Consider the following 56606-nt stretch of genomic DNA (forward strand, 5'->3'; position numbering starts at 1 on the left):
GACTCGTGGGGGGGGGGGGGGGGGGGGGGGGGGGGGGGGGGGGGGTGTTGTGGGGGGGGGGGGGGGGGGGGCCGCCCCCCCCCCCCGCGGCCGGTGCCTGCCTCACCGTCCGCCTCAGCGGCGGCGCCCAACCGAGCGACCACGGCGGGGAGATCAGCCACCTCGACGCCCAGCGGCTGCAGGTGAACGGCGTTTGGTACAGAGCTGAACAGGCCGGGCGACAGGGCTGGTCCGTCGTCTTCCGACAGCGGAGCAGCGCGTCGCCCGGCCTGTTCGGCGGATCAACCGGTCACTGGGCGTAGAACGTGGCGTCCGCCCGGTCCGTCGCCGTGCTCAGTGCCTGCACCCGCAGCAGGTAGTCGTAGTGCCGGAGGTAACGCCCGGCGTAGTTGTACGACTCGTACGAGACGCCCGCGGAGTCGGACAGCCCGGCACGCCTGTGGAAGCTCGCGTCGCTCGCGAACTGCGCGGTGCCGTCGTTCTTCTCCAGCCACACCTCGAAGTTCTTGTGCCGCAGGTAGTAGCCGGGGAAGTTGGCCGACTCCAGGGACACCGTGCCGCTGCCCGTCAGGCCGGTGACCACGCGGAACTGCGAGTCGGCCAGCGGGGAGACGTTGGCCTCGATACGGGCCCGGTACTCCCAGTGCCGGATGAACCGGTCCGCGAAGTTGTACGACGACAGGCGCTGCGGTGTGACCCCGTCGGCCACCGGGATGCCGAAGTCGGGGGTGCCGTCGGCCTTCCAGTACAGCTTCTGGAAGCGGGTGCGGCGGTTGGGGTCGGCGAGCGCGTCGCCGCTGATGTTCTTGTAGTCGCGGTCGTGGTAGACGAGGATGTCCGACTTGCCGTCCTCGGAGACGGTGAAGCTGTTGTGACCGGGACCGTACTGGCCGGTGGCGTCGTTGCTCTTGAAGACCGGCTCGGGGTTCTTGGTCCAGGAGGCCGGGTTCATCAGGTCGGCCGTGGCATCGGCGGTCAGCAGGCCGAGGCAGTAGTTGGCGTCGGTGGCGCTGGCGGAGAAGGTCATGAAGACCTTGCTGCCGTGCTGGATGAAGGCCGGGCCTTCGTTGACCGTCGCGCCGACCTTCTCCCAGGCGTGGGTGGGCCGGGCGATCATCACGGGGCTGCCGGTGATGGTCCAGGGGCTGGACATCCGGGCCAGGTAGATGTTGGTGCCCGCGCCCACGGCGGGGTCGTGCTGCGCCCAGCTGAGGTAGCGGGTGCCGTTGTGCACGAACGTCGTGGCGTCGAGCGAGAAGGTGTCCAGGGGCAGGGAGATGCGGCCTTTCTCGGTCCAGGTGCCCGTGAGCGGGTTCGCGGAGCTGGACTCCAGGACGTACGGCCGGATCCGCCACTTGTCGTTGGACCAGCCGGCGGTGAAGTAGACGTACCACTTGCCGTCGATGAAGTGGATCTCCGGGGCCCATATGTGGGCGCCCATCTCACCGCTCGCGTGCTTGGTCCAGATCGTGGTCTCCGGCGCGGTGGAGAGCCCCTGCAGAGTGGTGGCCCGGCGCATGACGATCCTGTCGTACGCCGGAACGGTCGCCGTGAAGTAGTAGAAGCCGTCGGTGTGCTTGAAGATGTGTGGATCGGCGCGCTGCAGCGCGATCGGGTTGGTGAAGGTCACGGCGGGGGAGGCGGGCACGGCCGCCTGGGCGGCGGGACCGGGCCCGGCGAGGCAGGCCGCGAGGGCCATCAGGACGGCTGTGAGCAGCCGTACGGCGTTGCGTCTCAAGGTGCTTCTCCAATGCGGGAGTGGGAAGTTCAGGTCGTGGGGACGAGGCGCCACTGCTGGCAGTTGTTGTTCAGCCAGGTCCACTGCCGTACGTCGGTGCCGTTCGTGGTGCCGCAGTCGGCCACGTCGGCGACCTTGCCGGTGGCCTCGTTGACGATCCGGACGTGGTCGCCGCTCGCGGTGAGGACCAGGCGGTAGCGCTGGCACTTGTTGTTGAGCCACGACCACTGGCGGATGTCCGTGCCGTCGGCGGCGGAGCACTCGGCGGTGTCCATCACCTTGCCGGTGGCGACGTTGACCAGCCGGTTGGTGTCGTCGCCGAGGTCCTCGACCTTCCACTTCTGGTTGGCGCCGCCGGTGCAGGTCCACTGGAAGATGTTCGTGCCGTCGGCGGTGTTGCCGCCGTTCACGTCCAGGCACTTGCCGCTGTTCCGGTTGACGAGGGTGTACGCCGTCGGCGTCGCCGCCGTCTCGCCGGACGGGCCGGGCAGGGTGGTGCCGAGGGCGACGGGGGTGCCGAAGTTCGGGGTGCCGTCGGCGTTCCAGGTGAACTTCTGGGCGCGGGTGGTGCGTCCGTTGCCGCAGCCGCCGTTCGACGTGGAGTTGGCGTGGTAGACGATCCAGTTCTCGGTGCCGTCGGGTGAGGTGAAGAAGCCGTTGTGGCCCGGGCCGTACACGCTGTTGGCGTCACTGCGCTGGAAGACCGGGGTCTGCTTCTTGGTCCAGGAGGCAGGGTTGAGCGGGTCGGAGCCGGTCAGCTCCAGCTGGCCGAGCTTGTAGTCGGGGGTGCCGCAGAAGCTCGCGGAGTAGGTGAGGAAGGTGCGACCGCCCCGGTAGAGCGGCTCGGGGCCCTCGTTGACGGGGGAGCCGGAGCGCTCCCAGTCCAGCGTCGGGCTGGAGATGATGGTGAAGGTGCTGCTGGCCAGCGTGTACGGATTGCTCATCGGCGCGATGACCAGGCTCTGCGCACTGCCGTTGATGAACCCGCTGCCCACCAGGTACAGCCTGTTGTTCGCCTGCAGCACACTCGCGTCGATCAGCCAGCCGCCCGGCGTGAGGTTCGATCCGGTGAGCGAGCCCTTGTAGGTGTACGGCCCCATCGGGTCGGTGCCGGAGCTCTCCAGCACATGCGTGCGCTGGGAGTCGCAGCAGGCGACACCGCTCTGGCCGGCCGAGTAGTAGACGTACCAACGGCCGTTCAGGAAGTGCATCTCCGGCGCCCAGATGTTGGTGTTGCGGGTCGACGTCGTGTCCGACCACACCTGCACGTTGGGCGCGGTGGCGAGGCCGGCGAGCGTCGGTGACTTGCGGATGCCGAGGATGCCGGTGAACGTCGTGGTGATCAGGTAGTAGTTGCCGTCGTGGTACTGCAGCCACGGGTCGGCGCCCTTGGACGACTTCAGCGGGTTCGTGTACGGGCGGCCCTCCGCCGCGGACGCCGGCTGTGTCGTCGCCACCAGGGCGAGGAGGGCCGCGAGTACGCAGAGGATCAGCGATCTGCGGCGTTCCCTGAGAGGCCGGTATGACATCCGGGGCATACGAGACCATCCATGTCCGTAATTTCGAACGGAGTTCGTTATTCCGATCGTGATTGGGACAGAAGATAAAAGTGGGCCAGGTCTGCGTCAACGGTTTCGTCATCGGCGCTTAACAAACCGGCGTGCGGACGCACACCCTGCGCGGGTACGCGATCATGCGCTTGCCCGTTCAGGTGATGAACCGCCCAATGCGCCTGCGTTCGCCCAACTGCCCCCGTATTCAAGGCACATGGACATTCACCGCGCGCCTGCCGGCCCGACCGGCCTCTCCCGTCGGCAGTTCACGACCGCATCGGCCACGGCCGCCGGACTGGCCGCGCTCACTCCCGCATCCGCGGTGGCCGCACCCGCCGCCCCGCACCGACCGAAGTCCACCGCCGACTGGGACACCTGCCTGGCCGTGGCCCGCGCCCTGCTCCTGGTCGACGACCACGACCGGCCGCTCGCGCCGGCGTACCGGAAGATCCTCGACTCCGGTCTCCCGCGTGCGAAGACGAAGACGGCCAGGAAGATCCTCGTCGTCGGCGCGGGGCCCGCCGGCCTGGTCGCGGCCTGGCTGCTGAAACGGGCCGGGCACCACGTCACGCTCGTCGAGGCCAACGGCAACCGCGTCGGCGGCCGGATCAAGACCTTCCGCACCGGCGGCCACGAGCAGGCGGCCCAGGCCTTCGCCGATCCGGCCCAGTACGCGGAGGCCGGCGCCATGCGCATCCCCGGCAACCATCCCCTGGTCATGCAGCTGATCGACCAGCTCGGCCTGAAGCGCCGCCGGTTCCACCTCCTCGACGTCGATGCCGAGGGCAAGCCCGTCAACAACGCCTGGCTGCACGTCAACGGCGTCCGCGTGCGCCGCTCCGAGTACGCGAGGTCGCCGCGCCGGGTCAACCGCTCCTTCGGCGTGCCCCGCGAGTACTGGGACACCCCCTCCTCGACCATCCTGCGCCGCGCCCTGGACCCCGTACGCGACGAGTTCAGCACCGTCGGCCCGGACGGCAAGCGCGTCGACAAACCGATGCCCGAGCGGCTGCGGGGCTGGGCGCGGGTCGTGCAGCAGTACGGCGACTGGTCGATGTACCGCTTTCTGACCGAGGAGGCGGGCCTCGACGAGCGGACCATCGACCTCATCGGCACCCTGGAGAACCTCACCTCGCGGCTGCCGCTCTCCTTCATCCACAGTTTCATCAGCCAGTCCCTGATCAGCCCCGACACCGCGTTCTGGGAGCTCGTCGGCGGTACGGCGACCCTGCCGGACGCGCTGCTGAAGGAGGTCGCCGACGTGCTGCGCCTCGACCGGCGCGCGACCCACATCGAGTACTGGGCACCCGGCCGGCCCGGCGCCGACGACACCTCCCACGTCGGCGAGAAGGGGCCGCACGTCTGGATCGACACGGTCTCCGAGGGGCGGGACGGCAAGGTCGTGCGCGAGGAGTTCACCGCCGACCTGGCGATCGTCACGGTGCCCTTCTCCGGGCTCAGGCAGGTGCAGGTCAGCCCGCTGATGTCGTACAAGAAGCGGCGCGCGGTGGCCGAGCTGCACTACGACAGCGCGACCAAGGTGCTGCTCGAGTTCAGCCGGCGCTGGTGGGAGTTCACCGAGGCCGACTGGAAACGCGAGCTCGACGCCGTACGGCTCGGACTCTACGACGAGTACCGCAAGGGCGCGGCGCCCGCCGACGGCAGCCTCCTCGGCGCCCACCCCTCCGTCCCGGCCGGCCACATCAGCGACGCCCAGCGCGTGCACTACGCCGCCAACCGCTGGGCCACCCGCGACCAGCCCGAGGCGGCGCACATCATCGGCGGCGGCTCGGTCTCCGACAACTCCAACCGCTTCATGATCAACCCGTCCCACCGCGTCGACGGCAGCGAGGGCGGCGTCGTCCTGGCCTCCTACAGCTGGGCCGACGACGCCTCCCGCTGGGACTCCCTCGACGAGGACGCCCGTTATCCGCACGCGCTGCGGGGCCTGCAACAGGTCTACGGCCAGCGCGTCGAGGTGTTCTACACCGGGGCCGGGCGCACCCAGAGCTGGCTGCGCGATCCGTACGCGTACGGCGAGGCGTCCGTGCTCCTTCCCGGCCAGCACACGGAGCTGCTGGAGGCCATCCGCACCCCTGAGGGACCGCTGTACTTCGCCGGGGACCACACCTCGGTGAAGCCGTCGTGGATCGAGGGTGCCGTCGAGTCGGGCGTGCGGGCGGCACTGGAGGCCCACGGGAACTGAGCCTGCGCCGGGCTCCACCGGGACTCCGCTACGAGCCCGCCAGGGGCTGTTCCGTCCAGATCACCTTGCCGTTCGCCGTGTACCGCGTGCCCCACCGCTCGGCGAACTGCGCCACCAGGAACAGCCCCCGGCCGCCCTCGTCCGTCGTGGCCGCGCTGCGCAGATGCGGGGCGGTGCTGCTGCCGTCGCAGACCTCGCAGATCAGGGCGCGGTCGCGGATCAGCCGGACGCGGATGGGGCCGGTCGCGTGGCGCAGGGCGTTGGTGACCAGCTCGCTGAGGATCAGCTCGGTGGTGAACGCCTCCTCCGTGAGGCCCCAGTCGTCCAGCGTGCGGGTGGCCGCCGCCCGGACCCGGGCCACCGCGGCGGGGTCGTCCGGTACGTCCCAGGCCGCCGTGCGGTCGGCGGGGAGCAGCCGCGTCCGGGCGACGACAAGGGCGACGTCGTCGCGCGGCCGCTCCGGCAGCAGGGACTCCAGAACCGCCCGGCAGGTCTCCTCGGGCGTGCGGCCGTGCGTCGGCGGCGCCGCGGCGAGCGCCCCGCGCAGCAGCTCGAGCCCTGCGTCGATGTCCCGTCCCTGGTGCTCGACCAGCCCATCCGTGTAGAGGACAAGGCCGCTGCCCTCGGGAAGCCGCAGCTCGGTCGCCTCGAAGGGCAGGCTGCCGCTCAGGCCCAGCGGCGGCCCGCCGGGGACGGTGGGGAACTCGACGCGGCCGTCGGGGTGGACGAGGGCCGGTTCGAGGTGGCCGGCGCGGGAGAGGGTGCACAGCCCGGTGGACGGGTCGTACACGGCGTACAGACACGTCGCTCCGGTGACCGGCGCGATCTCTCCGTCGCCGCCGCCCTCGTCCTGGTCGATGCGGGCGACCAGCTCGTCCAGATGGCCGAGGAGTTCGTCGGGCGGGAGGTCCAGGGTGGAGAAGTTGTGGACCGCCGTCCGCAGCCGTCCCATCGTGGCCGCCGCGTGCAGACCGTGCCCCACGACGTCCCCCACGACCAGCGCCACCCGCGCCCCCGGCAGCGGGATGACGTCGAACCAGTCCCCGCCGACCCCGCCCTGGGCCGCGTGCGCGGGCAGATAGCGGTAGGCGACGTCGAGGGCGCTCTGGTCCGGCAGGGCCCGGGGCAGCAGGCTGCGCTGGAGGGTGACCGCCAGGGTGTGCTCGCGGGTGTAGCGGCGGGCGTTGTCGATGCTGACCGCGGCGCGCGCCACCAGCTCCTCGGCGAGGGAGATGTCTTCCTGCTCGAAGGGGTCGGGCCGGTCCGCGCGCCAGAAGGTGGCCATGCCCATGATGACGCCGCGGGCGCGCAGCGGGACCGTCAGCATCGCGTGGATGCCGAAGTCGACGAGCCTGCGGGCGTTGTCCGGATCCTGCTTCTGCCAGCCGGTGAAGGCGGGCATGTCCGGCTCAAGGACCGACGTGCCCGTGCCGAAGCCGAAGGCCTGCGGAGTGTCCTTGGCGAAGTGGATCAGCTTGCCGATCGGATAGAGGGGGCTGCCCTCCCGTACGCCCCGGAAGGCGACCCGGCGCATATCGGTACGGCCCTCCTTCGGCTCCTCGCCGCGCAGCACCGGGTCCGCCAGGTCGACGGAGACGAAGTCGGCGAACCGCGGCACCGCGAAGTCGGCCAGCTCCTGCGAGGTGCGCGTGACATCCAGGGTGGTGCCGATCTCCAGCCCCGCGTCGTACAGCAGCTTCAGCCGCTCCCGCGCGACGTCCGCCCTGCCGGTCATGGTCCGCAGCTCGGTGGTGTCCCGCAGCGTGGCCACGCTGCCCGGCGGCCCGCCGTCCCGGTCGGTCGCGCGCTGGCTGACCGCCAGCAGCCGGCCCTGCGTGAGGTGCACCTCGTCGGTGGCGTCGCGCCCGGAGGTGAACAGCTGGGCGAGGTCGCTGCCGATGCCCAGGGCGAGACAGGGCCGGCCCTCCGCGTCCGCCGCCAGCCCGAGCAGCCGGCGCGCCTCGTCGTTCGCGAGCGCCAGGCGCCGCTTGCCGTCCAGGATCAGGACCCCCTCCCGTACGGAGTGCAGGACGGCGTCGTGGTGCTCGTACATCCGCGTCATCTCCTCGGGCCCGAGCCCGTGGGTCTGCCGCAGCAGCCGTCGGCTGACCAGCGCGGTCCCGCCGGTGGCGAGGGCGAGCGCGACCGCCGCCGAGCCCAGCACCCACGGCAGCTGGTGGTCCACGACCCCGCCCACGCTGGCCAGCGTCACACCCGCGGCCACCAGGCCGACGACCTCGCCGCCCTCGTCGGTCACGGGGACCACGGCCCGCACGGACGGCCCCAGGGTTCCGGTGTACGTCTCCCGCACGACCCCGCCCGCCGCGGCCGGGGCGATGGTGCCGACGAAGTGCTTGCCGATCTGCTCGGGGTTGGGGTGGGTGTAGCGGATCCCGTCCTTGGTCATCACCACGATGAAGTCCACGTCGGTCGCCGCGCGCGCCGCCTCGGCACGCGGCTGGAGCACCGACGACGGATCGGGCTGCGCCAGGGCGTCGACGACGCCCGGCGAGTGCGCGAAGGCCTCGGCCACCGCGAGGGAGCGGTTACGGGCCTCCCGCTCGGTGTCGGTGCGGACCTGCAGCACCAGGGCCACCACCGCGGCGACGACGAGAAGCACGACGATCGCCGCCTGCAGCACGAAGACCTGCTGGGCGACGGTGCGTGCGCTCAACGTCGAGCGCAGGCGGCCGAGGAATCCGGCCATGCCTCTTTTCTAACACCGTTGGGTGGAGGCGGGCAGCGTGTGGGCCGAGGGGAGGGGGCTTCGGGTTCCGTTCGTGCGGTCAGCCGATCTGCGGTGAGCAGCAATCCATGCGGGCGGTGGTGGACGGCGAACGGGGGACGGGGGCCCCGGCGGCCTTCGGCTTGTGGAGCAGGAGGAGGGCCGCGTCGTCGTGGAGGCGGCCGCCGACGTGGGCGAGCAGTTCGTCGTGGAGGGCGGTGACGGTGCGGGTCGGCTCGTCGCTGGTGTGGCGGGCCAGGCCCTCGGCGAGCGGGTAGAACTCGCGGGCGTGGTTGCGGGCCTCGGTGACACCGTCGGTGTACAGCAGCAGCTGGTCGCCGTCGGCGAAGGGCAGCACCTGCAGCGTCGGCGTCTCGCCCGAGAGGGTGCGCAGCCCGAGGGGCGGGGCCGGACGGTCCGGGTCCACCGGGACCACGACGGAGTCGCGCACCAGCAGCGGCGGCGCGTGGCCGCAGTTGACCACCTCCAGCTGGCCTTCCCCGGGGTACCCGGCGACCACGGCGGTGACGAAGTCGTCGCTGCCCAGGTTGCGCGCCAGGCTCCGCTCGATCCGCGCGACGACGGCGAGGAGGTCGGGCTCGTCGTGGGCGGCCTCGCGGAAGACACCGAGCACCAGCGCGGCGGTCCCCACGGCGGGCAGCCCCTTGCCGCGTACATCGCCGACGATCAGCCTGACCCCGTACGGCGTCGACACGAGCGCGTAGAGGTCGCCGCCGATCCGGGCCTCCGCCGCGGCGGCGCTGTAGCGCACGGCCACGCGGAACGGCCCGACCGTCGCCGGTATGGGCTGCAGCAGCGCGTGCTGGGCGGCCTCGGCGACGGAGCGGACCGCCGCCAGCACCCGCTCGCGCCGCCCCCGCAGCACGCTGGTGAGGCCGCACGCCAGGGTGACCACCGTGAGCGCGGCGAGCGCGATCGCCAGCTCGGTGCCGGGGGCGCCGCCGCGGACGCCGAGGACCACGCTCAGGGCGACCGCGAGCAGCCCCACGAGAACCACACAGCGCGGCCCGCAGGTGGTGGCGGCGAGTGCGGGGCATGTGGCGAGCAGCGGTACCCATGTCATCCCCGATCCGCCGATGAGATCGAAGAGCACCAGGGCGGAGACGATCAGTATCGGCAGTACGGGGGTAACGGCGACCAACCGCCTCGGCCAGTGGTCACGACCGTGGTCTGGGGCGTGGCTCATGTCTTTGTCCGCTGTCCTCACCTGTGCGCGGGGCATGCACCCTCGTTTATGTCCGGTTTATTCATGAAATCGGGTGAAGCCCGGACGGGACAAGGACCGCAATTTCAGATAGTGAGCGACAGCCCTCTGGTCACCCGGCTCGCGGTCGGGATCAGGCGTGCCCTGATCTCCTCCAGCCGGGAGAGCCGGTCGGCGCGCAGCGAGACGCCGAGCGAGCCGAGCGTGTTTCCGCTGTAGACGGGCACCGCGACACAGACCGTGCCGAGGGAGTACTCCTCCAGGTCGGTCACGGCCGGGGCCATCGGCTCGGCCGCGAGCCGCCGGAGCAGCTCCGGGCGGTCGGTGATCGTCCTGGGCGTGAGGTCGGCGAGCGCGTGCCGGGAGAGGTAGTCCTTGCGTGACTCCTCGTCCAGCTCGCGCAGCACCGACTTGCCCAGCGCCGTGGCGTGCCCGGCGTCCTCGAACCCCACCCAGAGGTCGACACGGGGGGCGCGCGGTCCGTCGACGATCTCCGCCACCCGGATCTCGCCCTCCTCGTAGAAGGTGAGGTAGGCGGCCGTCGACAGCTCGTCCCGCAGCGCGGCGAGGGTGGGGCGGATCCGGCTGAGCAGCGCCTGCGTCCGGCCCGCCGTGTGCAGCGTCTGGAGCCGCTCGCCCAGGATGAACCCGCCGTCGTCGAGCTTGCGCACATATCCGTCGTGGACCAGCGTCCGCAGCAGGTGGTACGCCGTGGCCAGGGGCAGGCCCGTCTCCCGGGCCAGCTGCTTGGCGGGCGCGCCGTTCTCGTGCGCGCTCACCGCCTCCAGCAGGCGGAAGGCGCGCTGGACGGACGAGATGAGCGTAGGGCCGGTCTCAGCACCCATACGAACAGCGTGCGCCGGGCGCGGGCCGCGGGCAACCAGGGCCTGCCGACGGACCGGGCCGGCTCCTGTCCGGCGGACGGCGGACCAGGCCGGCTCCCGGAAACGGCGTCTTCCTGGCCGCCGGTGGCACGGGGCGAACTGGCGGGGGCGGACCGGGTCCTCGGCACCGCGGGCGGCAACTCGGTCGTGCCGCTCGACGTCGACTGTTTCGGCAGGGCACGCGCGGGGACGGGCGGGAGGTTACGCCCGCGGGGACGGTGCGGTGCCGCCAGGTCGCCCCGTGCCACGTCGCCATGATCCGCCGAGTCCGCCGGACAGGTCCTACAGGACCCGCGCGACGAGCAGTGCGACGTCGTCGTGGTCGTCGGGGTGACGCAGCCCGTACAGCAGCAGGTCGCAGGTCTCCTCCAGAGGGCGGCCGGGTTCGTCGAGGAAGCCGAGGAGGACGTTCAGGCGGTCGTCGATGGGATGGTGGCGGGTCTCGACGAGGCCGTCGGTGTAGAGGACCAGCAGATCGCCGGGGGCGAGGGCGACGGTGGTGGTTCCGAAGGGGATGCCGCCGACGCCGAGCGGACCCCCGGCGGGCAGTTCGAGCAGTTCGGCCGGGCGGCCCGGGCGGGCCAGCGCGGGCGGCATGTGTCCGGCGTTGGCGATGTGACACCGCCGGGTGTGGGGGTCGTACGCGGCGTAGAGGCAGGTGACGATGTAGTGCTCCAGATCGCAGGTGATCTTGTCCAGGTGCTGGAGCACCGCGCCGGGTTCGAGGTCGAGGTCCGCGTAGGCGCAGGTGGCGGTCCGCAGCCGGCCCATGGTGGCGGCGGCGTCGATGCCGTTGCCCATGACGTCGCCGACGACGAGGGCGGTCCTGTCCTCGGCCAGCGGGAGGACGTCGTACCAGTCGCCGCCCACCTCGCTGGTGGCCTGGGCGGGCTGGTAGCGGGAGGCCAGTTCCAGACCCGTGTGGTGCGGCGGGTGGTCCGGCAGCAGGCTGCGCTGCAGCGTGAGCGCGGTGTTGCGCACGCTCTGGAACCAGCGGGCGTTGTCGATGGCGACCGCGGTACGGCTGGCCAGCTCGCTCGCCAGGACCACGTCGTCCTCGTCGAACGGCACCGGGTTGCGGGTCCGCTTCAGGTCCAGGGCGCCGAGCACCTCGCCGTGGGCGATCAACGGCACCGCGAGATAGGAGTGGACGCCGGCCCGTGCCAGCAACGAGACGGCCTCGTCGTCCCGGGCTATGCGCCGCAGATCGTGCTCGCCGACATGACGCACCAGCACCGGGCGGGCCGTGTGCACGCACAGGGTGACCAGGCGGTCGCCGTCGTAGGCGGCGAGGTCACCGGGCGGGTCGGCGGCGCGCAGGGCCACGCTGGGGTAGGCCGCCTTCAGGGCGAGGGCGCGGAACAGCTCGGGGCCGTTGTCCGGCCTGCGCATACGGCGGCACGCCAGCGCGGAGTCCAGGACGTCCACGGCGACCACGTCGGCCAGCTCGGGCGTGGCGATCTCGGCCAGTTCGCGGGCGGTCTGCTCCACCTCCAGCGTGGTGCCGACACGGGTGGAGGCGTCGGCGACCAGTGCCAGGCGACGCCGGGCCCGGTCGGCCTCGGCGGCCGCGCGGTGCCGTTCGGTGACGTCGACGAACGAGATGGCCGCGCCCAGGACCCGCCCGCCGGAGTCGTCCAGCCGGTAGAAGGACAGCGACCAGGCGTGCTCGTGCTCGGGGTCGGCCGGCGGCCGGCCCACGTGGTACTGGTCGAGCAACGGCGTGCCCGTGGTGAGGACCTGGCGCAGGGCGGACTCGATGGTGTCGATGTCGGGCAGCGGCAGCGTCTCTCGCAGCCGGCGGCCGATGTGCTCCTCGGCCGGGGTGGCGTCGATGCGCTCCAGCGCCGGGTTGACCAGCAGATAGTGCAGGTCGGGATCGAGGAGGGCGATACCGATCGGGGACTGGTTGATCAGCCGCTCGCACAGCGCCAGGTCCGTCTCGACCCGCTGGAGCAGGGAGTGGTCGGCGGCGATGCCCAGCGCGTAGACGTCGCCGAGATCGTCCAGCAGCCGCATGTTGCGGAACTCCGTCAGCCGGGTGCTGCCGTCCTTGAGCCGCACCGGGAAGGCGCCGGCCCAGCTGCGGCCGGTCTCCAGCACCTCGGCGAACAGCTTGGCCACGGCGGGCAGGTGCTCGGGGTGGATGAACAGCCGCGCCGCGTACGTGCCGAGCGCCTCCTCGGAGGAGTAGCCGAACAACTCCTCGGCCTGCGGCGTCCAGAACACGATGCGGCCGTCGGCGTCCACGACCACCGCGGCCACGCTCAGCACGTCCAGCAGGCCGGTCGGGCGGGGCGACTCCGGGCCGTACCCGCCGCCGTCGGACTGGAAGAATTCGGAATCGGCTGTCATCCCAGCTCCTCCGCCACGGGTCGGCAGTCCTGCCGGCCCCGGCCACCCCCGGGTACCACGGCAACGCCAACCGGCACCTCCATGCTCCCCCGGCCCCGGCGCATTGCCCAGCCCGGACGCCGCGAGCCCACCCCAGGGACGGCATGGGAAGCCGCCGACCTGCGCGGATCGGGACTCCGCCGTCTCCGTGCCGCAGGCGGACTGCCTGAACGGGCCAGGGACGTCGCCGGTGCGGCTCGGGGTTCGCTCGGCCTCCGCCCCTTGCCCCCACGCGCTCGAGCCCGCCCCTCCGGGCGGCCCGGCACCCGTCGGCCCGTGCACATCGGGCGGACAAGCAGGAACATGGTCGTGTACGGGACGGGACCCATGGACGCTGCGTGAGGACCCATGGATGCTCCGCGAGAAGAACCGGGCGCGCCCACGTCCGAAGGACCGCGCGCGCTCTTCGACGCGTCCTCCGACGCGGTCGCGGTGCTGTCCGGACACGGTGTGGTGCTCGGCTGGACCCGGGCCGCCGAGGAACTCCTCGGTCACCCGGCGCCGGAGATCGTCGGCGGCCCTGCCGCGCGCCTGCTGGCGATGCCCGGTGATCCGGTGCGGGTGGCCGGCGTCGCGGAGCGCTGCCGCGCCGGGATGGGGTGGAGCGGGCTCATCCCGCTGCGGCACCGCGACGGCCGTCGTATCGACGTGGACCTGCGGGTCTCCGCGTCCTTCCGGATCGGCGCGGACGAGTGCTTCCTGATCTCGGCGCGGGAGCGGCGGCCGCAGTGGACGGTGGGTCAGTCCGTCCTCGACGGCTTCCTGACCCGCTCGCCGGTCGGCATGGCCGTGATGGACACCCAGCTGCGCTACGTCTGGCTGAACGACACCCTGGAGCGCTTCGGCGGCGTACCCCGTGAGCAGCGCCTCGGCAAGCGGCTGAGCGATCTGCTGCCCGGGCTGCAGGCGGAGACCATCGAGGGCCTGATGCGCAAGGTCCTCGACACCGGCGTCCCGGTCACCGACTACGAGTACGTCGGATGGAGCTGGGCCGACCCCCACCGCCAGCACGCCTACTCCACGTCCTTCTTCCCGCTCGTGGACCCCGACGACTCGATCACCGGCGTCTGCTACATGGTCCTGGACGTCACCGAGCGCTGGAACGCCCGCCAGCTGCTGGCGCTGGTCAACGAGGCCGGCACCCGGATCGGCACGACGCTGGACGTGCTGCGCACCGCCCAGGAGCTCGCCGACTTCGCCGTCCCGCGCTTCGCGGACTTCGTCCTCGTGGACCTGCTCGAGCCGGTCCTCAGCACCGAGGGCCACGGAGCGTGGCTGACCGACGCGGGACCGGCCCCCGCCAAGCCCGTGATGCGCCGGGCCGGCCTGAGCTCGGTGCGCGAGGGCGCCCCGGAGGCCGTGGCGCGGGTCGGGGACCGGGTGGACTTCGTGCCTCCGCCGCACGACGCGCATCTGCTCATCGACGGCGAGCCGATCCTCATCCCGGTCCTCGACCCGTCCGACGAACTGTGGGCCACCGAACAGCCCGAGCGAGCCGCAAGCATGCGCGAGTTCGGCCTGCACTCCCTGATCTCCGTGCCGATGCGGGCACGCAACACGGCCCTGGGCCTCACCACGTTCGTACGGTCCCTCAATCCCGTGCCGTTCCAGCCCGACGACGTCCTGGTCGCCCGCGAGCTGGTCGCCCGGGCGGCGCTGTGCGTCGACAACGCCCGCCGTTACACCCGCGAGCACACGGCGGCGGTCACCCTGCAGCGCAGCCTGCTGCCCCAGGCGCTGATGGGCGGTACGGCACTGGAGGTGGCCTCCTCCTATCTGCCGGCGGATCCCACGGGCGGCGTCGGCGGCGACTGGTTCGACGTGATCCCGCTGTCCGGCGCCCGGGTGGGCCTCGTCGTCGGCGACGTGGTCGGCCACGGCATCACCGCGGCGGCGACCATGGGCCGGCTGCGTACCGCCGTACAGACCCTCGCCGACATGGAGATGCCCCCCGACGAACTGCTGGCCCACCTCGACGACCTCGTGCTGCGGCTCAGCGAGGAGCAGCCCGACGGCGACACGGCCGAGGACGCCGAGGCGATGCGCCGGAGCGCGACCGGTTTCCTCGGCGCGACCTGTCTGTACGCCGTCTACGATCCGGTCACCAGGCGCTGCACGATGGCCCGGGCCGGGCATCCGCCCCCGGTCGTCGTCGCCCCCGACGGACAGGTCAGCTTCCCGGAGCTCCCTGCCGGGCCGCCGCTCGGGCTGGGCGGGATGGCGTTCGAGGCGGACGAGATCGAGCTCGCCGAGAACAGCCTGTTCGGCCTCTACACCGACGGCCTCGTCGCGGCGGCCGACCGCGACGTGGAGCGCGGCATGCGCCGGCTCGGCGACCTGCTGTCCCGGCGTGGCCTCGACCTCGGCACCCTGTGCTCGTCCTCGGTGCGGCAGCTCGTGCCCGCGCCGCAGCCCGACGACATCGCCCTGCTCCTGACGCGCACCCACGCCCTCGGGGCCGAACGCGTCGTCTCGTGGGAGGTGCCCGCGGACCCGGCCGCCGTCGCCGACGTCCGGGCCCGGGCGACCCGTCAGGTGGAGGACTGGGGGTTCGCGGAACTGGCCATGACGACGGAGCTGATCGTCAGCGAGCTGGTCACCAACGCGATCCGCTACGCCGAACCCCCGATCCGCCTACGGCTGCTCCGCGACTCCCGTCTGACCTGCGAGGTCGCCGACGCCAGCAGCACCGCTCCGCGGCTGCGGCATGCCCGGAGCATGGACGAGGGCGGCCGGGGTCTGTTTCTGGTGGCCCAGCTCGCCCATCGCTGGGGCGCGCGCTATACGGCCGACGGGAAGATCATCTGGGCCGAGCAGGAGATCCCGTGACACAGGCTCTCAGTGCCGGGTCGCCTCGGGGTTGCGCCGTACGCCGAGCCCTGCCACCGCGGCACCGATCACGCACAGCACACCGGCCACCAGCACGGACGTGTGCACGCCGTTCATGAAGGCCTCGTGGCTTCCCTCGACCACGGCTGACCTGAGCTGAGTGGGCATCTGCCCGGAGACCGGCGCCACCCCCATGGCCACCGCGTCCTTCGCCTCGCCCAGACCCCGTGCGGCCTCCGCCGGCACCCCGGCGGAGGTCAGCTCGCCGGTCAGGGTGGCGCCGACCCGGCCGCTGATGAGGGACACCAGCACGGAGGTGCCGAGCGCGCCGCCGATCTGCAGCGCGGTCGCCTGCAGGCCGCCCGCCACGCCACCGTCCTCGACCGGCGCGTTGCCGACGACGGCGTCGGACGAGGACGCCATCACCATGCCGACACCCAGGCCGAGCGCGATGAACGACGGCCACATGGTGGTGTACGACGATTGCGCGCTCCAAGTGAGCATCGTGAAGCAGGCGACGGCCTGGAGCGCCATACCGAGCGGCATCGTGAAGCGCGGCCCGAACCGGTCGGTGAGCGCCGCGCCGAGCGGGGAGGCCACGACCGAGGCGAGGCTCAGCGGCAGGGTGCGCACACCGGCCTCGACGGGGCTGAAGCCGCGCACGTTCTGCAGGTAGAGCATGACGAAGAAGATCACGCCGAGCAGCACGAAGAAGTTCAGCGCCGTGATGACCGTGCCGATGGCCAGCGCCGGGTTGCGGAACAGACGCATGGGCAGCAGCGGCGAGGCGACCCGGGTCTCGTGGAGACCGAAGAGGACCAGCAGTACCACACCGGCCGCCATGGCCCCCAGCGTGTCACCCGAAGTCCAGCCCCACGTCTCGCCCTTGACGACCCCGAACACGACGGCGAGCAGCCCCAGCGCCAGCAGCGCGACGCCGACGATGTCGAACTTCTCCTGCGCGGCGGCGGTGTTCCTGCTCTGCGGCAGGACGACGCCGCTGAAGACGAGGGTGATGACGCCGATGGGGGCGTTGATGTAGAAGACCGACTCCCAGTTGACGTGCTGCACCAGCAGGCCGCCGACGATGGGGCCGAGCGCGGTGGAGACCGAGGAGACCATGGCCCAGATGCCCACCGCCATGCCGAACTTCCGCGGCGGGAAGACGGCCCGCAGCATGCCGAGCGTGTTGGGCATCAGCAGGGCGCCGAAGAAGCCCTGCAGCGCGCGGAAGGCGATGACGCCCTCGATGGACCCGGCGAGCCCGATGGCGACGGACGCGGCGGTGAAGCCCGCGACGCCGACCAGGTAGAAGGTGCGGCGGCCGAACCGGTCGCCGAGCTTGCCGCCGAGGATCAGGGCGGCGGCGAGGGCCAGCAGGTAGGAGTTGGTGACCCACTGGAGGTCGGCCGTGGAGGCGCCCAGGTCCCGGCCGATCTCGGGGTTGGCGATCGAGACGACGGAGCCGTCGAGCCCGACCATGAACAGGCCGAAGGCGACGGCGATCAGCGTCAGCCAGGGGTTGGCCCGCAGGCCGCGCGGCCGGTCGGCGGGCGGTGAGGAGGTCCGTGGGGCAGAGGCGGGCAGGGCGGTGGAATCGGTGGTCTCGGAGGGCATGACGGTGCCTGTCCTTCGTCAGTACTGGAAGAAGAGCGCGGTTCAGCGCACGGGACGGTGAAGCTGCTCCGTCAGCGCGTTGAGCGCTCCCAACGCCGAGCCGAGGGCGTCCAGTTCGCCCTCGGTCAGAGCACTCAGCGCCTGCGCGAGATGGGCGCCCATCACCTTCGAGACCTCGGCGGTGCGCTGCCGGGCGGTCGGCGTGAGGTGCAGATGCGCGATCCGCTTGTCGGCGGGGTCCTGCCGGCGTTCCAGCATCCCCTGCTCGGTCATCTGCGTGACCAGCGCGCTGACGTTGTTCGGCTTCATCCGCAGCGCCTCGGCCGCCTCGCGCACGGTGGCCCCGTCATGGGCGTCGACATACCGCAGCAGCGCGAGCTGGGCCTCGGGGGGCTTGGGGTGCGCGAACTCCTGGCCGACCTGCCGGTCGAGAGCCCGGTGCAGCGCGGGCAGGCATGCCACGAGCACAGCGGCTACGTGGTCGATGTCCTGGGCGGACGCGCTGTGCTGCGGCATGCCGACAAGTTAAGTATGAAAAGATACCTATGTCAAAGGAGCTATATCAAAGGGGGCTGATTCTGCGGGAGCGGGAGCACGGCACAGGAATGTCGGCGACCGCCTCGGCGGCGCTCGCACAGACCTTGTTCACAAGGGGCCCTTCTCGCAGTCGCGTCTCACGAACGCAGCGCGTCCGAGAGGGACTTGACGCCGCCGTGCGCGGTGAGACCTCCGTCCACCGGGATCTCGGCGCCGGTGATGAAGGACGCCTCGCCGGAGAGCAGGAACACCACGAGCGGCGTGATCTCGTCCACGGTTCCGGTGCGGCCGAGCGGGGTCTCGCGGATGTTCGCCTCGCGGAAGGCGGGGGCCGCGGAGGCGGTCATCTCGGTCTCGATGTAGCCGGGGTGGATGGTGTTGACGCGGATGCCGCGCGGGCCGAGCTCCAGGGCGGCCGCCTTGGACAGCCCCCGCAGCGCCCACTTGCTCGCCGTGTAGGCCACCGGATAGTGGCCGGTCAGCGCGGCCGTCGAGCCCACGTTGACGATCGACGAGCCCGGCGGCATCAGCGGCGCCAGGTGCTGGATGCCCAGGAGCGGCCCGGTCACGTTGACGGCATGGACGCGGGCGAAATCCTCCGGACGCACCTCACCGAGGCGGGCCCGCCAGGTGACGCCCGCGTTGTTGACCAGGCCGTGGACATGGCCGTACGACTCCCCGAGCTCGGCGGCGAGTTCGGCCCACCCCTGCTCGCTGGTGACGTCGAGCCGGCGGCACCCGGGCGCCGCCGACACATCGGTGGCGATCACCCGGGCGCCCTCGCGGGCCAGCGCCTCGACCTCGGCGGCGCCCTGGCCACGGGCCGCTCCCGTGACGACCACGACCTTGCCGGCCAGCCTCTTGGGACGCGGCTCGCTCACGGCCGCTCCCGGCTGCGGCGGCGGCCCGCCGGTACCGGCACCGGATCCACCCCCGCCACCACCGTGTTGGACACCGAACCGATGCCCTCCACGGTGAGCGTCACCGTGTCGCCGGGCTTCAGCGGCGGCGGGTCCTGCCGGCCGCGCACACCCCACAGCTCGGCCAGGCAGCCGCCGTTGCCGCAGGTCCCGGAGCCGAGCACGTCCCCGGGACGCACCCAGGTCCCGCGCGAGGCGTACGCGACCATCTCCTCGAAGGTCCAGCTCATGTTGGACAGCAGGTCCTCGCCGACGACCCGGCCGTTGACCTCGGCGGTCAGGGCGAGCCGCAGGAAACCGTCCGCGTCCCGGTACGGCTCCAGCTCGTCGGCGGTGACGAGGTACGGGCCCAGGGTGGTGGCGGTGTCCTTGCCCTTGCACGGGCCGAGCCCCACCTTCATCTCCGCCGACTGCAGATCACGGGCGGACCAGTCGTTGAAGACCGTGTAGCCGACGATGTGGTCGCGGGCCTGCTCGGGGGTGAGGTCACGACCCTCACGGCCGATCACCGCGGCGACCTCCAGCTCGAAGTCGAGCACGGCCGATCCCGGCGGCACGGGGATGTCGTCGTGCGGGCCGTACACCGCGTAGGGGTTGGTGAAGTAGAAGGTCGGGGCCGCGTACCAGCGCTCCGGTACCCCGGCCGTCCCGTCCACCGAGCGCCGTACGCCCTCCACATGCTCCTCGAAGGCGACGAAGTCCCGCACGGTGGGCGGCTGGAGGGGCGGCAGCAGTCGTACGTCCGACAGGGGGACGGCCTGCCCCACGGGGCGGGCGCCGAAGGCGTCGAGCGGGGAGGTGCCGTCCGGCAGGGCCCGGACGACGGTGTCCTCCACGACCCCGCAGTGACGGCGCCCCTCGTACAGGTAGCTGGCGATGCGCAACGGTCGACGCCCCTCACACCGGCGGGGCGACGAAGCAGCCGCGGTCGACGTCGTTGAACGACTCCTTGGCGACCAGCTCGTTCATCGGGTTCGCCGTGCCCCACTGGTCGGTGACCTCGGGCTGGGAGAAGTCGTACACGTGGGGGTGCCAGGTGTCCTCGTCCAGCTCCTCCAACTCGGTGGTGTACTCGACGGTGTTGCCGTGCGGGTCGAGGAAGTACGTGAACGTGTTGTCCCCGGCCATGTGCCGCCCGGGACCCCAGATCTTCCGCACCCCCGCCCGCATCACCCGGCCGGAGCCGCGCATGTACTCGTCCAGGCCCCGCATCTCGAAGGAGATGTGGTGCAGGGAGGTGTGCGGGCACTGGGCGATGGCCATCGAGTGGTGCTGGTTGCTGATCCGCATGAAGTGCATGACCTCGCCCATGTGCGGCGAGCTGAGGGTGTCGGAGAGACGGAAGCCGAGGTGGGTCTCGTACCACGCACGCGTCTTGTTCAGGTCGGGGGAGTTGAGCACCACGTGCGAGAGCCGGACCGGAATGGCCTCCTTCTCCTCGATACGGCGGTGCCGGCGCGCCTCGACATCCGCGGAGACCTCGATGGTGCGGCCGTCGCCGTCGAAGAAACGGAAGCCGTAGCCGCCCCCAGGGGTGTCGATCTTCCCCGGCTGCGAGACCAACCGCACGCCTTGGGACAGCAGTCGCTCGGCGAGCGCGTCCACGTCGGCCGGGCTGCCCGCGCCGTAGGAGACCAGGTCGAGGCGCTTCTCGTCGGCCTTGCGCAGCCGCACGACGTATTGCTCGGGCGAGCCTTCGGCGGCGAGGAAGGAGATGCCGGAGTCCTCGGCGACCTTGGTCAGGCCCCAGACGCCGGCGTAGAAGTCGAGTTGCCTGTCGTAGTCGGGTACGGCGAGGTCGACGTGCCGCAGGTGGGTGAGCAGACGGTTGCTCATGGGGGGTGCCTCCTCAGGCGAGGTTCAGCAGGGCGGCGGCGTTGCCGCCCCGCACCGCGTGGAAGTCGTGGTCGGGCAGGCCGGCCGCGCGCAGCGCGCCCAGCGGGTCCTCGGTGCCCATGTCGAAGGGGAAGTCGGAACCGAGCAGGACCCGGTCGGCGCCGGCGACGCGGATCAGCTCCCGCAGGACGTACGGATCGTGGACGAGGGAGTCGAAGTAGAGCCGGCTCAGGTAGCTGCTCGGCTCCCGTGAGCAGCCCTGGGCGTCGGGGCGGGCCCGCCAGGCGTGGTCGGAGCGGCCGATGTGGGTGGGCAGGTAGCCGCCGCCGTGCGCGGCCACCAGCTTCAGGCCCGGATGGCGGTCCAGGACGCCGGAGAAGATCAGATGGGACAGGGCGACGGCGTTCTCGGTGGGCTGGCCGACGGTGTTGGACAGGTACCACCGGTCGAGGCGCTCGTCGAGCGTGCAGCCGAACGGATGCAGGAAGACCAGCGCGCCGGTCTCCTCCGCGCGCGTCCAGAAGGGCGCGAGCCGGCGGTCGGACAGCTCGACCTCCCGTGTCCCGTCCGCGCCCGGGGCGTGCGAGGAGATCTCGACGCCCTTCAGTCCCTGCTCCAGCGCGTGGTCGAGCAGCGCCACCGCGAGGTCGGGGTGCTGGAGGGGGACGAGGCCGAGGCCGTGCAGGCGGTCGGGGGCCTTGGCGCAGTGCGCGGCGGTCCCCTCATTTGCCAACCGGCAGACACGGGCGGCCAGTTCCGGGTCGGCCCAGTAGTGGTAGTGGCCGGGCGAGGGGCTCACCAGCTGCAGGTCCACGCCGGCCTCGTCCATGGCGGCCAGGCGTACGGCGACGTCCGTCAGCCTCGGTACGCGCGCGCCCACCATGGGGCCGTTCACGGCGAGGGCCGCCGGGCCGTTGCGGCGGGCGTCGAGGTCACGGGCCCCGGCGAGACCGGGGTGTCCGGCCACGGCCTCCTCGATCTCCGGGAGCAGGAGGTGGGCGTGGACGTCGATGGTCGGCGCGGAGGATGCGGTGGTGGTCACGGGCGCTCCTTGAGGAGGTTCATGGTGCGGCCGATCAGCCCGGGCACATCGGCGTCGCGCACGCGGTCCAGCTGCCACTGGCCGATCTGCACCGACGCGTCGACGACGGTGCGCACCCGGGGGACACGGCGGTCGTAGTAGGCCTGGAACAGCTCGTCGTCCCACTCCCGACCGCTGGTCAGCAGCTCGGCGAGGACGGAGGCGTCTTCCAGGGACATCGCCGCGCCCTGCGCGACGGTCGGCGGGCAGCAGTGGGCGGCGTCGCCGACGAGCACGACCCGGCCGCGGTGCCAGGAGCCCTCGACCAGCATGCGGTTGAACCAGGTGTAGTTGACCTTCGCCGGGTCGGTGATGTGCTCGGTGATCTCCGGCCAGGCGCCGCCGTAGGCCTGCGCCAGGCGGCGCATCTCGTCGGCGTAGGCGGCCGGGTCGACGGCGGCGCGGGCGCGGCACGCCTCGACGACGTAGGCGTAGAGGGTGTGCTCGCCGGTCGGGGTGTAGCCGGCGATGTAGGCGGGGCCGCCGTAGGCGAGGTCGGTGCGGGTCACGCTCTCGGGGCGTGGGGCGGCGATGCGCCAGATGGCCATGCCGGTGGGCTCGGGTCTGTCGGTGATGCCGATCGCGGCGCGGGTGGCGGAGCCCAGGCCGTCGGCGCCGATCACCAGGTCGTAGTGGCCTTCGCTGCCGTCGCTGAAGCGGACGGAGACACCGTCGGCGTCCTGCTCCAGCGCCTCGGCGGTGGTGCCGAGCCGGACGGTGGCGCCGGAGGCGCGGACCGCGTCGATGAGGATCTGCTGCAGCTGGGGGCGCTGCATGCCGAGGGTGGCGGGCAGGTCTTCCCCGCCGGTCTGGATGTCCTCGGCGACGAACAGAACGGTGCCGTCGGGAGCGGTCACGCCCAGTGAGCCGAAGGGGTATCCGGAGGCTTCCACCTGTTTCCACACACCCAGTTCGCGCAGGACCCGCAGGGCGTTGCCCTGGAGGGTGATGCCGGAGCCGGTGGTGGCGTTCCAGTCGGGCTTGGCCTCGATCAAGTCGACGGCGATGCCGGCGCGGCGCAGCAGGACGGTGACGGCGTTGCCGGCGGCGCCCCCGCCGATGACGAGGACGGTGCGGGTCCCCCCAGCCGGTGGCTGGGGGAGGGTGCGGCTGTCGGTCATGTCGGGGTCCCTCCCGAGGTTGGGCCGCGCGGCGTCGGGCGGCTGGGGGTGCGGGGATGCGGCGGGTGCGGTGCGTGTGGGCCTCGGCTGCTCCGAGTGCGGGCCGGACGATCTCGGTGGATACTCGAAGTCGGTGGTGTGAGCGGCCACCCGGCAGTGAGCGGACTGGCGGGTGGCCAGGGGGTTGGACGCACTGCCGGGGCGGGGGCGCCGGCAGCCGGGCGCTACTTGACGGCGATGGGGTTGACGGGGGAGCCGACGGCCCCGGTGATGGGCAGCGGGGCGGCGGTGAGCCAGAACTCGTATACGCCGTCACCGGCGCAGTCCTCGGCGAGGAGCTCCAGGTCCCACATCTCGCCGATCAGCAGCCCCATGTTGGGGATGACGACCTGGTGCAGGGGCTGGAAGGCGTTCTCGAACTCGTTCGGCCGTACCTCGAAGCCCCAGGTGTCGGTGGCGATCGCGGCGATCTCCGTACGGTGCAGCCAGCCGGCCGTCGTGAAGGACAGGCCCGGCGCGGGTCCGCCCGCGTAGTCGCCCCAGCCGTCGCGGCGCACCCGGGCCAGCTGCCCGGTCCGTACGACGACGATGTCACCGCGTCCGACGGTCACCCCGTGCGCCTCGGCGGTCGCGGCCAGGTGCTCCTCGGTGACGGCGAACCCGTCGGGCAGCTCGCCGCTCTCACCGCCCTCGCCGACCACGCGGCCCACGTCCAGCAGGACGCCACGCCCGGCGACGTACGGCGCCATGTGCTCGATGCCGGTGACGAGGTCGCCGTCGGAGGTGACGACCTTCTCCGCCGCCCGTCCGTTCCAGGCGTTGCCGTGGTCGAAGATGTGCCCGAGCCCGTCCCACTGGGTGGAGCACTGCAGCGGCATCGCGATCACGTCGTCGGCACCACCGATGCCGTGCGGGAAGCCCTGGTTGCCCAGCGCCGCGTCGGTGCCGGTGTCGAGCATCGTGTGCACGGGGTTGGTGCGCCGGCGCCAGCCCTTCTGCGGCCCGTTCATGTCGAACCGCTGCGCGAGTGAGAAGCTCACGCCCCGCCGCACCAGCGCGGCGCCCTCGCGGCGCTTGGCCTCGTCGAGGAAGTTGAGGGTGCCGAGCACGTCGTCCTCGCCCCAGCGCCCCCAGTTGGAGTAGGCCTTGGCGGCCTCGGCGATCGCGCCCTCGGGGTCCTGCCGGTTCAGCCTCATCGCCGCACCTCCTCCACGCAACGCGTGCGCTGTACGCCCAGACCGGTGATCGACCCCTCCATGACGTCGCCGTCGCGCAGCAGCCGTCCCCAGTGCATGCCGTTGCCGGCCGGGCTGCCGGTCAACACCAGGTCACCGGGCAGAAGCCGGGCGGTCTGCGAGATGTACGACACCAGCCGCGCGACGCCGAAGAGCATGTCCTTGGTGGACTCGTCCTGCATGGTGTCGCCGTTGAGCCTGAGGGTGACCCGCAGGTCGCCGGGGTCGGCGATCGACTCGGCGGGGACGAGCCAGGGCCCGAGCGGTGTGAAACCGGGGGCGTTCTTGCAGCGCAACCAGTCGGTGCCGATGGCCTTCATGTCCCGGCGGAAGACGGTGGCGCGGTCGGTGAGGTCGTTGGCGATGGTGTACCCGGCGACGTACTCCAGGGCCTCCTCGACGGACACCCGGTGGGCGGGCCTGGCGATGACGGCCGCCAACTCCAGTTCCCAGTCGGGCTGTTCGGCCCAGGCGGGCAGGACGACATCGTCGTACGGACCCGCGACGGTGCTGGGCAGGCCGATGAACACGTACGGCAGGTCCTCGGCGGCCCGCCGGTCCATGACGGCGGCGATCTCGGCCCGCGCCTCCTCGACCGTGCGCGGGTCGTCGGGGGAGCGGTGGGCGACCTCCAGGTCGATCACGTGCTGCCGGTAGTTTGCACCGGACTGGAAGATCTGCCGGGGCTCGACGGGGGCGTGCACCCGCAGTCCCTCCAGCGGCTGCCACTCCTGGGCGTCGTCGTCCGCCAGGGCACGGAGCGCGGGGAGCGTCTCCTCCCACCGCTCCAGCAGGGCACGCACCTCGGACGGCGACCAGTCCAGGGCCCGGCCCAGGTCGAGCACCCGGCCCTTGGCCAGGAGACCGGGGAACGGGTCCCCGTCCGGCGCGGAGAACGTGCCGAGCGCGAACGGGCCGGCAGGTTGCGCGAGCGTTGCCATCAGATTTCCTCCTGCTGGGTTGCGGTCTACTCTGACCCCGTTCGACTGATCACGGAAATCAATCCTGTGGATGCATGGCATCCACAGCATGGATGACTCTCTTGTCAGGTGGTGCCCGGTGAACCTGTCCCGACTCGACCTCAATCTGGTCGTCGCCCTGCGGGCGCTGCTGGAGGAGCGCAATGTCACCCGGGCCGGCGAGCGCATCGGACTCAGCCAGCCGGCGATGAGCGCGGCACTGTCCCGGCTGCGCCGCCATTTCGACGACGAACTGCTCGCCCGGACCGGAAACGCCTATGAACTGACCCCGCTCGGCGTCGCGTTGCGGGACCGCAGCGCCACCGCCTGCGACCTGCTGGAACGCGTCTTCTCCAGCCAGGCCGACTTCGACCCGGCCGCCGAGACACGCGAGTTCACCCTCCTCGCCTCCGACTACAGCGCGGCCGTGTTCGGCGCCGCCCTGTCCCGCGCCGTCCACCGTGAGGCCCCCGGCATCCGTCTCACCTTCCAGCACCCGGCGCCCTCCGTCACCGAGAACACCGCGGCCCTGCTGAGCACGGTCGACGGACTGCTGATGCCGCACGGCGTCATCGACGGTTTCCCCGCCGTCGACCTCTACCAGGACCGTTGGCTGTGCATGATCGCCGACGACCACCCCGAGGTCGGCGACGCCCTCACCCTCGACCACCTGGCCCGGCTGCCCTGGGCCGTCTACCAGCGGCCGTACGACGCCCCCGCCGCCCGTCAGTTGAGCATGCTCGGCATCAGCCCTCACGTGGAGGTCTCCGTCCAGACCTTCCAACTGCTGCCGTACATGGTCGAGGGCACCCGCAGGGTCGCGATGATCCAGGAGCGGCTGGCGCGTCGCGCGGTGCGTTCGGCGGGGGTGCGGGTGTTGCCCTGTCCGTTCGAGGCGGTGCCGGTGCAGGTGGCGTTGTGGTGGCATCCGGTGCACGCGCAGGACGCGGCGCACATCTGGCTGCGGCAGAAGGCGGCGGAGGTGGGGGCGACGTTGATGGAGGAGGGCGGTGACCTGCGGTGAGCGAAGCCGCAAGCCGATACCGCCCCACGCCTCAACGCGCGTTGCCGTCAGGCCAGTCGCTCCGGCAACGGCTGTGCATCGACCGTCCCGGCCCGCCGCCGACCGGCAGTCCACAACCCCGCCGCAAGCAGCGCCGCAGCCACCCCCAGCACCCCCACCGCTCCCGCGAGGCTGCCGACCGCCGACTCCCCGGCGAGCAGCACCAGCGGACAGACGAACTCACCCCCGAAGAAGGCCGCCATCCACAGCCCCGTCCCCCGGCCACGGTCCTCGAACGCCAGCCGGGACATGGCACTGGTGAGAAGGGCGGGCAGCAGCATCCCCGTCCCCAGACAGTTGATCACCGCTCCGACGACCAGCAGCGGCACGTTCCCCGCCAGGAACATCACCCCGAACCCGGCCGCGCAGAGCGCGAAGACGCCGGGCAGCAGCGGATCGGGCGAGCGCTTCGACCGGGCGAAGACGACGGCCCCGCCCACGGTGGCGGCACTCGCGATCGCGGTGGCCAGACCGATCACCCCGGTGTTCTCCACGCCGAGGTCGTCGAGCAGGTACGCCATCTCCACCGGGACGGTGTAGAAGACCATCGCCCCGAAGAAGGTGAGGGCACAGATTCCCGCCAGTCGCCGCCAGGGGAAGGGACGTCGGGCCGTCGGGCCTGAGGCTCCGGCTGCGGCTTCGTCGATGGCCGCGCGGGCCGCCGGGTTCGGCAGCGCGGAGGCCATCAGCGGCGCGAGGACCAGGCTCACGGCGTAGAGCCAGAAGGGCACCTTCCAGCCCGCCGCGCCCACGGCTCCGCCGAGCACGAAGAAGACGGTGGCCGACGCGGAGGCGCACATCGTCTGCAGCGCGAGGTACTTCACCCGGCGGTGACCGCTGTAGTAATCGCCGATCAGGGTCGTGCAGCAGGTCATGATGGCGGCCTCGGCGACCCCGACCAGGGCCCGGCTGGCGATGATCGCGCCCAGCGAGTCCAGCCAGAGCGGAGCGGTGCCGAACACGGCGTACAGGACGGTGGTGACGATCAGCAGCCGTTTGCGTCCCAGCCGGTCCACGATCACCCCGGCGAACGGAGCGAGCAGCGCCAGCGACAGTGCCGGCACGGTGAGCGCGAGCGGGACGAGCGCCTTGGCGCCCGGGGTCGAGGCGAAGTGGTCCTGCATCTTCGGCAGCACCGGGGCGATCAGCACGGCACCCAGAATGGGCAGACAGCTCCCGGCCATCAGCAGGGTCACGCGCAGCAGATGAGCGGGGCCCGACACGGCGACGGGCGGCGGCGCGGCGTCGTCGACCGCCGAGGCGGGCGGGGGCGGGGACACGGAACCGGGCATGGCGACTCCAGGGGACGGTGTGCGGGAGCGGGCATGCCTTTCACGGGCGCCGACGGCGCACGGCATGCATGTGGATGCCCACACGTCGGACGCGGTGGGCGACCGCACCCCAGCGGCTGGTCCGGACAGCGGCGTGCGGGTAGGACGACTATGGGCCGTCCGATTCCCCGCCGCCATCCTCCGGGCGATCCGAATCCCGGATCCGATCCATCCATGCCGTGGATGACCCTGGGGAAGTGCCTGGCCTGCGCGGACCTGCCAGGTCAGCGCGGCTCAGCGCGCGGCAACCCCGACCGTCAGACCGAAACCGATCAACACGACGCCGGTTGTCCGGCCGAGCACCCGGCGGACCCGTGGCCTCTCCAAGACCGAAGCGGCTTTGGAGAGGAGGAGCACGTAGCCTCCCAGCCAGACGAGGGTGAGGACGGCGTGGAGGAGTACGAGGAGCGTCATCGCCCAGGTGGCGGGCAGGCGGGGCAGGGCGAGGGTGGGGAGCAGTCCGGTGTAGAAGACGGCGATCTTCGGGGTGAGGAGGTTGGTGACCAGGCCGGTGCGCCAGGCGTTCCCGACAGTGGCGGGGGCGTGTGGGGCAGGCGTTCCCGACAGTGGCGGGGGCGTGTGGGGCAGGGGCGTGTGGGGCAGGGGGGCGTGGGGCAGAGGTATGGGCTGCGATGCGGCGGTGCTGCCACAGTGCCTGCCCGCCCAGGAACACGAGGTAGGCGGCGCCCAGGAGCTCGACGGCCAGGTACGCCCCGGGCGAAGCGGCCGGCACCGCCGCGAGGCCGGCCGCGGTGAGCATGCCCAGACCCAACCCGGTCACGATCCCGCCCACGGTGCGCAGCGCGTCCCCGGGGCCGACCGCGACGGCACGCCCCGTGACCACGGCCATGTCGGGTCCGGGCATGACCGTCAGGAGGCCGAGCACACCGAGTGCGGCGGTGAGGTGGGTCAGCATGGCGTCTCGAGAAGGAAACGTTCTTGGCGATGTGCGACCTGCACCGACTGCGCCTGCTGCGCGAACTCAAGCACCGCGGCACGCCGGCGGCGGTCGCCGCGGCCCTTTCCTAACCCCCCCTCCTCGGTCTCCCAGCAGCTGTCCCAGTTGGAGGCCGAGGTCGGCGTACGGCTGCTGGAACCGGTCGGGCGGCGGGTACGGCTGACCGAGCAGGCGGAGATCCTCGTGGCCCACACCGAGGCGGTGCTGGAACGCCTGGAGCGCGCGGAGGCGGACATCGCCGCCTCACTGACCGACCTGACCGGCACCCTGCGCATCGCCTCGTTCCAGACGGCCGCCCTGACCCTGGTACCGACCGCGCTCGGCCTGCTGCGTGAACTGCACCCGCACCTGCGCGTCCACATCACGCAGATGGAACCGGAAAGGGCTCTGCCCGCCCTGCAGGCCCGTGACTTCGACCTGGTCCTGGCCGAGGAGTACCCCGGCAACCCCAACCCGCGGCCCGCCGGACTCGAAGAGGAGGACACGCTCGACGACCCCCTCCACCTCGCGCTGCCCGGGCATTCCGACGGCTCGGTCACGGACCCCGCCGACACCCTGCCGGCGGCGCTGCGCTCGCTGGCCGACCATCCCTGGGTGATGGAACCGGAAGGCACGGCAGCCCGGCACTGGGCCATGACCCTGTGCCGCAACGCGGGCTTCGAACCCGACGTACGGTTCGAGACCACCGACCTTCTCCTCCACGTCCGCCTGGTCGAGCAGCGGCACGCCGCCGCCTTCCTCCCCGACCTCGTCTGGAGCGGGCAACCTCCCACGGTCCCCCTGCGGCAACTCCCTCGCGGCCAACGCAAACGCCGAGTGTTCACCGTCGTACGCCGAGGCCGCGGCCGCCATCCAGGAGTCCTGGCCTGCCGGAACGCCCTCCACCGGGCAGCCGCAGGCTGACAGGGAAGTGCCGGGCCCGGATACCCGGGCCCGGCAGAGGGTCAAACTTTCCTGGCTGGGGTAATCAGCCGTGCTTCTTGGAGTCCTCGTGGTGGTCGGACTTCTCGTGGTGGTCGGACTTCTTGTGGTGGTGAGGCTTGGAGGGCTTGGAAGGGAGTTCCGGCTTGGCGGGGAGAGAGGGCTTGGACGGCAGCTCCGGCTTCGAGGGAATGGCCGGCTTGGAGGGGAGTTCCGGCTTGGAGGGGAGTGCAGGCTTGCTGGGCTTGGAAGGCAGCTCCGGCTTGGTCGGGATGGCGGGCTTGGAAGGAAGTTCCGGCTTGGTCGGCTTCGCGGGGATGGCAGGCTTGGACGGCAGCTCCGGCTTGGCAGGGAGTGCAGGTTTGGAAGGGAGTTCCGGCTTGACGGGCAGAGCGGGCTTCGCGGGGATCGCCGGCTTCACGGGGATCGCGGGCTTCGCGGGGATCGCGGGCTTCTCTGGGAGTGCAGGCTTGGAGGGCAGTTCCGGCTTGGCGGGAAGGACCGGCTTGGTCGGGAGTTCCGGCTTGACCGGCTTGACCGGGAGCACGGGCTTTGCCGGGAGTTCCGGCTTGACCGGGTAGGCGGGCTTGGCGGGGAGTTTCGGCTTCGCGGGGAGAACAGGCTTGACCGGGAGTTCTGGCTTGACCGGCTTGACCGGCAGTTCGGGCTTGACCGGGAGCACGGGCTTGGCCGGGAGCTCCGGCTTCACCGGGTAGGCGGGCTTCACCGGCTTGACCGGCAGTTCGGGCTTGGCCGGGAGCTCCGGCTTGACCGGCTTGACCGGGAGCACGGGCTTGGCCGGGAGCTCCGGCTTCACCGGGTAGGCGGGCTTCACCGGCTTGACCGGCAGCTCAGGCTTGGCGGGAAGCACAGGCTTGACCGGCTTGACGGGGTACACCGGCTTCTCGGGCTTGACGGGGTACACCGGCTTCTCGGGCTTGACGGGGTACACCGGCTTCTCGGGCTTGACGGGGTACACCGGCTTCTCGGGCTTGACCGGGTAAGCGGGCCTCTCGGGCTTGACGGGGTATACCGGCTTCTCGGGCTTGACCGGATACGCGGGCTTCTCAGGCTTGACCGGGTACACCGGCTTTCCGGGGTGCACCGGCTTTCCCGGGTGCACCGGATACGCGGGCTTCGCCACATGCGCAGGGTGGGCGGGCTTGGCCGGGTACGGCGGGTAGGGGGTGGTGTGGTCCTGGGCGCCGGCGGGGCCGGCGCTCCCCAGCGCGGCTGCGGCGAGTGCGGCAGCCATGGCCGCCGGCGTCAGAACAGATCGCCATCTCGGCGATGTTGTCATTGTCTCCACTCTCCTCGACTTGGTTCAGGGCCTCATGACGGGTGGTCAGCACCAAGAGCCGGACAGTGGAATGGATAGGAAATAAGGTGATATGAATAACCCTGTAGCGGTCATAAGCCACCGGATGGTGTAGTGCCAGGGGTCAGCACCGCAGTAGGAAATTCCGCCAGAAGATGCCGATACGCGCGCCGCACGCCGGCAACGTCGGCCACTGCGGCCAGTGGCCGACTCCGGCTACACCGTGTTGGAGGCTCCGCGTCGTGGCGAGTTCCTGCGTGCCGGAGCAATCGCGCAGGCGTGACGCGGGCCGCTTCCCGCCGCCTCGGTCGAGAATCGGCGAGTCCGTGCTCTTCGATTTGGCGGTCGTGTCTCTGTGCTGTCTCGTTCACGGTGGAACGGAGGCGGACCCGGAGAACGTCACAGGCCGGTCGTCCGGTGGTGAGAGGCTGGCACTGATCCGGTGCCGGCGGGAATGATCAGGCCCCATGGGAACACGGGGACGGCGCCGCCCGAGGTGCCGGAGTGGTGGGTGAACAGGGACGAGGCGGCTGCCGTCATCAAGGCCGTCCAACGCCGAGGACGGAGGCCGGGCGGGATGGGCGCATGGCGAATCGCGGCTCCCTCCCTTGGCGAGGCTGCGGGGGTGCCGGGCCGCTCTGGCCGCCGCGGAGCGGTGGCTGGTCGGCCTGCTGATGCATGGCCGTGTCGACGCCGCCGAGTGCCGGCGGAGGATGGGAGCACTGGCGCGCGGAGATCGCGTCCCGGGGCGGGACGGCTGATGGGCGTGGTCCGCACAACCAAGGACGGCGTCTCCTGGAAGGACGGGGCCCAGCTCGAAGCCCTGGACATAGCGGTCAGCCCCACCGACCCCGGCGTCATCCTGGCCACCACGGCCGAGGGAGTCGCCCGCAGCAGCGACGGCGGGAAGACCTTCGCCCAAGGGCGCAAGCCTGTGATGGCCTTCCTTTCATGGAGCATGAAGGACGCCCTCTACGGCATCGACACCTCCGGCGGCCTGAACCGCAGTACGGATGGCGGCAGCACGTGGAAGACGGTCTCCATCGTGCCGGGCGGTCAGCCGCAGGCGCTCACGGCTGTCTCCGCCGAGCACGTCCTCGCCGCCACTCGAACCGGGGTGTTCGGGTCGAAGGACGGCGGCAGAACGTTCAAGAAGCGCCTGGCCGTCACATCGAGCGGAGGCCACTGATCGGTCGAGTGCCGCGACCTGAAAGGCCTGGCGAGACTCTCCGAGCGGCGTGACGCCGGAGGGGAGGGCCGGCGACGGGCGGTCAGGCGGCCATTATGACGAGCATGGCGCACATAGTGCCGCCCATGCCGATATGGACCGTCAGGGCCGCTCCCGGTGACGTGCCCGGCGGGCGACGGCGGCTCCGGTTGCCTCCCGCCGCATGGGCCCGGCGCTTGGCACCTCCCACGCGAGTCCTGTCCCAGACGGAGAGGGCCAGGGAGGCGACGAACACCACGATCGCGTCGGGCGGGGCGAGCAGCCGTCGCTGCACCTGCACGGTCACACCTACCAGCTCGGGGCCAGCGGCTCGCGCAAGGACACCTCGATCGTGCTGCCGAAGAAGAAGCTGTCCGTCGTCTTCGACGCCGACAACCCCGGCCAGTGGATGCTGCACTGCCACAACTCATACCACGCAGAGGTCGGCATGATGGCACTGGTCGCCTATGAGGCCTGACCGCCGGCGCAGGGCCTGGCAGCGGGGTCGGCCCGTTCGGCCGGCCCCGGCACTGGGACGTGGGCGGCGGGCCGTCGACTCGGATCGGGAGTTCGTGGCGTTCTCGCCGCGGGAAGGCGGGGACCGGATCAGGAAGGCGGTGACCTGCGCGGGGCATGACCGGCCCGGTCCGTGGCACGCGGTTCCGTATGAACCACAGCGCTCTCCCTTCGGACCACAGCACCCAGTGCACCGAACCGGTCACGGCGGTCTTCACCTGGAAGGTGCGCCCCGGCAGGGAAGCCGAATTCGAGCAGTGGACCCGTGGCATCACCCGTATCGCGTCGCGGTTCCCCGGCAACCAGGGGGTCGCCTGGCTGCGCCCCGAAGGCGGGCACCGCTTCCACGCGGTGGTGCACTTCGCCGACCCGGAGCGGCTGTCGCAGTGGCTGACGTCCCGGGAACGGGCGCAGTGGCACGCACGGATCGAGGGCATCGCCACCGAGATCAGCGGCGAGCGGCAGTCGACCACCGGGATGGAGAGCTGGTTCAGCCTGCCCGGCACGACGGTCCACTCCCCGCCCCGCTGGAAGATGGTGCTGACCACGTTCCTCGCGGCCTATCCGCTCGTTCTGCTGGTGCAGTGGCTGCTCGTGCCCCACACGACCGGCTGGCCGCTGCCGCTACGCGCGGTGATCTTCCCGGCGGCACTGCTGCCCACGCTGACCTATGTGCTGATGCCGTGCCTCAGCCGACTGCTGCGACTGTGGCTCTATCCCCCGCCCTCGCCTTAGTCAGCGGTTCGGTCTCCGCGGCTCGTCTGAAGATCGATTACGGGAGGGACCGCAGCTGAGCGCCCTTGTCCGCCAAGGGTGCGGTCAAGGACGACGGCGACTACCTGATGCTGGAGATCAACTGTGAGGACCTCCCCGAGGACAATGTGGGCCCCGTTGCCTCGATGTTCTACGGGTTCAGCGTGTTCTACTGCATGACCACGTCCCTCGCGAGCGGCGGAGCCGCCCTCGGGACGTGCGGTATGCCCGAGGCGGTCGTACGCCGTCTGTGCGCCGAGGCCGGCTTCGGCGACGTGGCACGTCCACCGAGTCGTGCCGGGACAGCACCCAGGTGGCGCGGCGGCGCTCGGTGGGCAGCTCGCCCTCGCCGGGCAGCCGGATGCCGCCTGTGCTGATCACCACCGCCGCGTCGGAGCGACAGGCGGTGGCCTTGTTCACGAGAACCGGCTCTGGTCCACTTCTTGTGGTCGCGTACGCAAGGTGACTGTTGATCTCCGCGTCATGCCGGTTGAGGTCGCCCGAAAATCGCTCGGCTGGAATGGGGTGTAGTCGACAGTCCTTCGCCGTGAACGAAGTGCTGCCGCAGCTGGATGAACCCTGCTGTTCTCCTCGATCGACGGTGTGTCCGTGGAGTCGGTCGAGGTGACCGACACGGTCGTCAGGATCGAGGCCCGGGCGACGGCCAGGCGTGCGGTCTGCCCGAGGTGTGGGTGCTGGTCAGATCGAATACATGGCTCCTCTGCGCTTTCCCCGTGATCTGCCAGCAGCCGGCAAGTTCGTCCCATTGATCACTCACCGCGACGGCGTCACAAGAAGTGGACCAGAGCCGGTTCTCGTGAACAGAACCAAGGCGGCGACGACCCCGTTCAGCACCTCGCGCACGGCCTGTGCGCGGCCGTCGGCGACACGGCTGTCGTCGTCCTGGCCCGCGGCGGCCTGGGTCTGGCGCTGTTGGCCGCGTTGCAGCACTTGCCGCCGCGCCGGCGTGCGGTCCTGATCCTGCTGACTGCGGTGGGCATCAGCCGCAATGTGGTCTTCGGGTCCACTCAGGCGAGGAGTTTCGCGAGCTGGGCCATCTCGGTGGGCGGGTCGATCACCGGCTGGATGAGGAGTTCGTCGATGCCGGCCTGTTCCAGGGTGGCGATGCGGGCGAGGAGGTCGTCGCGGGTGCCGACCAGGGCCAGGGTGTTCATCAGCGAGGGCAGAACCAGGTCCCGGTCCTGTGGTGCGATGCGTCCGAGGTAGTTGGGGTAGAGCTTGGTGTGCCGGTCCGGCGCGGTGGCGGTGGTGCCTCGCCGGTCGAGGAGCCGCCGCACCGCCTCGCGTTCCTCAGGGCTGAGTTGCTCGGCGAATGCGGGTCTTTCGGCGGCTGTGTCGGCGGCGAAGGCCAGCAGCGACAGGACGAGGTGGCCGGTCGCGTCCAGGGCCGCGTCGCCGTGGGGGTCGTCGTCCTCGTCGAGTATGTGGAGCGAGGTGACGACGTAGGAGTCCGTGTGGGAGTCGGGGTCGCGGGGTGTGTCCTGGGCGGTGTGGCGGCGGGCTTCGTGCAGCGCGTGCCAGGCGGTGGGGTCCAGCAGGCCGAAGGAGATGAGGCCGGTGCCGCGGCGGCCGGCGACGGCGGCGGCCTGCGGCCCGAGCGCGGCCACGACGAACTCGATCGGGTCGGCGGTGTTCACGTGTGCCCCGGTGTGCAGGAACCGGATGTCGCGGACCCGGTCACCTTCGCGGTACTCGGTCGAGCGTGCGGCGCACAGGTCCTGCAGTGCGGCGATGAAGTTCTCCAGCCTGGCCGCCGTGGTCGGCCGCATGCCCAGGGTGCGCCGGGCGGTGTTTCCGGTGCCGACGCCGCAGATGATCCGGCCCGGTGCCAGGGCGTTGAGGCTGGCGAGCCCGCTCGCAGCGGCCGGAGCCGAGCGCAGCGCCGGCGAGGTCACGCCGATACCGAGCTTGATGCGGCTGGTGGCCTTCGCACACAGGCTCAAGGCGATGAAGGGATCGCCGTGGACCATCGGGGTGTCGTTGACCCAGAAGCTGTGCAAGCCCAACTCCTCGGCCCGCACGGCGAGGTCTTCCACTCCGGGGTGCGCGCTGACGACGATGCCTGCACGCATCACAACCTCCAAGGTATGCGGATGGAAACCAACTTGCTCAGCATGACAGGTCCCGGCGCAGGGTCGTTGCGGAGTCGCGTGATCTTGTAGCGTCGCAGGTCGCGGCGGCCGTGCCTGACGCAAAGAAGCCCGGTTGATGCAGATGACCTTCCCAAGTCCTCTGCCCGCGACGGAGCTTCGATGTGCATCCACTTGAACCGCACTCGGGTGGACATGGCAGGCTTGCGCGGTGATGGTCGAACTGGCCCTTGGGTATATGAGCTGGGACGATGTGGACCCCGCCCGGCACCCCTTCGACAGCACATCGGCTGCGGAGGTGGTGCGGTCGCTCGAGCCGGCCCGGAGGGTGCCCCGTCGTCCCGAGATCCCCTTCGGTGACCCGGCGATGAGTGCCTGGAGCTGGGAGGAGGGCAAGCCCTGGGCCGATGCCATGTCGCACGCCCTTGGCGAGCACTACGGCCGCTGGGTCGTGGGCTGGCGCTGGGCGCACGACGAAGGGGACTTCGACGGAGGGCCGGTCGGGAACTGGTGCTGCCCACGGGACTCGATCACCACCCCCGAGGAGACGCTCGACCGTGTCATCGCGGCGCTGTGCGAGTGGCGGGCGTGGCTGGAGAGCCTCGCAGGGTGGTTCGAGGCGTACCCGCTGGATCTGGCAGACGTCGAGGACCAGCGGATCCTGTGGGACCGCGCCGCCCGAAACCTGATCCTGCAGGTCGTCGACCGCACCGGCTGCGGCAGCGGCTGGTACGGCCACTGCCATCAGGTGCTGTCCTGGTTCCTCAGCCGTTGGGGCGTCGCAGCCGACCTCGCGCAGGAGCTGGTCGATCAGGCGGTCGGGGGGCGCTTCCAGAGCTGGACCGGCCCCGACCCGGTGTTGGTCGAGGACGTCGCGGAGCGCCTCGCACGATCGCTGCGACCGGACGACGGCGCACGATCCGCCGGGCCCGCGCCGGACCACCTGCAGCGCTGGCTCGCGGTACGCGACGCCGTGCCGTGGGAGCAGGCCCCGGACGGCGGCGGCCAACCGCTGACCCTGTCGCGCGACGGCGCGGCGGAGGACATCCGCGCCTTCGACGGCGCCCTGGACCCCGCTCGGGCCCAGGGCCTGCTCGCTGCACTGGAGTTGCTGCGGGCCGACGCGGCGCGCGGCGCTTGCCTCGACTTCGAGCTGATCCAGCGATGGCAGCAACACGTCCTGGACACACCGCAGCCGCCGCCGTTCCGCAGCATGCCCGCCTTCGCCAAGGGGGGCAGGGAACGCTACGGCATCAGCGCTGACACCCGCGCCCGCCTGGACGCCTGCCTGGCCGACAGTGCGAAGGACGCCGGGCGGCCACTTCCCCTGACCGCCCGGGCCGCACGTGCCTGCCTCGACGTCTGCTTCTTCCATCCCTTCGACGACGGCAACGCACGGGCCGCCTTCCTCACCCTCGTCTTCGTCCTCGCCCGCGAAGGCGTCGTACTCGACGGGGTCAGCCTGCTGCGCCGCGTCACCTTCCAGGCCGACGAGCCCCAGGATGCGCTGATCCTCACCCGGTACATCGACATCCACCTCGAACAGACGCGCCGCAGCGCCGCGTCCCCCCGTTCCTAGCGGGGCAGCGGGGCTTGGTGTGCCCCAGGATCGCAACCGCATGGTGCGGTGGACCGCGTCAGGACAGCGGGGGCAGCTCGCCGCCGGAGGCACCGCCGCTGCCCGAGGACAGCGACTCCTTCATCGCCCGGAAGAAGGACCGGCGCTCCACCACCTGCGCACCCGGCAGTTCGGACAGCGGCTCGGTGCGACGCCCGAAGCCGGCCGGGAGTGAGGGTGGCCCGAGCGCCGTGAACGCCTCGTCGAGGTGGTGCCGCGGATCGCCGGTGCCGCGCAGGACCGCGGTGAGGGGGCGGTAATCCGTCATCCCGTAGGCCGCCGCCAGCGTGGTCGCCCGCTCCACTGCCTCCTGCTGCGTCGGCATCTCGGCCGGGTCGGCCCACCAGGCGTGGGCGGCCACCAGGCGGCCGTCGCGGTAGAGGTGGAGCGTGTTAGTCGGCGCCCTCCTTGACCGCCACCAGGACCGGCCATTTCTCCCCCCGGCTGAACGTGCCGGCCAGCCGGGGCAGCCCGCCCTCACCGAGCAAGGTCCCACGCATGCCCGTGCGACGGCCCGGCGGATCCGCCGAGGACGCGATCTCGACGAACGTGCCGCCGCCGGGTGCCGGGGGGCTGCGTGGCCGCGGTGACCATCTTCTCGTCCACCGGGGCGCCGATGGCTGTGTCCCAGCCCTTGCCGTCGGCGAGGTGATTGAGAAGCTCCTCTATCACCGGGGCGGGGGTGGCGTCGGTCACGGTGAGGACCCACATGCGGTCGGATACGGGTGTCTCGTAAGCGGCCACGGTCCACGCGGTCTCGTGGGCAGGTGTTTCGTGGACGCGCTCGCTGCGCAGGGTCTGGGACTCGTGGATGGCGTGGGTCGTCTCGTCCGACCAGGTCCGTTCCCTGTCAAGTCCAGCGTGTTGCGTTAGTGGGGCGTCACTGTCCAGCAAATCTGGTGCTGGCCGTCGCCCAGGAGGGCGCTGCTGGATATCGGTATGCCGTTTGCCTTTCAGGCCCACCGTCGAGGTGCCCGACGGCGATTTCGGTGATGCCCCCTTCTCCTGGGATTCCTGCGGCAGTCAGCCGAGGTAGAAGTCCTTGCGGACGGCGACGAATTCCTCGACCGTCAGGGGCCGCTTACCGGTGATGCGCTCGACGTCGATAGTCGCCCTGTCGTAACGGTTCGCGCGGTGCAGCTGCGCCATGGTCGCGATGTGCTGCTCGGTGTGCTGCGGCAGGCCCGCGTTCGCGAGTACCTCTGTACGCCACCATTGCAGGGGGACGTCCAGATAGGTCACCGTGCGGCCGAGCGCCTTGGAGAATTCCTGGGCTACTTCGGTCATGTCGAGCGCCCGCGGTCCGGTCAGCTCGTACACCTTCCCGGCGTGCTCCTCGGGGTTGCGCAGGATGGTTGCGACCACTTGGGCGACGTCGTCGGCGGCGACTGGCGAGGTGCGTCCGGTCCCGAACGGCAGCGCCAGCGTGCCGTTCTCGCGGATCGAGCGCGCCGCGAGGGCGGTGAACAGCGGATTGTCGAGGAACGTCGTCGGGCGCACGTGCACCACGGGCAGGCCCGACCAGTCCAGCACCTGCTCCGCCAGCCAGTGCAGCCGTTGCTGGTGGGATTCCGCGGTGCTGGTGGCGGTCATTTGCGACACCGTCATCTGCGACATGTCCACCAGCAGGTCGAGTTCGCCGTGTGCCTTCGCGACCGTGGCCATGACGGTCGCCGCCAGCAGGTGGTCCGGGGACACACTGAGCCCGAAGTACGTCCGGCGGACGCCGTCGAGCGCGGCCGCCACCGTTTCGGGCCGGGTCAGGTCCCCGGTGACGACCTCGGCGCCCCATGCCCTCACCTCGGCCGCGCGCTCGTCCTCGCGGCGGATCAGGACGCGGACCGGCACGTTCTGCGCGCGCAGCCGCTCGGTGACGAGGCGGCCCATGCCGCCGGCGCCGGTGACGAGGACAAGGTCGTGATCAGCCATCGGTGGCTTCCTTTCGGAGGTGTTCGCCCCGGCCAGGTCCTGGCCGTTGCACGGGCGGCAGTGTTGGTGCTCGGCGTCGCCGATCGGTCCTCGCCGAACGGCCGGCCATGATTCCCATGCGGGATCGGCTCGGTGACGGGCACGGCGAGCCGTGGGTAAGGGGATGGGCACCGTGCCCGCGCGGGCTGGTGCTCGTATGAAGATCGGTCGGCGTCGCCTGCGGTCAGATCGAGGTCGCGCCGCCGAAGCAGAAGTCGGGGCTCTCCACGGTCACCAGCACGGCCGGGAAGGGCGATGGACGATGTTCGGCGCCACCCGGAGGCCGTCGAGGGGGCGCTTGTCGATGTGGTGTGGCGGTGGCCCGGAGGGGGTCAGTGGTGGCCGGGTCGGCTCGAGCGCATCTGCCACTGGGTCATCGCGCCGAAGGCCAGAACGTTGGCTCGGCGGGTGGTGAAGCGCGAGGTCAGGGTCATCACCCAGTTGAAGGTGCCGGAGACGACGCTGGGCGGCGGGTTGCGCCGGTCCAGCGTGCGCAGTGCGGTCGTGACCACCTGACTCGGCGTCTGCAGCCGGACACCGCGGGCCATGTCGTCGGAGCCGGCCGCGTCGAAGAACTCGGTGCGGGTCGGACCCGGGGAGAGAGCGAGCACGCGCAGCCCGGTCCCTCGCGATTCCTGCCACAGCGCCTCGGTGAAGCTCAGCACGAAGGCCTTGGTCGCCCCGTAGACGGCGGCGTTCGGCCATGGCTGGTACCCGAGGGAGCTGGCGACGTTGACCAGGACACCGGTCAGCTGGCCGATGAACGCCCTGGTGACGTCGACCAGGCTGGCCACGTTCAGGCCGATCTCCTGCTGGACGCGCGCCGGGTCCTCCTGGCGGAACGGGCTGTGGGTGCCGAAGCCGGCGTTGTTGACGAGGCTGGTGACGGTGATCCCACGCCGGGCCACCTCCTTGGCCAGCGCATCACCCGCGGCCGGCACGGTGAGGTCGAACGGCACCGTCGTGACGGTGACCTGGTGCTTCGCGGACAGCTCGTCGGCCAGGGCCTGAAGTCGGTCCGCGCGGCGGGCCACCAGCACGAGGTTCGAGCCGCGCTCGGCGAACTGGCGGGCGAACTCCGCGCCGAGTCCGGCACTCGCCCCGGTGATCAATGTGGTCTGGGTACGGTAGTCGATCTTGTTCATGGCGGTCGGGGACACGGTGCCCTCGCGGGTACCTCCTCCCTTCTCCTTTCAATCCTTGCGACGGTCGGCGACCGTCATCGAGTGCTCATCTGTTGCCGAGGCGGGCTCGGAGCCCGCCTGGGCGATGGTCGTGACGTTTGAGGTGTCCCCGGTGACGGGAACGAGGTCGTGATCAGCCATCGGGGGCCTCGTTGCGGAGGTGTGTGCCTCGGCCATGCCCGGGCCGCTGCACGGGCGGTCGTGCGTCCTGGCGTTCGACGCCGCTCGGGGTGGACACCCTTTCCGCCGATCCTCTGACGGTCTCGCCGAACGGACGGCCGCACTTGTGCAGGGGGTGCTGAGGAGCGGCGGGCGTCGGCGCTGCCTCCTTCACCGGAGGAGGAAGTTGAGGAGGGTTTCGGTGCGCTTGTTGAACGGGGCGCGCAGCAGGCGGGTGGCGTTCCAGCGGCCTTGTACGTAGATGCCCTTGGGGTGGCTGAGCGTGCGGAAGCCTTCGATGCCGTGGTACTTGCCCATCCCGCTGGCGCCGACGCCGCCGAAGGGGAGGTCGTCCTGGGCGACGTGCATGATGGTGCCGTTGACGGTGACGTTGCCGGAGGTCGTGCGGTCAAGGACCTTGCGCCGGTCGGGGCCGTTGTCGCCGAAGTAGTAGAGCGCGAGCGGCCGCGGCCGTGCGTTGACGTAGTCGATGGCGTCGTCGATGTCGCGGTAGCCGAAGATCGGCAGGATGGGGCCGAAGATCTCCTCGTGGGCGATGCGCATGTCGTCGGTGACGCCGAGCACGATGGTCGGTGCGAGGGTGTGCGGACGGCCGTCCGCGTCGCCCGGCCGGTGTCCGACCTCGATGATCCGCGCCCCGTGAGCGCGGGCGTCCTCGATCAGGTCGGTGAGGATCTTGTACTGCTTGTCGTCGATGATCGAGGTGTAGTCGTCGCTGGTGGGGCCGTCGGGGTAGGCAGTCTTCACCAGTCTGTCGTAGGCGGCGATGAAGGCGTCGATCTCGGATTCGTGGACCAGGGCGTAGTCGGGGGCGATGCAGGTCTGCCCGCCGCTGAGCAGCTTGCCGAAGACGATGTCGGCCACGGCCTGGTCCCGGACGTGTCCCTTGGCCACGATGGTCGGGGACTTGCCGCCGAGTTCCAGCGTGACGGGGACGAGGTGGTCGCTGGCCGCCTTCATCACGGCTCGCCCGACCTCGGTGCTGCCGGTGAAGACGAGATGGTCGAACGGCAAGGAGGAGAACGCAGAGCCGTCGCCGCTGACGATGGTGACCTGCTCCGGCGGGAAGAGCTCGCTGAGCATCGACGCGAGCACCGCGTTCGTCGCCGGGGTCAGCTTCGACGGCTTGAGCATGACGCGGTTGCCGGCGGCGATGGCGGTGACGACGGGCATGAGCGACAGGTTGACCGGATAGTTCCACGGCGAGATGACGCCGACCACGCCCAGCGGCTGGTATTCGATGCGGTTGCTGCCGAAGCGCAGCAGCAGCTCGATGTGACGGCGGGTCGGGCGCATGAACCGGCGAAGGTTGCGGTGCAGGTAGTCGATGCCCTGCACGACACCCACGACTTCCATCAGCGCGCTCTCGTGCCGCGAGCGGTGTCCGAAGTCGGCGTCGATCGCCTCCTCGATGTCGCCGCGCCGGGCGATCAGGGCCGCCTTGAACCTGCTCAGATCGCGGCGCCGCGCCTCCAGGGAGGGCGCTCCGTCGCGGAGGTAGGCGGCGCGCTGGGTCTGGAGTATGTGGTTGAAGCGCTCCGCGTCGGTGGGCTGTCTGGTGATGTCGGTGCTGGTCATGATCGTGTTCCTTGGCTGTTGATGAGGGCGGGGGCGATGGGGTGCTGCGGGCGCTGGCGGCGGTCCATCCAGCCCATGAGCCGGACCATCGAGCGGCGCGGCAGGAGCCTTCCGAGGAGAGCGACCGGCCGGCCGTTGGTGATCACTGACGGGGGCGCGGACCTGCGGTCGAGCGTGTCGAGGGCGATCTTCACGACCTGCTCGGGGGTTGCCCGCTTCGTGCCGTAGTCGGCGGAGCTGCCGGCGACGTCGTAGAACTCGGTCTTCGTGGCGCCAGGGTTCACGGCCAGGACGCGCAGACCGGTGCCGCGGGCCTCCTCCCACAGCGATTCGGTGAAGTTGAGGACGAAGGCCTTGGTGGCGCCGTAGGCGCTCATGTAGGGGGTCGGCTGGAAGCCCAGCAGGCTCGCGACGTTGATCAGGATGCCGGTGTCGGCGGAGGTCAGCGGGTCGATGTAGGCGCGGCTGAGGTCGACCAGCGCGCTGATGTTCAGCGCGATCATGCTCTGCAGGCGGTCGGGGTCCTCGTCGGTGAACGCGTCGTGGGTGCCGAAGCCGGCGTTGTTGACCAGTCCGGTGGCGTAGATGCCGCGGGACTCCAGTTCGGCGCGCAGCGTGCGGCCGGCGTCGGGCCGGCCGAGGTCGCGGGCGACGGTGGTCACGGTGACGCCGTGGGCGCGGGTGAGTTCGGCGGCCAGGCTCTCCAGCCGGTCCGCACGGCGGGCCACGAGCACGAGGTTGGCGCCGCGGCGGGCGAGCTGGCGGGCGAATTCGGCGCCGAGGCCGGAGCTGGCGCCGGTGACGATGACGGTCTGGCGGTGGTAGTCGATGTCGCTCATGACATTCACTCTACGCACGCTTTTGCACTGAGTGCAAGTAGATGCATGGTGTGAGGCGAAGTACCATCGGTGCATGCCTCAGAAACCGACACCTATCCGGGAACAGACCCGCTCCGTGGTCCGATCACTGCTGGCCCGGACCGCCATCGAGCTTTTCGCCACCAAGGGCTTCGACGACACGACCCTCGATGAGGTCGCCGCAGCCGCGGGCGTCTCCCGGCGGACCCTGTTCAACTACTTCCGCAACAAGGAAGACCTCGCGCTCAGCGGCCTGGACGAACAGGGCGAACTGATCGCCGCGCGCCTCGCCGAGCGCCCGGCCGAGGAGGATGCCTGGACGGCGCTACGCGCGGCGTTCCAGGTGCTCGAGGAGATCGACATGACAGCCGAAGGGCGCCTGGAGTTCATCACGCTGCTGTTCGGCAACGATTCCCTGCGCGCCGGACACGCCGAGAAGCAAGCCCGCTGGCAAGACCTGTTCGCACCGCACATCGAGCCGCGACTGCCCGACTCCGACCGCCGCACCCTGCAAGCCCGCGCGATCGCGGCCGCGGCGATCGTCTGCCTGCAGGCAGCCAACGAGGAATGGGTACGCCTGGGCGGACAGGCCGACATGTTCGACCTCTACGACACCGCCGTACAGGCCATCCGCCGCCCCACCTGAAATGACCGCATCGAGCTCCACCACGCGCGTCGGCGTGGGAACCGGGGCCCGAACCGTCTAACCCGCGCCAGCAGGACCGAACGATCCGGCCACCGTAGGCCGCGCGGCCAGAGGTCAGCCCTGGGCGGGTAGCCGCAGCGGCCGGTAGCCGTCGGCATCGAGCGTGGTCGGCTCGCCGTCGATGTCCACCGTGTGGGTGCCGTAAAACGAGCTGGGCCTCCGGGGGCCGGCTCGTGCCGGTGGAGCCTCCGCGTCGTCGACCTGTAGCCCGCCGGGCGGGCCGCGCTTGACCAGGGGTGGCGGGGCCCGCCGCGAGTAGGAGAGAACCGGGTCAGCGCGCTTGCAGGGTGTCGAAGCCGAGCGGCAGGAGGCTTACCACGCGCGCAGGAACTCAGTGGCTCGAGTCCGGGTGCGGTTGCGTTGGCAGCGCTCGGACCGGGGAGGTGGGCTGGGACAGGGCGTGGAGCAACTGCCGGTTGTGCGCGGTCAGTTGGTTGACAGCGCGGACGAGGTGCTCGACGTCGGTCCGCAGCTGGGCCAGTTCGGTGGCGTCCTGAGCTTGTTGAAGCTGCGCGGGCTCAGCCCGCTGAACGGGGTTATCCAGGACGACTCTGATGCCGTGATCACTCCTGCCACGACCAGGATCGTCCCACTTCGAGATCACCTACAGGGTGCCAGTGAGAGCGGCGCCGATCCCGACTGCCTCCTGCGTGCCGGGCTCACGGGAGGGCCTCGAGGCGCTCCATGTGTTCCTCGCCCCACTGGCCGAGTGGGGCGAGAGCGGCGATGAGCGAGTGACCGAAGTCGGTCAGCGAGTACTCCACCTTCGGTGGGACCTGGTGATGGACCTCGCGGTGCACCAGGCCGCTGGCCTCCAGTTCCCGCAGCTGCAGGATCAGCATCCGCTCACTGATACCGGACACTGTCCGGCGCAACTCGCCGAAGCGCAGCGGCCCTTCGCCGAGCCAGAACAGGATCAGCCCCTTCCATTTCCCTCCCATGACGTCGATGGCGGCGTCCAGCCCGCAGGTATAGCTGCGCCTCTTCATCAGCGGCACTCCTCCTAACAAAAATGTGGGTACCAGACAAAATTGTAGGTACTTGCAGAAGTGTTGGTGCGCCCACAGCATGGAGCAGGCATCACACCGAGATCGCGACAACTCCGTGCGGTGTGAACTGCGTTTGATGCCGTTTCAGACGCTCAGGAAGATCCGTCTCAGGCAGGAGCAACGTATGACCGGGCATCACCGCACTCCCGTGACTGTCGTCGGGCTGGGCTCGATGGGCAGTGCACTGGCCGAGGCATTCATCGACGCCGGACACCCGACCACCGTCTGGAACAGGACTCCGCCGAAGGCCGCGCCGCTCGTGTCCAAGGGTGCCGTTCACGCGCAGACGATGGACGAGGCGATCGCGGCGAGTCCGCTGGTCATCGCCTGCCTAACCACCTACGAAAACACCATCGAGGCCCTCGAAGCGGGCGCTGCCGGGCTCAAAGGGCGGGCCCTTGTGACCCTGAACAGCGGTTCACCAGCCGGGGCCCGGCAGATGGCCGAGTGGGCGGTTGGGCACGGAGCACGCTTCCTCGGCGGAGCGATCAAGAACGTGCCATCCGCCGTGGGCGCCGAAGACACCCTCCTGTACTACGGCGGCGACAAGAGCGTCTTCGAGGAGTTCGATTCGACACTGCGGGTGCTGGGCGGCGACACCGTCTACCTCGGTGCCGACGCCGACCTCGCCGCCCTTTACGAGATGGCGGTGGGCGGCACTCTGCTGCCCGCGCTCGTCGGTTTCTTCCAGGGCGCGGCAGCAATGCAGGCCCGCGGCCTCACGGCGGCCTCAATGGTTCGGTTCAGCATCAAGTGGTTCGAAATGATCAACTCGGTACTGCCGGTCCTCGCCGAGGAGATCGACAGCGGCGATTACAGCAAGCCCGCCTCCTCCGTAAACCTCTTCCTGGCCGGAGCTGCCCATGACGAGGAACTCGGCAAGGAAGCGAACCTCGACATGGGTTGGCACAAGCCCTTTCATGACCTGCTGGAGCGAGCGGTCGAAGCCGGCCACGGCGGCCACAGCATCTCTGCACTGACAGAAATCCTCAAGAACCCTGGGCAGACCGGATAGCCCAGGACGGCACACAGTTGCGTGTCCTGACAAACACCATCTTTGTCGCCCACACTCGAGCTCAGAACGGTTCGTTGAGACGAAGCCCGTCCCTGCCGTGCACCACCAGCTCAATTACGGGACACCCCTTACGACCTCGTGCACGGTTGGCCGTGGCTCGTCGCTCAGGTAGCTCGTTGAAACGTGCATGTGGGGGCTGGGGCGCGTGAGCTGATCGTGGCGGAGTATCTGGTCACTGGGCTGTCGCCGGATGTGATCGCTGAACTCATCGCTGAGGTAGGGCCGTTGTGGCACGAGCAGCATCAGGCTCGGCTCACGGCTCGGCCGCGGCGTAGGGCTGTAGGAGCCGGAGCGAAGCACAAGTTCGTCTTCGTCGACCGGCTGCTGGCCACGCTGGTGAGTCTGCGCCATGGCACCACTCATGACGTGCTGGCCTGCTGGTTCGGCGTGGACCGCTCCACCATCACCCGCGCCATCGGCGAGGTGCGGCCCCTGCTCGCGCGGCGGGGCTGCACCGTCGCACCGGGCATCCGGCTGCGCACTCTCGCCGAGGTCATCGAGCACCTGGGTGCCGACGGCCAGACCGGGATCACCGATGGCACGGAGATCCGTGTGCGGCGCCCGGCCGCAGGCCGCAAGGACCGGGACAAGTTCGTCTCCGGCAAGACCAAGCAGAACGCCGTGAAGGCCATGGTCCTCACGGACGCCGAAGGGCGGCTGCTGTACTGCAGCCCGGTCCGGCCGGGCAATTGCGCCGACATCACCCAGGCCCGGCAGCTGGGACTGGTCAAGCTCCTGGCCGATGGCCCGTTCATGGAGATCCTCGCGGACGCCGGCTACCAGGGCATGGGCGCGCAGACCGGCGGACGGGTGGTCACGCCGCCACACCGCAAGTTCAAGAAGAACGCTCCCACCTGGTACGAGGAGCGGCACGAACTCCAGCGCAAAGCGCACTCTTCACGGCGTATCCGCGTCGAGCATGGCATCGCGCACTTGAAGAACTGGCGGGCTCTTGCCCGCCATCTTGGCCGTCGCGAGCACATGAGCGACATCGTCCAAGCCGTCGCTGGACTGCTCTCGCACCAGCAGACCGCCGCTCCATCCCGCCGCGTTCAAGCGTGACCACTGTCAGGACCGCAACTCTCGACGAGCCACGGCCAACCGTGCACGAGGTCGTTAGGGCGCAGCGTCCCCAGTGAACTCTGTGTAGAACAACAAGCGCCCCCAACACCCAACAGGGCGCCGGGGGCGTTGTGGATCACTGGGCGGTTGCCTGCCGCACGGACCCGATGAGCCCGCAGGTGCCCGTGAGGCGGCGAGGCGCTTCCCGTACTCGTCCTCGGGCCGTCAGCTCGCCCAGATCACGAACGTGACGACCGACTTGCCGCCTCCGAAGTCGCGGACATAGGTGTCACCGTGCGCGGAGTGCGCCACGCGCTTGCCCCAACTCCTCTTGTCGTTGCCGACCTGCGGCACGGCCGCCGACTGGTCGACGGTGCTGGTCGAGTCGAGGTGGGCGTAGATGCTCGCCAACTGGTCGTAGTCGTGCTGGTTGGGGTGGAGGTTGCTGGGCGGCCCGTCGGGGTTGCTCGTGTAGTCCATGCAGGTGCCCAGGTTCGGGTTGTCGAAGGCCTCGTCCTGGTGGTCGAGGCCGAAGGTGTGCCCGACCTCCTGGCAGGTCACCAGGGATCTCCAGGACGGCGTGTTGTACGTCGCCGTGTTGAAGTACGTGTCGTTGAGCTTGACCGTTCCCGCGGTGATGTGGGTGCCGCCGGTCACGGATATGGAGGCGATGCCGAGCCAGCCGTTGTTGCCGTAGGTGTTGTTGCAGACCTCGACCCGGCCGGAGGTCGCGGCACAGCGGCGGGCGGAGGACTGGCCGGCCACCACGGTGGTGTCCAGGACGTTGGACTTGGACCAGTCGGTGGAGGCGGTGCTCAGGTAGCTCTTCCAGGTGGAGGAGAGGTTGTCGCCGAGCTTGAGCGTGAACGGGTTGGCGGTGCGGGCCCAGTGGTAGCCGCCCCACGAGTGATTGGCCTGGGCGGTGGTGCTGAACGTCAGGGTGGCGGCGGTCGCTGCGGTGACGGCGGCGAGCAGCTTCATACGCACGAGGGGTCTCCTCAGTGGTTGGGGATGAAAGCCACACGCGACCCCGGATGAGCCCCTTCGTCGACAGCCCAGCCAAGGTCACGAACTACCGTGCGGGTGGTGCGGTGTGACTGACTGTTCAGGCTGGACGGCATGCGACAAGGCGTACCGGTGGGGCTCCAGTCGGTTCGTGGTGCCGAACCGCATGCAGGTTAAGGGAATTGCGCCAGGCTTGTCATGAGCGCGACCGCAAAGAAATCGTCTTGATGTGCTGTCAGGTGCAGCCGGGGGGAGCGCCGCCGTCAGCGGTTGATGGGACCTGTAAGGGCGTCGAGGACCGGTCCGCCCGCCAGACCGAGGCCGAGTGAGATCGCCGTTGCCGCATACGCGATGACGCGCGCCGTACGGTTGCCCTCAACGGGCTGTGGAGAGCCGCTTCGGGAGACCGCGGGCACGATCCAGCGCAGGTAGTAGAACAGGGACGCAACGGTGTTGGCGGCGGCAAGAGCGACGAGCCAGGCGTAGTCGCCGTCGAACGCGGCGCTGAACGCCTCGAGTTTGCCGAGGAAGACCGCCGTGGGTGGGGTGCCGACGAGCCCGAGTAGGCAGACGACGAGACTTGCCGCCAGGAGCGGGTGTTCCTTCGCCAGTCCTCGGTAGTCGTCCACCGTGTGCGAATGGGGGAGGGCACAGACCACGGCGAAGGCGCCGAGGTTGGTGACCGCGTACGCCGCCAGGTAGTACAGCAGCGCCTGTTGGGCGAGGTCCGAACGGCCCGCGACGGCAATGGGCATGAGCAGGTACCCGACCTGGCTGATAGTCGAGTAGGCGAGCAGCCGTTTGACGTCCTGCTGGAAGAACGCTCCGAGGTTGCCGAGCGTCATGGACGCGGCGGCCAGCACAGCGACGAGTGCGGCCCACGGCAGGGTGCTGTCCGCGAAGACCACCTCGCCGAGGCGGAAGAGCGCGGCGAGTGCGCCGATCTTCGGGAGCGTGGTGAGGAGCGCTGCCACCGGTGGGCTGCTGCCCTGCACGGCGTCGGGCACCCAGAAGTGTGCCGGCACGCCTCCGGCCTTGAACAGCACTCCGGCCAGAAGCCCTATGGCGCCGGTGGCGATCAGTGCCCTGGGCGCGTCGCGGAACGCCTCCCCGAGGAGGGGATACCCCGTGCCGCGTCCGGTCGCGTACAGGACCGTGATCCCGGTCAGCATCAGTACGCCCAACAAGGCACCGATCACGTAGAACTTGAGGGCTGCCTCGGTGCCCGGTCCGTCCTTGCGGAACCCGGCGAGGGCGTAGGAGGGGATGCTCGCCAGCAGGTAGCCGGCGGCAAGCAGGAGCAGGTCCTGGGCGCCGGCCATCATCAGCGCGCCGAGGGCCGCCAGTTGCACCAGGACGTAGAACTCGGTCTCCCGCGCATCTCCTCCCAGGGGACGGAAGGAGACGCCGAGAACGAGGAGCGTGCCGCCGAGGACCACGATCCGGGAGGTACTCGTGACCGGGTCGACGGAGAATGCCTCACCGAAGGCGGTCAGGGCGGGCTCCGCTGCGGCCACCGACGCGGCGGCGATCCCGGCCACGCACGCCACGACCGCCAACACACCCACGAGCCACTGCCGGGCACGCGGCAGCCAAGCGCCGAACAGCAGCCCAAGTACAGCCGAGGCGGCCAGCAGTACCTCGGGCAGGAGGTCGAGCGGGTTTTCGTTCATCTCGGTCATCGGGCGAGCAACTCCAGGACGGACCGGGAGGCCGGCTCGATGACGTCGAGGAGGAAGCGGGGAGCCACGCCGAGAACGACGGCCAGGACCAGGAGCGGAACGACGGCCAGGCTCTCGTGCGCGCGGATGTCGGGGAACGCGCGTGGCGTTCCCGGCGCGTCGGGCAGGCGCAGTGGCCCGGTGAAGACCTGCCGCAGCGCACGCAGGAACAGCCCGGCGGTGAGGAGGATGCCGAGGACCGAGAGCGCCGTGGCCAAGGGTCGCGGGCCCAGACTCCCGGTGAAGATCTGGAACTCGGCGATGAAGCCCGAGAATCCCGGCAGCCCGAGCGAGGCGAAGGCCGCGACGCCGGTCATGGCGGCGAACGCGGGCGCCACGGCGGCGACTCCGGAATAGGAACCCATGTCGTACGTCCGCCCGCGCTCGTACAGCACCCCGGCGAGCAGGAACAGCGCACCCGTGAGCAGTCCATGGCTGACCATCTGCGTCACCGCTCCGGTGACGGCGAGGGAGCGGGCCTGCTCGGAGGTGTCCGCGGTCGCCGCGGCGGCACCGACCGCGAGCACGATGTAGCCCATGTGGTTCACGGAGGTGTAGGCGACCATCCGTTTGAAGTCGGTCTGCGCGAGGGCGACCAGGGCTCCGTGGAGGACCGAGAGGACGCCGATGACGACCAGGACCACGGCATAGCGGCGCCAGGCTTCGGGGAGCATCGGCATGGCGATGCGTACGAACCCGTAGGTGCCCATCTTGAGCAGGATCCCGGCCAGGATCGCGGATCCGGCCGCGGGCGCCTCGACGTGGGCCGGCGGCAGCCACGTGTGGAAGGGCACCGTCGGGGTCTTCACCGCCAGGCCGACGACCACGGCCAGCAGCACGAGAGCGCCGTAGACGGAGCGCCCGGCCAGCGGGTTCTGCTCGGTCAGTTCGACCATGTCGAAGGTGTGCGGGGACGCGGCGAGGTACAGGCCGATGAAGCCGAGCAGCAGCGCGAGCGAACCGATGAAGGTGTAGAGGAAGAACTTCAGCGCGGCACGGCCCGCTTGGCGGTGGCCCCATCCGGCGATGACGAAGTACATCGCCACGATGGACAGGTCGAAGAAGACGAAGAACAGGATGAGGTCCAAGGCCGCGAACAGACCCAGGCAGGTGGTGTGCAGGAAGAGGAACAGCGCGGCGAAATCGCGGATACGGCGGTCCTCGCGCAGCGAGTACAGCGCACAGGCCAGGAACAGCAGGCAGGTGAGCGCGATCATCGGCAGCGACAGACCGTCGACACCGACGTGGTAGCCGACACCGGCGCTGGGAATCCATCGGGCGCTTTGCTCGTACTGCATGCCGCCGTCGGCCTCGTACCCGGCCCACATGGCGATGACCAGGGCCAGTTCGAGCGCGGACGTCACCACCCACAGGGCCCGGAACACCTGCGGTGTCGTACGACGAGGCAGGGCGAACAGCAGCAGCGCCACGGCCGCGGGTACGAAGACGAGGACGGTCAGCACGCGGGTCACCTCACGAGGACGAGCACGACGGCGAGGACGGTGAAGGCCGCGACGGCCTGGGCGAGGTACTGGTGCAGCTGACCGGTCTGCGGGCGGCGGGCCCAGCGGCCGAGGGTGCGGGTCCCGGCGGCAACCGCGGTCACCGTGCCGTCGACCATGCGTTCCAGGACGCCGTCCGTCCAGCGGGCGAGCCGTACGGTGCCCGCGGCCGCACCGTCGACGGCACGGTCCAGCCCCCGGTCGTCGAAGGCCGCGGCGGCCCGTGCGAGCCGCATCACGGGAGCGACCAGGAGGACATGAGCCGCGCGCTCGAGGAGCAGCCAGTCCGCGACACCCGACTTCGCCCGCGCGGGTAGCGGCACCGGGCGTGTGCCCCAGGCCCAGGTGACTGCTGCCGCCAGCAGAGCAAGAGCCCCGGAGAGCGCGAACTCCCACGCGCGCGGCTCGGGTTGACCAGCGTGCCCCAGTACGCGCCCCACACTGTCACGCAGCGGAGGGAAAGCCACCGGCGTCAGCGCGAGGCACGCCAGAGCCAGCAGGGCCAGCGGCCCCACGGCACCGCTCGGAATACGGCGCGCATCGGGCCATGGCACCGCGGGCCGCCACACGAACCACAACGCCTTGGCGCTATAGACCGCTGACAGCAAGGCGGCTGCCAGGGCGACGGAGTACAGCGAGAGGCCGGTCTCCAGGGCCCCCGCGAGAAGCACGTCCTTGGCGGCCCAGAGCGAGAGCGGCGGAATCCCTGCCAGGGAGAGCGCGCCGACGGTGAAGGCAACACCGACCGCCCGGTTGTGGCGCGCCGCGCCGAGCAGCTGGGGGAGCTGTTGGGTGCCCAGCGCTGTCAGCCATGCCCCCGCCGCCAGGAAGAGCAGGCTCTTCGCCGCCGCATGGGCGATGAGTTGCAGCGTGCCACCGGTGGTCGCGTCGGTTCCGGCGGCGAGCACCATGAAGCCGATCTGCGCACACGTCGATGCGGCAAGCAGCTGTTTGAGGTCGGTCTGCGCCACCGCGACCAGCCCGAGGCAGAGCGCGGTGGCGGCGCCCGTCCACGCGACCACGTCGTCGCCCCAGCCGGAGGCGTCCAGCAACGGCCCGGTCCGCAGCAGCAGATACGCTCCCGCGACGACCATGGTCGCCGAGTGCAGCAGCGCGGAGACCGGGCTCGGGCCCTGCATGGCCTTGGACAGCCAGAAACTGAAGGGCAGCTGGGCCGACTTGCCCAGGGCGGAAGCGATGAGGCCGGCGGCGATGAAGGACAGCCACGGCTCGTCGGCGCGTGCGAGACCGTCGAGCGAGAGCGTCGAATCCTGGCCGCCGGCCAGGGCCGCGCCCGCCGCGAGGTAGAGGCCGAGGTCGGCGGTGCGGGTGGTCAGGAATGCCGTGTCGGCCGCCCGCGTACGCAGCGGATCCTGCCACCAGTAGCCGATGAGCGCCCAGGAGGTGGCGCCCATGACCTCCCACGCCATCAGCAGGATCGGGAGGGTCGCGGCCGTGACGGTGACGAGCATGCTCCCGGCGAACAGCAGCATCAGCCCGAAGAAGCGGGCGCGTGCCTCGCCCGCCCCGAACTCTGCGGCGCTGAAGAGGAGCACGACGAGGGTGACCGCCATGACCGTCACCACCAGCAGCCCGGACAGCCCGTCCACCGCAAGCCGCACCGGCAGCCCGTCGAGGAGCGGTGCCTGCGCGACCGGATGCCGAAACGCCGCCGCGATGGCGAGCCCGCCGGCAGCGACCGCGACGGCGATCGCCAGGCCGGGTGCCAGCCGGTCGGCCCTGCGCCCGACCGCCATCAGCAGGACGCCGGCACCGAGCGGAACGGCGACGAGCGCCCACAGCAGGGCGCTCACTCCTTCAACTCCGCCGCCATGTCGGTCATGTCGATCTCACGCGACCGGAACAGGGCGGTGACCACGGCGAATCCGACTGCCATCTCCACGGCCATCGCCGTGATCGCGACGACGACCAGCACCTGTCCGTCGGCGGTGGCCGGTGCGATGTAATGCCAGGCGGTCGCGGCGGCCAGGATGACGCCGCCCAGCATCAGCTCCAGGCCCATCATCAGCATCACGATCGACTGCTGCGTGAGCGCCCCGAACAGCCCGATGCAGAACAGCGCGGCGGCCAGCAGCAGGAACAGTTCCAGGGTCACCGGCCGACACCGCCTCGTACGGGATCGTCCGCGCGACGTGCCCGCAGATCGTCGCCGAGCCGGTCGTAGCGTCCCCGGCGGGTGGCCAGTACGACGGTGGCCAGGATGGTCGCGAACAGCGCCATCCCCAACGTCATCATGGTCAGCATCTGCGGACCCATGAGCGACATGCCGAGATCCGTCGTCGGATCGTCCGAGGCCCTGCCCCGGCGTGCGGGCCAGGGAGCAAACAGGACCCCGGCGGCCAGGAGTACGAAGACAAGGCCGCAGACGACCGCCGCACCCCGTTTGTTGTGCATCATCGTCATCGGCATGAGCCCGGCCGGATTCATCATGTACATCACCATGAAGACGGCCATGATGGCCATCTCGATGGTCATCATCAGCACGATGACGACGCCCAGATAGTCCAGCCCCAGCAGCAGGACGAGCCCCCCGACGCACAACAGCGAGGTCAGCAGGGAGAACGTCGCACGAGCCATGGAGTCGAAGCGGAACACCATCGCCCCGCTGACGACCGCAAGAGCGGCCAGCACCCAGAAGACCGCGACATCCATTTACGTACGACACCTCGCTCTCGTCCTGGACTTCATCGACTTCACCGGTTGAGCACCACCACGGCCACGACCAGCGCCTGCATGATGGCGAGCGGAGTCAGCACCACCCAGGCCAGCTCCACATAGCGCTCCATCCGCACGGTCGGGACCCGGTGCCGGAACCAGACCAGGAGCGCCAGTACGGCAGCGGTCTTGAGCACGGTCCAGATCCAGGCGGGCAACCACGGCCCGTGCCCACCGCCCAGGAAGAGCGGCACGCTGAACGCCGCCGCCACGACCAGCAGCAGCCACCGGCCACCGAGGAAGAGCACCCGGTCCGCGCCGGACAACTCGGCGGCCGCACCGCCGGCCACGTCCCTCCCGGCGGGCTGGTCGAACGGCCCCCAGAACGCCATCGCCATCGCACTGAGCAGATAGATCCCGAAGGCCGCCGGCATCCACACCGCGAACCACAACCCGGCCTGTGTGTCGACGACATCGCCGACCCGCAGCGACTCGGCACCGAGCGCGGCCGTGGTGATCGCCAGCATGTGAGGCAGCTCGTACGCCAGCCCCTGAGCCAGGAACCGGTAACCGCCGATGAGCGAAAGCGTCGAGTTCGGCCCCCAGCCCGCCAGCCACACCGCCGCCCACGCCAGCGCCTCCATCGCGTTGAACCAGACGATCCCCTCCGGCAGATCACTGACCGACCCGAAGCCCAGCGGGAGTACGACGGCGGCGAGAATCGCGGCGACGGGCAGGAGCGCCGCCCCGACCCGGGCCAGCGGCACATCGGACGCCCGAGTCCGCCGCGGCTGCTGCACGAGGTGCCGCAGCACCTCCCGGCCTGGCTCTGCCCCGCGGAGGACCACCTCGCGCAGCGACGACGTCCGCCCGCCGCGAGCACCGGCCGCGAGTACGGCGTCGAAACCAGCTGTGACAACAGCGACCGCGAGCAGGAGAACAGGCAGGACGAAGACCGCCCATAGCGGTGTGCTGTCAGCCATGGGCCGTCTCCGCCGCCGACACATGTGCGATCTCGTCGAGATCCGGGTCCAGGCTCGCGATGATGATCCGCGCACCGGCGAACTCGGCACCCTCCAGCAAGCCCGGCAAGGCGTCCAGGAGCGCCCGGGACGGGGGCATCGGCCCGTCGAGCCGCCCGCGCGGCCCGGTGGCTTCGGCAATTCCCAGAGGCTCGGTGTCGTCGCACTGCGCTGCGGCGTGCCTAGTCGCATCGAGCCACACGCGCAGCCGGTCGTACACGTCTCCGTCGGCAACGAGGGCAGGGCCCGTGACCCCGAGTTCGTGCGCGCGTTCTGCGGTCAGAGGCCCTAGCCCGGTGGCCAGCCACCGCAGGCTGCGCGATCGCTCCGCCCGGCGGATCAGGGGACGCAGGCGACCGGAGAGTTCCGCGGCGCCCGCCCCGGCCAGGGCGTGATCCCGTACGTGCCGGAATCGGGCGGCCATGTCGGCCCATCCCATCACGGCGAACAGCCTTCCCAGACTGTCCAGATGAGCGGCGCACAGCCGCCGAGCGGCGACGCCCCGCACAATGGGCTCTCCGCTGAGTGCCCGTAGCCACGGCTCATTCCAGAACGGCGGATGTGGAGATGCGGAACTCTCCGCCTCGACCCCGACCTGCTGGACGAGGTCACCCTGCAGAGCCACACGCAGGACCAACCCCGCAGGCCAGTCGGCGAGGGCCGGCCCGAGCGGCACATGGAGCCGGTCGAGCCTCAGCCCGTCACGGTCGTCGGCACGATCGGCCATGGGCAGGCCGCCCACGACGCCCATGTCGTGTCCGGCGTGAGCGGGATGGCCGCCGTGCATGTCGTGACCGTCGTGTCCCTCACCGTGTTCCGCGTGGCCGCTGCGCTCTTCGTGATGGTCCCTGTGCATGTCGTGGCGGCTCTCGGGCGCTCCGTGAGGTTCATGAGCGTCGTGCGCCGGGTGCTCGGCCTCGTCCTGCCCGCCATGACGGGGGCGCTGAGCGCCTCCACCGTGCTCGTGGTGTCCCTCCTGCTCCCCGCCCGAGTCGTGGGCCTCGTGAGCACCGTGATCTTCATGCGCGGCCGAGTCGTCGCGGCGCCCGTGCTCGCCATGGTGGAGGTGCGCGTCAACCTGGTGGTGATGGTGCCCCGGCGGTTCCCCACGCCGAAGCTCAGCGAGTCCGCGATCGAGGACTTCGGTGACCTGCCCGGCGTCTGTGAATGCCACCCGGGCCTTGGGCGCCGGGATGGCACGCCACAGATTCGCCGCCCAGTCGCTCTCTTCGTCGCTCTTCTCGGCGTAGTGACCGCCCAGAACAACCAGCAGGTCCGCCTCCGCCGGCGCACTCACGGACCGCCACCCTCGACGTACGAGCTCGGCCTCGACGGCGAGCCGCTCCCGGGTAGCGCCGGGAGTCACCGCCAGCAGAACTCCGGGCCGGGACAGCGCCGTTCGCACGAGCCTGCGCCTCAACTCCACCGGAAGGCCCCCTCCCGCCAGGCGTAACCGACACCGGCGAGCAGGATGCCCAGGAAGAGGAACATCTCGACGACTGCAGGCGTGCCGACGGCCGAGACGACCTTCGTCCACGGATACATGAACAGCATCTCCATGTCGAAGGCGAGGAAGATCATCGTGACCGGGTACCAGCGCACGTGGAACCGGGAGAGGGGGTGCTCCCGCGGTTCGAGTCCTCCGCTGAAGGGCCCGGTATGCAGTGGCTCGCGGATCGCCCGCAGTGCGATGGACATGGCATGGAGCAGCACGACGGCCGCCACGACCAGCACGAGGAGGACCAGGACCGGTTGCCAGTCCGACGACTCCATGCGGGCCCCTTTCCGACGAACGCGCTCAAACGGTTACCCCGCGGGCAGCATGTCAGCCACCAGTGGCATATGGAACGTTCGACACCATGGCTGACAAAGTGCCCCTGTTCGGTACTACGTCGGCGCCCCGGCTTCAGCCGGCCCGCGTTGCTCACGATTGGCGTCCATCCCGCCCGCCCCGCAGAGTCCGAAGCGGAGCGGGACCGAGAGGAGCCAGGAGCGACCATCGACCGGCGGGAACGAGGTGTAGAGCAGCAGCCCGCCGGCGCATGCCGCCACCCAGGAACGGAGCGTGGCCGCACTGCGGCGGGCCACGCGCGGCGGGTCGGCCCTCACGAAGGCACCGCGCAGGCGTTCGCGGTGCGCAGTCGCCGGACCAGCGCATGCAGGAGCAGGGCTACCGACGCCACGGCGAGCACTGGCTGTACCGGCGCGAAGAACGACAGGGCGCCGCTGACGCCGACGGCCAGCACCACGAGCTTGTTGCAGATCGGGCAGCCGACAGCGAAGGCCGACAGCAGTCCCGCGCCCAGGGCGCGAACGGTACGGGGACGCTCGGGTGGCTCGGCTGCGGGGGTATTGGCCGGATCGA

Annotated in this window: 48 protein-coding genes and 4 pseudogenes (1 of these 52 only partly in view); 13 read left to right on the forward strand and 39 right to left on the reverse strand. The window is 70.6% G+C overall.

Annotated features, from left to right (window positions below; all coding sequences use genetic code 11):
• Positions 1-289: 289 nt before the first annotated feature.
• Together ACIBAG_RS25385 and ACIBAG_RS25390 are read right to left on the reverse strand one after the other, a co-directional pair.
• Positions 290-1699 carry a family 43 glycosylhydrolase gene (locus ACIBAG_RS25385; protein ID WP_399108304.1) on the reverse strand — a complete coding sequence of 470 codons (1410 nt, stop codon included), beginning with the start codon at positions 1697-1699 and terminating at the stop codon, positions 290-292.
• 68 nt (positions 1700-1767) lie between these two features.
• On the reverse strand, positions 1768-3267 hold the full coding sequence (locus ACIBAG_RS25390) for a family 43 glycosylhydrolase (RefSeq protein ID WP_399108306.1): 1500 nt from the start codon (positions 3265-3267) through the stop codon (positions 1768-1770).
• A 238-nt stretch (positions 3268-3505) separates the two neighbouring features.
• Between ACIBAG_RS25390 and ACIBAG_RS25395 the strand changes: the two genes are divergently transcribed.
• Positions 3506-5497 (forward strand): flavin monoamine oxidase family protein, encoded by a 1992-nt coding sequence (locus tag ACIBAG_RS25395; protein WP_399107797.1) that lies wholly within the window; start codon positions 3506-3508, stop codon positions 5495-5497.
• A 28-nt stretch (positions 5498-5525) separates the two neighbouring features.
• Here ACIBAG_RS25395 and ACIBAG_RS25400 read toward each other — a convergent pair whose 3' ends face one another.
• From ACIBAG_RS25400 to ACIBAG_RS25415, 4 genes are all read right to left on the reverse strand, one after another.
• Positions 5526-8204 carry a SpoIIE family protein phosphatase gene (locus ACIBAG_RS25400; protein WP_399107799.1) on the reverse strand — a complete coding sequence of 893 codons (2679 nt, stop codon included), beginning with the start codon at positions 8202-8204 and terminating at the stop codon, positions 5526-5528.
• Between the two features lie 79 nt (positions 8205-8283).
• A complete protein-coding gene (locus tag ACIBAG_RS25405) occupies positions 8284-9429 on the reverse strand; it encodes a PP2C family protein-serine/threonine phosphatase (protein WP_399107800.1) in 1146 nt (381 codons plus the stop codon).
• 104 nt (positions 9430-9533) lie between these two features.
• A complete protein-coding gene (locus tag ACIBAG_RS25410; protein ID WP_399107801.1) occupies positions 9534-10292 on the reverse strand; it encodes an IclR family transcriptional regulator in 759 nt (252 codons plus the stop codon).
• Between the two features lie 321 nt (positions 10293-10613).
• The gene (locus tag ACIBAG_RS25415) at positions 10614-12686 is read right to left on the reverse strand and encodes a SpoIIE family protein phosphatase (protein WP_399107803.1); all 2073 of its coding nucleotides are present in this window, start codon (positions 12684-12686) and stop codon (positions 10614-10616) included.
• 387 nt (positions 12687-13073) lie between these two features.
• Here ACIBAG_RS25415 and ACIBAG_RS25420 point away from each other — a divergent pair, with 387 nt between their 5' ends.
• On the forward strand, positions 13074-15554 hold the full coding sequence (locus ACIBAG_RS25420) for a SpoIIE family protein phosphatase (RefSeq protein WP_399107804.1): 2481 nt from the start codon (positions 13074-13076) through the stop codon (positions 15552-15554).
• Between the two features lie 9 nt (positions 15555-15563).
• Here the strand turns inward: ACIBAG_RS25420 and ACIBAG_RS25425 are convergent, their stop codons facing one another.
• The 9 genes from ACIBAG_RS25425 to ACIBAG_RS25465 all read right to left on the reverse strand — a co-directional run bounded on the left by ACIBAG_RS25425 (position 15564) and on the right by ACIBAG_RS25465 (position 24842).
• Positions 15564-17171, reverse strand: a complete 1608-nt coding sequence (locus tag ACIBAG_RS25425) for an MFS transporter (RefSeq protein WP_399107806.1) — start codon at positions 17169-17171, stop codon at positions 15564-15566.
• A gap of 42 nt (positions 17172-17213) precedes the next feature.
• Positions 17214-17687, reverse strand: coding sequence for a MarR family winged helix-turn-helix transcriptional regulator (locus tag ACIBAG_RS25430; RefSeq protein ID WP_399107808.1), 474 nt, complete (start codon positions 17685-17687; stop codon positions 17214-17216).
• Between the two features lie 158 nt (positions 17688-17845).
• Positions 17846-18589, reverse strand: coding sequence for an SDR family NAD(P)-dependent oxidoreductase (locus tag ACIBAG_RS25435; protein ID WP_399107811.1), 744 nt, complete (start codon positions 18587-18589; stop codon positions 17846-17848).
• Positions 18586-19512, reverse strand: a complete 927-nt coding sequence (locus ACIBAG_RS25440) for a fumarylacetoacetate hydrolase family protein (RefSeq protein ID WP_399107813.1) — start codon at positions 19510-19512, stop codon at positions 18586-18588. Before ACIBAG_RS25440 ends, ACIBAG_RS25435 begins: the two co-directional genes overlap by 4 nt.
• Positions 19513-19525: 13 nt before the next feature.
• Positions 19526-20464: a VOC family protein gene (locus ACIBAG_RS25445; protein ID WP_399107815.1), complete on the reverse strand. Its 939-nt coding sequence runs from the start codon at positions 20462-20464 to the stop codon at positions 19526-19528.
• Between the two features lie 13 nt (positions 20465-20477).
• Entirely contained in the window at positions 20478-21506 is a 1029-nt protein-coding gene (locus ACIBAG_RS25450) for an amidohydrolase family protein (protein ID WP_399107816.1), read from the reverse strand.
• Positions 21503-22666: an FAD-dependent oxidoreductase gene (locus ACIBAG_RS25455; protein WP_399107818.1), complete on the reverse strand. Its 1164-nt coding sequence runs from the start codon at positions 22664-22666 to the stop codon at positions 21503-21505. The genes ACIBAG_RS25450 and ACIBAG_RS25455 overlap by 4 nt, the downstream gene beginning before the upstream one ends.
• A 224-nt stretch (positions 22667-22890) precedes the next feature.
• The gene (locus ACIBAG_RS25460; protein ID WP_399107820.1) at positions 22891-23862 is read right to left on the reverse strand and encodes a cyclase family protein; all 972 of its coding nucleotides are present in this window, start codon (positions 23860-23862) and stop codon (positions 22891-22893) included.
• Complete coding sequence (locus tag ACIBAG_RS25465) at positions 23859-24842, reverse strand: fumarylacetoacetate hydrolase family protein (protein WP_399107822.1); 984 nt, start codon at positions 24840-24842, stop codon at positions 23859-23861. The genes ACIBAG_RS25460 and ACIBAG_RS25465 overlap by 4 nt, the downstream gene beginning before the upstream one ends.
• 118 nt (positions 24843-24960) lie before the next feature.
• On the opposite strand from ACIBAG_RS25465, the gene ACIBAG_RS25470 reads away from it, so the two are divergent.
• Entirely contained in the window at positions 24961-25884 is a 924-nt protein-coding gene (locus tag ACIBAG_RS25470; protein ID WP_399107823.1) for a LysR family transcriptional regulator, read from the forward strand.
• Positions 25885-25931: 47 nt separating this feature from the next.
• On the opposite strand, the gene ACIBAG_RS25475 is transcribed toward ACIBAG_RS25470, so the two are convergent.
• From ACIBAG_RS25475 to ACIBAG_RS25485, 3 genes and pseudogenes are all read right to left on the reverse strand, one after another.
• Positions 25932-27215: an MFS transporter gene (locus tag ACIBAG_RS25475; protein ID WP_399107824.1), complete on the reverse strand. Its 1284-nt coding sequence runs from the start codon at positions 27213-27215 to the stop codon at positions 25932-25934.
• Between the two features lie 273 nt (positions 27216-27488).
• Positions 27489-27878 carry a LysE family translocator gene (locus ACIBAG_RS25480; protein WP_399108308.1) on the reverse strand — a complete coding sequence of 130 codons (390 nt, stop codon included), beginning with the start codon at positions 27876-27878 and terminating at the stop codon, positions 27489-27491.
• 73 nt (positions 27879-27951) lie between these two features.
• Positions 27952-28170, reverse strand: a pseudogene (locus ACIBAG_RS25485) (LysE family translocator); the annotation flags it as partial.
• Between the two features lie 29 nt (positions 28171-28199).
• Here ACIBAG_RS25485 and ACIBAG_RS25490 point away from each other — a divergent pair.
• A pseudogene (locus ACIBAG_RS25490) lies at positions 28200-29115 on the forward strand (LysR substrate-binding domain-containing protein).
• A gap of 64 nt (positions 29116-29179) precedes the next feature.
• Here the strand turns inward: ACIBAG_RS25490 and ACIBAG_RS25495 are convergent.
• Positions 29180-30388, reverse strand: a complete 1209-nt coding sequence (locus ACIBAG_RS25495; RefSeq protein ID WP_399107825.1) for a hypothetical protein — start codon at positions 30386-30388, stop codon at positions 29180-29182.
• Positions 30389-31217: 829 nt separating this feature from the next.
• Here ACIBAG_RS25495 and ACIBAG_RS25500 point away from each other — a divergent pair.
• The 4 genes and pseudogenes from ACIBAG_RS25500 (at position 31218) to ACIBAG_RS25515 (ending at position 33304) form a co-directional block, all read left to right on the forward strand.
• Complete coding sequence (locus tag ACIBAG_RS25500) at positions 31218-31640, forward strand: WD40/YVTN/BNR-like repeat-containing protein (protein ID WP_399107826.1); 423 nt, start codon at positions 31218-31220, stop codon at positions 31638-31640.
• A gap of 307 nt (positions 31641-31947) precedes the next feature.
• Positions 31948-32136, forward strand: a pseudogene (locus tag ACIBAG_RS25505) (multicopper oxidase domain-containing protein); the annotation flags it as partial.
• Between the two features lie 188 nt (positions 32137-32324).
• A complete protein-coding gene (locus ACIBAG_RS25510; RefSeq protein WP_399107828.1) occupies positions 32325-32909 on the forward strand; it encodes an antibiotic biosynthesis monooxygenase in 585 nt (194 codons plus the stop codon).
• A gap of 65 nt (positions 32910-32974) precedes the next feature.
• Positions 32975-33304 (forward strand): hypothetical protein, encoded by a 330-nt coding sequence (locus ACIBAG_RS25515; RefSeq protein ID WP_399107830.1) that lies wholly within the window; start codon positions 32975-32977, stop codon positions 33302-33304.
• 651 nt (positions 33305-33955) lie between these two features.
• Here ACIBAG_RS25515 and ACIBAG_RS25520 read toward each other — a convergent pair.
• Positions 33956-35020 carry an LLM class flavin-dependent oxidoreductase gene (locus ACIBAG_RS25520; protein WP_399107832.1) on the reverse strand — a complete coding sequence of 355 codons (1065 nt, stop codon included), beginning with the start codon at positions 35018-35020 and terminating at the stop codon, positions 33956-33958.
• Positions 35021-35276: 256 nt separating this feature from the next.
• On the opposite strand from ACIBAG_RS25520, the gene ACIBAG_RS25525 reads away from it, so the two are divergent.
• Positions 35277-36617 carry a Fic family protein gene (locus tag ACIBAG_RS25525; RefSeq protein ID WP_399107834.1) on the forward strand — a complete coding sequence of 447 codons (1341 nt, stop codon included), beginning with the start codon at positions 35277-35279 and terminating at the stop codon, positions 36615-36617.
• A 58-nt stretch (positions 36618-36675) separates the two neighbouring features.
• On the opposite strand, the gene ACIBAG_RS25530 is transcribed toward ACIBAG_RS25525, so the two are convergent.
• From ACIBAG_RS25530 to ACIBAG_RS25560, 7 genes are all read right to left on the reverse strand, one after another.
• A complete protein-coding gene (locus ACIBAG_RS25530; RefSeq protein ID WP_399107836.1) occupies positions 36676-37017 on the reverse strand; it encodes a hypothetical protein in 342 nt (113 codons plus the stop codon).
• Positions 37018-37133: 116 nt separating this feature from the next.
• Positions 37134-37619, reverse strand: coding sequence for a DUF317 domain-containing protein (locus ACIBAG_RS25535; RefSeq protein ID WP_399107837.1), 486 nt, complete (start codon positions 37617-37619; stop codon positions 37134-37136).
• A gap of 60 nt (positions 37620-37679) precedes the next feature.
• Positions 37680-38585 carry an NmrA family NAD(P)-binding protein gene (locus ACIBAG_RS25540; protein ID WP_399107839.1) on the reverse strand — a complete coding sequence of 302 codons (906 nt, stop codon included), beginning with the start codon at positions 38583-38585 and terminating at the stop codon, positions 37680-37682.
• 371 nt (positions 38586-38956) lie between these two features.
• A complete protein-coding gene (locus tag ACIBAG_RS25545) occupies positions 38957-39769 on the reverse strand; it encodes an SDR family NAD(P)-dependent oxidoreductase (RefSeq protein ID WP_399107840.1) in 813 nt (270 codons plus the stop codon).
• Between the two features lie 48 nt (positions 39770-39817).
• The gene (locus ACIBAG_RS25550) at positions 39818-39949 is read right to left on the reverse strand and encodes a hypothetical protein (protein ID WP_399107842.1); all 132 of its coding nucleotides are present in this window, start codon (positions 39947-39949) and stop codon (positions 39818-39820) included.
• Between the two features lie 189 nt (positions 39950-40138).
• Positions 40139-41566, reverse strand: a complete 1428-nt coding sequence (locus ACIBAG_RS25555) for a coniferyl aldehyde dehydrogenase (RefSeq protein WP_399107844.1) — start codon at positions 41564-41566, stop codon at positions 40139-40141.
• On the reverse strand, positions 41563-42405 hold the full coding sequence (locus ACIBAG_RS25560; protein WP_399107846.1) for an SDR family NAD(P)-dependent oxidoreductase: 843 nt from the start codon (positions 42403-42405) through the stop codon (positions 41563-41565). The genes ACIBAG_RS25555 and ACIBAG_RS25560 overlap by 4 nt, the downstream gene beginning before the upstream one ends.
• A 73-nt stretch (positions 42406-42478) precedes the next feature.
• Here ACIBAG_RS25560 and ACIBAG_RS25565 point away from each other — a divergent pair, with 73 nt between their 5' ends.
• Positions 42479-43069 carry a TetR family transcriptional regulator gene (locus ACIBAG_RS25565; protein ID WP_399107848.1) on the forward strand — a complete coding sequence of 197 codons (591 nt, stop codon included), beginning with the start codon at positions 42479-42481 and terminating at the stop codon, positions 43067-43069.
• Positions 43070-43618: 549 nt separating this feature from the next.
• Here ACIBAG_RS25565 and ACIBAG_RS25570 read toward each other — a convergent pair.
• Positions 43619-43705: pseudogene (locus tag ACIBAG_RS25570) on the reverse strand (IS5/IS1182 family transposase); the annotation flags it as partial.
• An 83-nt stretch (positions 43706-43788) separates the two neighbouring features.
• Positions 43789-44118 carry a winged helix-turn-helix transcriptional regulator gene (locus ACIBAG_RS25575; protein ID WP_399107850.1) on the reverse strand — a complete coding sequence of 110 codons (330 nt, stop codon included), beginning with the start codon at positions 44116-44118 and terminating at the stop codon, positions 43789-43791.
• Positions 44119-44302: 184 nt separating this feature from the next.
• Between ACIBAG_RS25575 and ACIBAG_RS25580 the strand changes: the two genes are divergently transcribed.
• Entirely contained in the window at positions 44303-45193 is an 891-nt protein-coding gene (locus ACIBAG_RS25580; protein ID WP_399107852.1) for an NAD(P)-dependent oxidoreductase, read from the forward strand.
• Positions 45194-45409: 216 nt separating this feature from the next.
• Positions 45410-46315 carry a transposase family protein gene (locus tag ACIBAG_RS25585; RefSeq protein WP_399107854.1) on the forward strand — a complete coding sequence of 302 codons (906 nt, stop codon included), beginning with the start codon at positions 45410-45412 and terminating at the stop codon, positions 46313-46315.
• A 225-nt stretch (positions 46316-46540) separates the two neighbouring features.
• Here the strand turns inward: ACIBAG_RS25585 and ACIBAG_RS25590 are convergent, their stop codons facing one another.
• The 8 genes from ACIBAG_RS25590 to ACIBAG_RS25625 all read right to left on the reverse strand — a co-directional run bounded on the left by ACIBAG_RS25590 (position 46541) and on the right by ACIBAG_RS25625 (position 54665).
• Positions 46541-47302, reverse strand: coding sequence for a hypothetical protein (locus ACIBAG_RS25590; protein ID WP_399107856.1), 762 nt, complete (start codon positions 47300-47302; stop codon positions 46541-46543).
• A gap of 281 nt (positions 47303-47583) precedes the next feature.
• The gene (locus tag ACIBAG_RS25595; RefSeq protein WP_399107858.1) at positions 47584-49002 is read right to left on the reverse strand and encodes an NADH-quinone oxidoreductase subunit N; all 1419 of its coding nucleotides are present in this window, start codon (positions 49000-49002) and stop codon (positions 47584-47586) included.
• A complete protein-coding gene (locus tag ACIBAG_RS25600) occupies positions 48999-50504 on the reverse strand; it encodes a NuoM family protein (RefSeq protein WP_399107860.1) in 1506 nt (501 codons plus the stop codon). Before ACIBAG_RS25600 ends, ACIBAG_RS25595 begins: the two co-directional genes overlap by 4 nt.
• A gap of 5 nt (positions 50505-50509) precedes the next feature.
• Entirely contained in the window at positions 50510-52357 is a 1848-nt protein-coding gene (locus tag ACIBAG_RS25605; protein WP_399107862.1) for an NADH-quinone oxidoreductase subunit L, read from the reverse strand.
• Positions 52354-52659 (reverse strand): NADH-quinone oxidoreductase subunit NuoK, encoded by a 306-nt coding sequence (gene nuoK, locus ACIBAG_RS25610; protein WP_399107864.1) that lies wholly within the window; start codon positions 52657-52659, stop codon positions 52354-52356. Before nuoK ends, ACIBAG_RS25605 begins: the two co-directional genes overlap by 4 nt.
• A complete protein-coding gene (locus ACIBAG_RS25615) occupies positions 52656-53216 on the reverse strand; it encodes an NADH-quinone oxidoreductase subunit J (protein WP_399107866.1) in 561 nt (186 codons plus the stop codon). The genes nuoK and ACIBAG_RS25615 overlap by 4 nt, the downstream gene beginning before the upstream one ends.
• 41 nt (positions 53217-53257) lie before the next feature.
• Positions 53258-54202 carry a complex I subunit 1 family protein gene (locus tag ACIBAG_RS25620; protein ID WP_399107868.1) on the reverse strand — a complete coding sequence of 315 codons (945 nt, stop codon included), beginning with the start codon at positions 54200-54202 and terminating at the stop codon, positions 53258-53260.
• Positions 54195-54665 carry a hypothetical protein gene (locus ACIBAG_RS25625; RefSeq protein ID WP_399107870.1) on the reverse strand — a complete coding sequence of 157 codons (471 nt, stop codon included), beginning with the start codon at positions 54663-54665 and terminating at the stop codon, positions 54195-54197. The genes ACIBAG_RS25620 and ACIBAG_RS25625 overlap by 8 nt, the downstream gene beginning before the upstream one ends.
• A 135-nt stretch (positions 54666-54800) precedes the next feature.
• On the opposite strand from ACIBAG_RS25625, the gene ACIBAG_RS25630 reads away from it, so the two are divergent.
• The gene (locus ACIBAG_RS25630) at positions 54801-55694 is read left to right on the forward strand and encodes a hypothetical protein (protein ID WP_399107872.1); all 894 of its coding nucleotides are present in this window, start codon (positions 54801-54803) and stop codon (positions 55692-55694) included.
• Here the strand turns inward: ACIBAG_RS25630 and ACIBAG_RS25635 are convergent.
• Both ACIBAG_RS25635 and ACIBAG_RS25640 read right to left on the reverse strand, forming a co-directional pair.
• Positions 55658-56014 carry an NADH-quinone oxidoreductase subunit A gene (locus ACIBAG_RS25635; protein ID WP_399107874.1) on the reverse strand — a complete coding sequence of 119 codons (357 nt, stop codon included), beginning with the start codon at positions 56012-56014 and terminating at the stop codon, positions 55658-55660. The two genes, ACIBAG_RS25630 and ACIBAG_RS25635, sit on opposite strands and share 37 nt — an antisense overlap.
• A 332-nt stretch (positions 56015-56346) precedes the next feature.
• Positions 56347-56606: the 3' portion of a hypothetical protein gene (locus ACIBAG_RS25640; protein WP_399107876.1), read on the reverse strand. The gene runs 196 nt beyond the window's last position; only the last 260 of its 456 coding nucleotides appear in the window; its start codon lies beyond the right edge, outside the window; it ends in the stop codon at positions 56347-56349.

Origin of the sequence: Streptomyces sp. NPDC051243 (assembly GCF_044455405.1) — a bacterium.
GTDB lineage: Bacteria > Actinomycetota > Actinomycetes > Streptomycetales > Streptomycetaceae > Streptomyces.

What these genes read in the sequence shown, in the direction of transcription:
- ACIBAG_RS25410 (WP_399107801.1), bottom strand. Translation starts at nt 10,292, where the DNA reads ATGGGTGCTGAGACCGGCCCTACGCTCATCTCGTCCGTCCAGCGCGCC.
- ACIBAG_RS25525 (WP_399107834.1), top strand. Translation starts at nt 35,277, where the DNA reads ATGAGCTGGGACGATGTGGACCCCGCCCGGCACCCCTTCGACAGCACA.
- ACIBAG_RS25390 (WP_399108306.1), bottom strand. Translation starts at nt 3,267, where the DNA reads ATGTCATACCGGCCTCTCAGGGAACGCCGCAGATCGCTGATCCTCTGC.
- ACIBAG_RS25575 (WP_399107850.1), bottom strand. Translation starts at nt 44,118, where the DNA reads ATGAAGAGGCGCAGCTATACCTGCGGGCTGGACGCCGCCATCGACGTC.
- ACIBAG_RS25460 (WP_399107820.1), bottom strand. Translation starts at nt 23,862, where the DNA reads ATGAGGCTGAACCGGCAGGACCCCGAGGGCGCGATCGCCGAGGCCGCC.
- ACIBAG_RS25595 (WP_399107858.1), bottom strand. Translation starts at nt 49,002, where the DNA reads ATGACCGAGATGAACGAAAACCCGCTCGACCTCCTGCCCGAGGTACTG.
- ACIBAG_RS25445 (WP_399107815.1), bottom strand. Translation starts at nt 20,464, where the DNA reads ATGAGCAACCGTCTGCTCACCCACCTGCGGCACGTCGACCTCGCCGTA.
- ACIBAG_RS25555 (WP_399107844.1), bottom strand. Translation starts at nt 41,566, where the DNA reads ATGACCAGCACCGACATCACCAGACAGCCCACCGACGCGGAGCGCTTC.
- ACIBAG_RS25430 (WP_399107808.1), bottom strand. Translation starts at nt 17,687, where the DNA reads ATGCCGCAGCACAGCGCGTCCGCCCAGGACATCGACCACGTAGCCGCT.
- ACIBAG_RS25635 (WP_399107874.1), bottom strand. Translation starts at nt 56,014, where the DNA reads ATGGAGTCGTCGGACTGGCAACCGGTCCTGGTCCTCCTCGTGCTGGTC.
- ACIBAG_RS25385 (WP_399108304.1), bottom strand. Translation starts at nt 1,699, where the DNA reads ATGGCCCTCGCGGCCTGCCTCGCCGGGCCCGGTCCCGCCGCCCAGGCG.
- ACIBAG_RS25540 (WP_399107839.1), bottom strand. Translation starts at nt 38,585, where the DNA reads ATGGCTGATCACGACCTTGTCCTCGTCACCGGCGCCGGCGGCATGGGC.
- ACIBAG_RS25560 (WP_399107846.1), bottom strand. Translation starts at nt 42,405, where the DNA reads ATGAGCGACATCGACTACCACCGCCAGACCGTCATCGTCACCGGCGCC.
- ACIBAG_RS25520 (WP_399107832.1), bottom strand. Translation starts at nt 35,020, where the DNA reads ATGCGTGCAGGCATCGTCGTCAGCGCGCACCCCGGAGTGGAAGACCTC.
- ACIBAG_RS25395 (WP_399107797.1), top strand. Translation starts at nt 3,506, where the DNA reads ATGGACATTCACCGCGCGCCTGCCGGCCCGACCGGCCTCTCCCGTCGG.
- ACIBAG_RS25475 (WP_399107824.1), bottom strand. Translation starts at nt 27,215, where the DNA reads ATGCCCGGTTCCGTGTCCCCGCCCCCGCCCGCCTCGGCGGTCGACGAC.
- ACIBAG_RS25550 (WP_399107842.1), bottom strand. Translation starts at nt 39,949, where the DNA reads ATGGCTGATCACGACCTCGTTCCCGTCACCGGGGACACCTCAAACGTC.
- ACIBAG_RS25465 (WP_399107822.1), bottom strand. Translation starts at nt 24,842, where the DNA reads ATGGCAACGCTCGCGCAACCTGCCGGCCCGTTCGCGCTCGGCACGTTC.
- ACIBAG_RS25495 (WP_399107825.1), bottom strand. Translation starts at nt 30,388, where the DNA reads ATGGCTGCCGCACTCGCCGCAGCCGCGCTGGGGAGCGCCGGCCCCGCC.
- ACIBAG_RS25405 (WP_399107800.1), bottom strand. Translation starts at nt 9,429, where the DNA reads ATGAGCCACGCCCCAGACCACGGTCGTGACCACTGGCCGAGGCGGTTG.
- ACIBAG_RS25455 (WP_399107818.1), bottom strand. Translation starts at nt 22,666, where the DNA reads ATGACCGACAGCCGCACCCTCCCCCAGCCACCGGCTGGGGGGACCCGC.
- ACIBAG_RS25625 (WP_399107870.1), bottom strand. Translation starts at nt 54,665, where the DNA reads ATGGCCGCCCGATTCCGGCACGTACGGGATCACGCCCTGGCCGGGGCG.
- ACIBAG_RS25580 (WP_399107852.1), top strand. Translation starts at nt 44,303, where the DNA reads ATGACCGGGCATCACCGCACTCCCGTGACTGTCGTCGGGCTGGGCTCG.
- ACIBAG_RS25400 (WP_399107799.1), bottom strand. Translation starts at nt 8,204, where the DNA reads ATGGCCGGATTCCTCGGCCGCCTGCGCTCGACGTTGAGCGCACGCACC.
- ACIBAG_RS25415 (WP_399107803.1), bottom strand. Translation starts at nt 12,686, where the DNA reads ATGACAGCCGATTCCGAATTCTTCCAGTCCGACGGCGGCGGGTACGGC.
- ACIBAG_RS25620 (WP_399107868.1), bottom strand. Translation starts at nt 54,202, where the DNA reads ATGGCTGACAGCACACCGCTATGGGCGGTCTTCGTCCTGCCTGTTCTC.
- ACIBAG_RS25615 (WP_399107866.1), bottom strand. Translation starts at nt 53,216, where the DNA reads ATGGATGTCGCGGTCTTCTGGGTGCTGGCCGCTCTTGCGGTCGTCAGC.
- ACIBAG_RS25630 (WP_399107872.1), top strand. Translation starts at nt 54,801, where the DNA reads ATGTGGAGATGCGGAACTCTCCGCCTCGACCCCGACCTGCTGGACGAG.
- ACIBAG_RS25420 (WP_399107804.1), top strand. Translation starts at nt 13,074, where the DNA reads ATGGATGCTCCGCGAGAAGAACCGGGCGCGCCCACGTCCGAAGGACCG.
- ACIBAG_RS25545 (WP_399107840.1), bottom strand. Translation starts at nt 39,769, where the DNA reads ATGAACAAGATCGACTACCGTACCCAGACCACATTGATCACCGGGGCG.
- ACIBAG_RS25510 (WP_399107828.1), top strand. Translation starts at nt 32,325, where the DNA reads ATGAACCACAGCGCTCTCCCTTCGGACCACAGCACCCAGTGCACCGAA.
- ACIBAG_RS25565 (WP_399107848.1), top strand. Translation starts at nt 42,479, where the DNA reads ATGCCTCAGAAACCGACACCTATCCGGGAACAGACCCGCTCCGTGGTC.
- ACIBAG_RS25425 (WP_399107806.1), bottom strand. Translation starts at nt 17,171, where the DNA reads ATGCCCTCCGAGACCACCGATTCCACCGCCCTGCCCGCCTCTGCCCCA.